This is a genomic window from Streptococcus infantis (genome assembly GCF_047465035.1).
Classification (GTDB): Bacteria; Bacillota; Bacilli; order Lactobacillales; family Streptococcaceae; genus Streptococcus; species Streptococcus infantis_T.
On record NZ_JASHAQ010000006.1, the window covers coordinates 1 to 57,671 of the forward strand.

Sequence of the window (57,671 nt, forward strand, 5' to 3'; positions counted from 1 at the left end):
CATAGGATTCTTTCTAATGATGGTTTGGTCGCTTTTTATTATAGATCTTATGGGACTTTTTTTCTATACAAAATAGGCTCCATAAGATCCATAGGGGATTTACCCACTACAAATATTATAGAGCCACATACGGAGAGATAATGATTTGTGTCCGAAAATAAAACTAAGGAAATTGTATTGCATTAGTATTAGCCTAATAAGAACAACAAAATAGGCTCCATAATATTCATAGGGTTTGATTTCCTATAGCTATTATAGAGCTTTTTTATTAATTTGTATCCCCTAACATTTTCATTAAAAAGTCCGTGATTTCTTGTGGACTTTCTTTTTTTCCGTGGGCAATCCAGGTTTGACAGACTCCAAAGAGAGCATTTGTTAGGTAGACGCTACTGTATTCTAATTCTATTTCATTTAGTTTGAGTTGCATAAAACGTTTTTGAAGGTCTGTGCTCAGTAGGATGTGAAGCTTATTTCGCAGGAAATTTTGAATTTCCTTGGTTCCATTTTCAGATAAAAGAGCTGCTAGAAGCGGTTCTGATTCCAAGTATTCAAATACTTCTAGAATAGCATCTCGTTTGTGATTAGCATGTTTTTGAAAGATATATTCGAAGGTATGAAATAGTTTACTTTGGTAATGTTCAATCATATCGTATTTATCTTTGTAATGGGTATAGAAACTGGAGCGGCTAATTCCAGCTTTTTGTGCTAATTTAACAGTTGTAATCTGATCGAATGGTTGTTCCATCAATAATTCTACCATAGCATTTTCGATAATGCGCTTGGTTTTTAATCGTTTATTACTCTCTTGCATGTTCCCTCCAGATGAACATTTTTAGACAATGTGTTTAAAAATAAAATTTTTATCTTGTCTTTTTATTTTTTTTATGTATAATCTATTATATCAAAAATTTAGACAAGTAGTTTAAAAAAGGAGACAATATGTTTAAAGAATGGAAAGCAATCTTTAAAAAACCGACATTTATTATTGTCATGATAGGAATTTCCTTAATTCCAGCTCTTTACAATATCATTTTCTTATCATCAATGTGGGATCCATATGGTAAACTTTCGGAGTTACCTGTAGCAATTGTTAATAAGGATCAAGCTGCTACTTATAATGATGAAAAACTCACTATTGGTGAAGACATGGTGTCTAATTTAAAAGATAGTAATAGCTTGGATTTTCATTTTGTAGATGAAGGTGAGGGAGAAAGAGGACTGCGGGATGGAGATTATTACATGGTCGTAACGTTGCCGAGTAATCTTTCTGAGAAAGCTTCTTCTATCCTTACAAATCATCCTGAACAGATGACGATTGACTATCAGACATCAAGTGGTCATAGTTTTATTGCAAGCAAGATGAGTGATTCTACCATGACACAAATGAAACAGACAGTGGCTACTAATGTTACTCAATCTTATACTAAAGCTTTATTTAAAAAGATGGGTGATTTAAAACTTGGTTTATCTCAAGCTGCAAATGCAAGTTTACAATTGGCTGATGGTTCGAATCAGCTTTCTGATGGGAGTCAAACCTTAACAACCAATCTTCAAACCTTAGCTCAATCGAGTCTCACATTTTCTAATGGTGCTGATCAATTATCTACAGGTTTAGGAACCTATACAGCTGGTGTAAATCAGTTAAATCTTGGTCTTGGTAATTTTAATACTGGTTTAAATCAATATACCAGCGCTATTTCACAAATTGATAATGGATTAAACCAACTGAACTCAAAGACACCGGCACTGGTATCAGGATTGAATCAACTTGATGCAGGCACACAAGCCTATACAGGTGGTGTTTCTCAACTCAATTCAGGATTAAATCAATTTTCACTTGGTATTGATACTTATACAAATAGAGTTCAAAGTCTATCATCAGGTACAAATCAGATTTCTACAAAATCAGAGACTCTACGTACAGGACTAACGCAACTTAATCAAGGTATTCAAAAACTTTCTACTCAATTAGATGGGACAACCCAACAAAAAGATCAGATTAAACAATTAGCAACTAGTTTAGAGCAATTTAATCAAGATATTCAAAATATTCAAACAGCAGATAGTGGAGAGATAACACAAGTAACAAACCAGCTTTCTAGTAGTTTATCAACGATTGCAAATTCAGCACAAAGCATCGTTACTTCAAATCAATCTGAAAAAGAAACTACTTTATCAGCTATTCAATCTACGAGTGCTTATCAAAGCTTAACTCCTGAACAACAGGCAGAGATAACTTCTGTGGTTTCTAATCCATCATCTTCTGCTAGTGAGTCAGCACGAACAATTTTAAATACAGTTCAAACGTTACAATCTTCTTTAGAAAATGTAACCACTCAAACAAATAGTTTAACTCAATTAAAGAATCAGTCAAGTAAATTATTACCAACTGCTTCTTCAACATTGACAAGTTTGTCAAGTGGATTAACACAGATTCAAACAGCAATTGATGGTCAGTTATTGCCAGCTAGTCAAACTCTATCTGGTATTGCCAGCTATACAAAATCTGTAGACCAAGTAGCTTTAGGAGCAAGTCAGTTGAGTTCGAAAAATTCGAACTTGACAGGAAGTTTCAATAAGTTGCTACAAGGCTCTAGTCAGTTGACAGAAAAATCTTCTACATTGACAGGTGCTACTGCTAAGTTAGCAGAGAATGTACCAGAATTAGCAACAGGAATTGATAAACTTGCATCAGGTGTCAACCAAGTAAACAATAAAACATCAGATTTAACTGCTGGATTTAATCAATTACAAGTGGGTTCTCAACAATTAGCTGATAAATCAGACCAGCTAGTTTCAGGAGCAAATCAACTAGCTAATGGTTCTGAAAAAATAGCTAGTGGAGCAGATAAACTTGCTCAAGGATCTGAAATTTTACAATCAGGACTCGGAAAATTAAGTGATGGTTCAAGTCAATTAAATCAAGGGTTGACAGATGCTGATAAACAATTGAATAAGGCTTCAACTGAACCAAAAAATGCAGACTTACTGGCTGATCCTTTAAGTCTTTCAAAAACTGATACGGATCAAGTTGCTGTTAATGGGATTGCCATGGCTCCGTATATGATATCAGTTGCTCTTTTTGTTGCTGCTATTTCAACTAATATGATTTTTGCTAAATTGCCTTCTGGGCGCCATCCAGAAAGTCGCTGGGCTTGGTTTAAGTCTCGCTTTGAAATTAACGGTATCATTGCTGGTTTGGCAGGAGTATTAGTTTATGGTGGAGTACATTTAATTGGACTTACTGCAGTTCACGAATTCAAAACCTTTGCTTTGATTATTTTAACTAGTCTTGCTTTCATGGCGATGGTAACAGCATTGACAACCTGGAATTCTCGCCTAGGCGCCTTCTTCTCCTTAATTTTATTACTCCTTCAATTAGCATCAAGTGCAGGAACTTATCCTTTAGCTTTGACGAATCAATTCTTTAAAACTATTAATCCATGGTTACCTATGAGTTATTCAGTTTCAGGTCTTCGACAAACCATTTCTATGACAGGTAATATTCATAGTCAGATTATTTTCCTTATCTTTACAGTAATGATTTTTGTTGCTTTAGGAATGCTAGCCTATCAACCTAAAAAAGCTGAAGAAGACTAAAAACAATCGACCAATTCGGTCGATTGTTTTTTTTATCTAGAATATTTTTTTCTTTGAATATCATAAAAAATAAAGACAATAATGGCTATAAGAGAACAACTTGCACCAGCAACAAATCCTTTTGGAATAAAGGAAAGGGTAATAGTTCCTTCACCTTCAGGAACATCAATTTTCATAAATCCAGTTTGTGCCTGTTGAATTTGTATTTTTTTACCATTTTGGTAAGCAGACCATCCTCGGTCGTAAGGAATTGTGAAAAAGATCGATGTCTCATTCTTTACCTTATAATTTACAGTGACTTTATTTTTATAAGAGCTCACTTCTACTGGATTTTCTTTTATTTTGCGTATAGCCTCCGTATATTTCTTAGTATCTAAGCGATAGAAAGTTGGAGATTCAAATGATACTTGAGCATTTCCTGGGAACTTAATCTGGATATCAAAAGTTTGTTTATGTTCTGCATATCCAAGATTAAAAAATGTAAAAACATTATCTGTGGTAAAGGATTTTTTTTCACCATTGACAATGATGTCAACTTGCTTTTTCTTATCGTTTGAAAAATTTAGCTTGGTCATGGAAAGGTAAACCTGACTATTATCTGGTCCTTCAATGCTGTAGCTGATAGTTGCATCTTCAGTATCAGTTCCGTTTAGATTGACCACGTTGTCACCAGAGTCTGTATGATGATTTATCGGATAAAAGTACTCTTCATTTAAGCCAGCAATTTGATTTAAAAATTGAGTTTGGTTATCAAGAGTATGGTCATTAAAAGTAACATCTTTGTAAAGAGACTGTGTAGCAAAAGCAATTGGGAGAGCGAATTGATTTTTATAAAGGGTTAGATTATCTTTTTGATAGCTTGGATGAAAACCATATTTATCTGGATAGGTTTCAGAAATATTGTAGCTGATTCCAAATAAACTATCTGCAATGATAGTATTATTTGCATAACGAAGATTAAGGTTGGTACCTGAAGATTTAAAACCCAACTTATCTAACGTTGTACTTGCAGAACGATTACGAACAGATGAAAATTGTGAGATGCCATTGTAGTTAAATTTCATGCTATCGTTTCCAGTTTGAGTTTGTAACTTTTCAGTTCGTGTAAATGTATCTGGCTGCTGTTTGGTATACTCCAAAATAGCTTCCATACTTGGAATATCTTTATCATAGGTACTACGAGAAGCAAATCCCCATTCTTTCGTAATTCCATTTAGTTGAGATGAAGCATTAAAACTAATTTCACTTATTGTAAAGATCAAAATAAGAATTGAAAAGATTTTTAGAGAAATCATTTTTCGGATAAGTGCTAATAACAATAGTAAGTATACCACTAAGAACTCAATCGTTAAGAGTATATTTAATTTAGTTAGAAATGAATAATGATTTTTAAAATAAATGGTTGCCAGATAGCCAAATAAAAGGAAGGTCATTGAGAATAAAATATTCCATAACTTAATATCCTTAAATCTATTTAAAACTTCTGCTGAAATATAAATCAAGAGAGTAGAGAAAATCCACGCATAGCGATGAAGAAACATATTTGGTGCGTGCATTCCTTGCCAAAATAAATCTAAGGCTTCTAGATAAAAACTAGCAATGATGATAATTAGTAGAGTTGCATAGCATAGTTTCACGTGAAACTTAATTGATTTTAATGTAAAGAATACAATTGTTAAGATAAAAGGAAGGAGGCCAACAAAAATCATTGGGATAGAACCATATTTAGTTGTATCGAAAGCACCAATAAATTGTTTAGCGAATAGATCTAGATACCAACTGGCATCTGTTTTTATTTTTGTAATAGCGGTTAGTTTTTCACCATGAGTTCTTAAATCAAACAAGGTTGGGAGTGTCATGATGAAACTTGTTAAACCAGCGAGTAAGGATGTTAGGAAAAAATCAAGGAAAGAATACTTGCGACTTTTAAAATCCCAGGAAAGTTGGCAAAAATACCAAACTACCAAAAACAGGGCAGTCATATAACCAAAATAGTAATTTTGGATAAATAATATTGACAAACTTGTAAAGTATAGAATACGTTTTTTTTCCGTTATGAGTAGATGTAAACCAGTTAAAATTAAGGGGATTAAAATAAAAACATCTAACCAGGTTTTAATCTCAAGTTGACTAACTGTAAAGCTCATTAATGCATATGAGGTAGATAGAGATAATCGAAGTAGGGCTGGTATATTTTTGAATATTTTACTCAAGCTAAAAAAGGTTGACAGACCTATCAAGCCAAATTTTAACAAGATTGAAAGATAAACTGCATCTGGCATGCTTGATACATCAAAAAAATAAACAAGAGGTGATAGAAAACTACCAAGGTAATAACTGGACAAGGCATAAAAATTGAGACCTAGACCGCTGGTAAAAGTATAAAATAGACTATCACTCCCATGTAAAATATTACGAAGATTAAGATCAAAAATAACATATTGATGAAATCCATCCCCTAATAAAGGTGAAGTATCACTATTCCAGTAGATACCTTGAGAAAGATAGACTCCAAACATAATCACTAGGGGAATGATGAAAGAAATAAAATAGGTCCAATAGTTTCTAAAAAATGTTTTCATGTTACCTCATAGAATGATAGAAAACTCAGTTGGTTAATCCAACTGAGTTTTAAAGTATTATTTAGTCTTTCCAAAGTTCTTTAACTTTTGCTTGTACTTCAGCATTTTCTAAGAATTCATCATAGGTTTCATCGATACGGTCGATTACACCATTTTTAGATAGGACAATAATGTGGTTAGCCAATGTTTGAATGAATTCATGGTCATGACTGGCGAAGATGATAGATTCTTTGAAGTTTTTCAATCCATCGTTCAAGCTTGAAATAGATTCCAAATCTAAGTGATTTGTAGGATCGTCAAGTACAAGAACATTTGATTTCAAAAGCATGAGTTTCGATAGCATCACGCGCACTTTTTCTCCCCCTGACAAGACGTTTACAGGTTTGTTAACCTCATCTCCAGAGAAGAGCATACGACCAAGGAAACCACGCAAGAAGGTATTGTCATCTTCTTCTTTACTTGCAAATTGACGGAGCCAGTCAAGGATAGATTCACTCCCAGCAAAATCAGCTGAATTGTCTTTTGGTAAGTAAGAGCGACTAGTTGTAACTCCCCACTTGACAGTTCCTTCATAGTCGATATCACCCATGATCGCACGAATCAATGCAGTTGTTTGGATATCGTTTTGTCCGATAAGAGCTGTCTTGTCACCTGGACGCAAGATAAAGCTGATGTTGTCAAGAATAGTTTCACCATCAATCTTGACAGATAGATTTTCTACTGTCAAGAGATCGTTTCCGATTTCACGTTCAGCTTTAAAGTTGATAAATGGATATTTACGACTAGATGGCACAATTTCTTCAAGTTCAATCTTATCAAGCATTTTCTTACGTGATGTTGCTTGTCTTGATTTAGAAGCATTAGCAGAGAAACGAGCAACGAATTCTTGTAATTGCTTAATTTTTTCTTCTGCTTTAGCATTACGGTCTGCTAGCAATTTAGCAGCAAGCTCAGAAGATTCTTTCCAGAAGTCGTAGTTTCCGACATAGAGTTTGATTTTTCCAAAGTCAAGGTCGGCCATGTGAGTACATACTTTGTTCAAGAAGTGACGGTCATGGGATACGACAATAACGGTGTTATCAAAGTCAATCAAGAAATCTTCTAACCAAGTAATAGATTGGATATCCAAACCGTTGGTCGGCTCGTCTAGAAGAAGTACATCTGGTTTACCAAATAAAGCTTTAGCAAGGAGTACTTTCACTTTGTCTCCATTTGCGAGTTCACTCATATTTTGGTAATGAAGATCTTCAGGGATATTCAAGTTTTGCAAGAGTTGTGAAGCTTCACTCTCAGCTTCCCAACCACCTAGTTCAGCAAATTCTCCTTCAAGCTCAGCTGCACGAACTCCATCTTCATCAGTAAAGTCTGCTTTCATATAGATAGCATCTTTTTCTTTCATGATGTTGTATAGTTTTTCATTACCCATGATAACAACATCAATAACACGTTCATCCTCATAGTCAAAGTGATTTTGACGAAGCACAGAAAGACGTTCATCAGGTCCAAGAGAAACATGACCAGTTGTAGGTTCAATATCCCCAGCTAAGATTTTTAAAAATGTTGATTTACCTGCACCGTTAGCACCAATTAAACCATATGTGTTTCCTTCTGTAAATTTGATGTTGACCTCATCAAAAAGTTTGCGATCACTAAAACGTAGTGAAACATCAGATACTGTTAGCAATTTTTTTCTCCTATTATATGTAATACTCTAATTCTACTAGAAAATCAGCAAATATTCAAATTTTTATCTGTCAATTATTTGTAAAGTATATTTACAGATGGTTTACATTTAAGTAGTTGAAATCGTAATTATTTGATAAAAAAATTATCTGTCTTTTTATCAAAAAAATGCTATAATTGAAAGAACCATATCAAAGGAGAATATTATGAGTAAACCCATTATTTTAACAGGAGATCGTCCAACTGGGAAATTACATATCGGACACTATGTAGGTAGCTTAAAAAATCGTGTCTTATTACAGCAAGAAGATAAATATGACATGTTCGTTTTTTTAGCTGACCAGCAAGCCTTAACTGACCATGCAAAAGATCCACAAACAATTGTAGAGTCTATTGGGAATGTTGCTTTGGACTATCTTGCAGTGGGATTGGATCCTAACAAATCAACGATTTTCATTCAAAGCCAGATTCCAGAATTGGCAGAGCTTTCTATGTATTACATGAATCTAGTGTCTTTGGCTCGTCTGGAGCGTAATCCTACTGTAAAGACAGAAATTGCTCAGAAAGGATTTGGAGAAAGTATTCCAACTGGATTTTTAGTTTATCCAATTGCTCAAGCAGCAGATATCACAGCTTTTAAGGCTAACTATGTTCCTGTAGGTACAGACCAAAAACCGATGATTGAACAAACGCGTGAGATTGTGCGTTCATTCAACCATGCCTACAACTGTGATGTTTTAGTAGAGCCAGAAGGGATCTATCCTGAAAATGAAGGAGCAGGTCGCTTACCTGGTCTTGATGGAAATGCCAAAATGTCTAAATCGCTTAATAATGGTATCTACTTGTCAGATGATGCAGATACTTTGCGTAAGAAAGTAATGAGTATGTATACAGATCCAGATCACATTCGTGTTGAGGATCCAGGTAAGATTGAAGGAAATATGGTTTTCCATTACTTAGACGTATTCGGACGTCCTGAAGATGCTCAAGAAATTGCTGACATGAAAGAGCATTATCAACGTGGAGGTTTAGGTGATGTTAAGACAAAACGGTATCTACTTGAAATCCTAGAACGTGAACTTGGTCCAATCCGTGAACGTCGCCTAGAATATGCTAAAGATATGGGTGAAGTGTATAATATGTTACAAAAAGGTAGTGAAAAAGCTCGAGAAGTTGCTGGCCAAACGCTATCAGAGGTAAAAGCAGCAATGGGGCTAAATTACTTTCATTAATGGATAAAATATGAACTCTAAAACTATCTCTTCTTTATAATTAAAGGGGTAGTTTTTTTATATTATCTATTATCAATATAATTGACAAATTTTCATAGAATGGTATGATAGATACAATACAAAAAGCGTCAAGCTCAAAAAGAAAGAAAAGAGGAAACTTCAATGTCTAATTGGGACACTAAATTTTTGAAAAAAGGTTTTACCTTTGATGATGTATTGCTTATTCCAGCAGAGAGTCATGTATTGCCTAATGATGCGGATTTAACAACAAAATTGGCAGATAATTTGACTTTAAATATCCCAATTATTACAGCTGCGATGGATACTGTAACAGAAAGCCAAATGGCTATTGCTATTGCGCGTGCAGGTGGTCTTGGTGTTATCCATAAAAATATGTCTATTGAACAGCAGGCAGATGAAGTTCGTAAGGTAAAACGTTCTGAAAATGGTGTTATCATTGATCCATTCTTCTTGACTCCAGAGCATACAATTGCAGAAGCAGATGAACTCATGGGACGTTACCGTATCAGTGGTGTTCCAGTGGTTGAAACTCTTGAAAATCGTAAATTGGTTGGTATTTTAACAAACCGAGACCTTCGTTTTATTTCAGATTACAATCAACCAATCTCAAATCATATGACCAGTGAGAATCTTGTTACTGCTCCTGTTGGAACAGATCTTGAAACAGCTGAGAGCATTCTTCAAGAACACCGTATTGAAAAACTTCCTTTGGTTGATGAAGAAGGTCGTCTTTCTGGCTTGATCACGATTAAAGATATTGAAAAAGTGATTGAGTTTCCAAATGCAGCTAAAGATGAGTTTGGTCGTCTTCTAGTTGCAGGTGCGGTAGGTGTCACTTCTGATACATTTGAACGTGCTGAAGCCCTCTTTGAAGCAGGTGCGGATGCCATTGTCATCGATACAGCACACGGACACTCTGCAGGGGTTCTCCGTAAAATCGCTGAAATCCGTGCGCACTTCCCAGACCGTACACTGATTGCTGGGAACATCGCTACTGCTGAAGGAGCACGTGCTCTTTATGATGCAGGAGTTGACGTTGTTAAAGTTGGTATTGGACCAGGTTCAATCTGTACAACTCGTGTTATCGCAGGTGTAGGAGTTCCACAAGTTACAGCTATCTATGATGCAGCAGCAGTTGCACGTGAATATGGCAAAACAATCATTGCTGATGGTGGAATCAAGTATTCTGGAGATATTGTTAAAGCACTTGCTACTGGTGGAAATGCAGTAATGCTTGGATCAATGTTTGCAGGAACAGATGAAGCTCCAGGAGAAACTGAAATCTTCCAAGGACGTAAGTTCAAGACATACCGTGGTATGGGTTCAATCGCTGCAATGAAGAAAGGTTCAAGCGACCGTTACTTCCAAGGCTCTGTCAATGAAGCAAATAAACTTGTTCCAGAAGGAATTGAAGGTCGTGTTGCTTACAAAGGAGCAGCAGCTGATATCGTATTCCAAATGATTGGTGGTATCCGATCTGGTATGGGTTACTGTGGTGCAGCTAACCTTAAAGAATTGCATGATAATGCTCAATTTATCGAAATGTCAGGTGCCGGTCTAAAAGAAAGCCATCCGCACGATGTGCAAATCACAAATGAAGCACCAAACTACTCAATGTAATAAAAAATCTCCTGTAAAACAGGAGATTTTTTATTGTTTACACTGATGTAAATATTAGTTTACGGATAATTGACCATTCTTTACAGTAAATATACTGAGATTATCAGGTAAGTTTTGAAGATGCTCTAAACTAGTTGTTGTAATAAAGGTTTGAATATTTTGAGATATAGTTTCTAATAATTTAAGTTGACGATTATTGTCAAGTTCACTCATAACATCGTCAAGTAAAAGTATAGGCGATTCTTTTGTAATGCTCTCCATTAATTCGATTTCAGCTAGTTTAATAGAAAGAACAAGGCTACGATGTTGTCCTTGACTTCCAAAGCTTGCGTCCATTCCATTGATTAAGAAAACCATATCATCCCGATGAGGACCAACTCCAGTATTCTTCTTAAATAAATCTCTTGATCTACTTTTTTGAAGTGCTGCATAGAAAGATTCTGCTAGTTTTCCCTTGTCAGTGAAGTTTACAGATGGTTGATAACGAATTGACAACTCTTCTAATTGGTCCGAAATATCAAAGTGTTTCTCACGACCAAAAGACTCCATTTTTTTGATAAATTCTTCTCTATGAACCATCACTCGACAACCATAGTCTACTAGCTGGTCATCGAGAACAGATAAAAATGTTTCGTCAATCTGATTCGCTGACTTTAAGTAGGTATTTCTTTGTTTGAGCACATGATTGTAGCTTGACAAGTCTGACAAGTATATGGGTTTGATTTGTCCTAGTTCCATATCTATAAACTTACGTCGGATAGCAGGTGCTCCTTTGACAAGTTGTAAATCTTCGGGTGCAAATAGAACAACATTCATGTGTCCAATATAGTCAGATAGCCGAGCTTGCTTTAAGTGATTGACTTTAGTAATTCGACCTTTTGGAGTCAAATCAATCTCAAGTGGAATAGTAGCCGTTCGTTTTTGAAGAATTCCAGAAACTTGAAGCTGTTCTTCTTCAAATTGAATTAAATTCTTGTCTGTCTTTGTCCGATGACTTCTAGTTAAAGCTAAAAAGTAAATACTTTCCAGAAGATTAGTTTTGCCTTGAGCATTTCGACCCACAAATACATTTAATTTAGGATTAAATTCAATTTCGGTATCCTGATAGTTTCTAAATTGCTTGATGGATAAGTTTTTTAGCCACATACTTATCTACCTGGGAAACGTGGTGCAGTTTTTGTTTTAGCTTTCGGGGTCTTTTTTGTTGGCTTTTTTTTGACCGTCTTATTCATTTCTTTGACAAGTTTAGCCACACGTTCTTTCTCAAGTTTTTCTTGAAGATATTCTTCCTGTTCTTCTAAGCTCGGTTGCGTCAGAATGATTTGAATTTTCATGTCAGGAATGTCGATAGAGTCTCCGATTCTTACTTTTTTTCCACGACGATTTTCTAATTCACCATTAAAGTAGACATGATGCTCAGCTAAAAAGGATTTAATAGCTCCGCCACTGTGTATAATACCAAGTTCTTTCAAGAGAGCTTGGAGAGTGATAAATTCTTCAAATAATTTGTATTCCATAGTTCACCTCAATCTTTGGTATTATACCATATTTTACCTTGAAATGGCAGAGGTAAATTCGTTAGAAATGAAAGCGATTTTAATTCTAAAAGGGGTAAAGAGAATAAGAAAATTTTCTCTTTTCATGGTATAATAGAACTCTATGTAGAAGGAGGTAAGAGATGGAGTTAGTACCTGGAATTGCAGTGCATTTTATCCAATCAAAAAAATTTAAAACTAATAAAATTACTGTGCGTTTCACAGCTCCATTGTCTTTGGATTCAATTTCAAGTCGCATGTTAAGTGCCAGTATGCTTGAAACTGCTAACCAAAGTTATCCAACTGCTCAACTGTTTCGAAAACGTTTAGCGACCTTGTATGGGACTGATTTGTCAGCGCACGCCTATCGAAGAGGACAAAGTCATCTTGTGGATTTGAATATTACCTATGTGCGTGATGAATTTTTAAGTAAGAAAAACGTATTAACTTCTCAAATTTTAGAATTACTGCACCAGGTTCTGTTTACACCATTGTCGGATGAGGATGGATTTGAGAAAAATACTTTTGACATTGAGAAAAAACAGATCTTATCAAGGCTAGAATCAGAATTGGAAGACCCATTCTTCTTTGCACATAAAGAGTTAGATCAATTGTTTTTCCAAGAAGAATCAATGCAGCTAGTTCCAAAAGATTTGATTTCTAGAATTTCAGAAGAGAATTCAAAAACATGTTTTTCAAGCTATCAAAAAATGCTAAAAGAAGACCAAATAGATATTTTCTTCTTAGGCGATTTTAATGAAATTGAAGTTTTAGAGTTTTTACATAAATTTCCGTTAATAGGTCGTAAATCAGCTGTAAACATTCAATATCAGCAACCCTATTCTAATATTCTTAGAGAAGGTATTGTTAGAAAGAGATTAGGACAGTCTGTTTTAGAGATGGGCTACCATAGTTCAGTGGCATATGGTGATGAAGAACAGATGGCAGTGCTTCTTGTAAATGGTCTTTTAGGAGTCTTTCCTCATTCGAAATTATTTATCCAAGTGCGAGAAAAAGAAGGACTGGCCTATACGGTATCAAGTCATTTGGATCTCTTTAGTGGATTTTTACGACTATTTGCTGGAATTGATCGGCAAAATCGAAACAAAGTAAGAAAATTGATGAATCATCAGTTGCTTGACATAAAAAATGGCAAGTTTACAGATAAGGAAATTGATCAGACTAAACAAATGATTCGTAGATCCTTACTACTGGCTCAGGATAATCAAGATTCTATCGTAGATAAATATTATTTGTCAACTTTTTTTGGGAAGGCGAATCTTGACACAAAAACTTTAATCGATAAACTTGAACAAGTTGATAGAGAAGCAATTTGTGAAGCAGCAAACAGTTTTAAGTTGCAGGCTATTTATTTTATGGAAGGAGCAGAATGACCAGACCTACTTTTCAAAAGAAATATTATCCTGCTGTAAAAGAAACTTTGTATCAAACTAGCTTAGAAAATGGTTTGACAGTTACTTTACTACCTAAAAAGGACTTTAACGAGGTTTATGGTGTTGTAAGTGTCCAAGTTGGTTCTGTTGACACAAGGTTTACAGTGGATGGTAATGACTTACAACAATATCCACAAGGAATCGCTCATTTCTTAGAACATAAGCTTTTTGAAAGAGAAGATTCTGGAGATGTTATGGCAGCTTTTACAGAGTTGGGTGCTGAAAGTAATGCCTTTACGAGCTTTACGAACACTAACTATCTTTTCTCGACTTCTGAAAATGTTCTAGAGTGTTTAGATTTGCTAGAGGAACTTGTCACTACCTTCAATGTAACGGAAGAATCTGTGGAACGAGAAAAGGACATCATTCAGCAGGAAAGAGAAATGTATCAAGATGATCCGGATTCTTGTTTATTTTTCAACACTCTGGTGAATCTCTATCCAGAAAGTCCTTTAGCTTCAGATATTGTTGGCAGTGAAAACTCCATTGATGCAATTTGCCTGGAGGATTTGAAAGAGAACTTTAAAGAGTTTTACAGACCTGTCAATAGTAATATCTTTTTGGTTGGTAATTTTAAACTTGAACTTCTTGAAGATTATTTTGCTAAGAAATCTTATCATCAAGAGAAAAAACATGAGTTTAAAAGAGAACAAGTACCTTTACATCCTGTAAAGACTACTGAAAGTTTACGGATGGACGTTGCTTCTCCAAAATTAGCAATCGGTATTAGAGGAAATAAAGAAATAGGAGATCAAGATCAGTATCGTTATCATCTTTTATTAAAATTGTTGTTTACAATGATGTTTGGTTGGACTTCACAAAGATTTCAAAAATTATATGAGTCTGGTAAACTGGATGCTTCCTTGTCTTTAGAAATTGAAGTAGATCATCGTTTCCATTTTGTGATGTTGACAATGGATACAAAGGAACCTGTGGCACTTTCTCATCAATTTCGTAAAGCTATTCGCAATTTTATTAAAGATGAGGATGTAACTGAGGATCACTTGGATATTGTAAAAACTGAGATGTATGGAGAATATATTCATAGTATGGATTCCTTAGAATATATTGCTACTCAGTATCATCCAACCGATACAGGTTCTACTCTGTTTGACCTTCCTAAACTTTTGCAGGAAATTACTTTAGAAGATGTTCTAGAGGCTGGACATGATTTGATAGATAATAGCGATATGGTTGATTGTACAATTTTTCCGATATAATCGCTAGAAAATACACTAGAAAGAAGGAATGTTAAGTATGAGAAAAAAAACAATTGGTGAGGTCTTACGTCTTGCAAGAATTAACCAAGGACTGAGCTTAGAAGAATTGCACAGAAAGACAGATATTCAGCTGGATTTGTTGGAGGCAATGGAGTCAGATGATTTTGACAAACTACCGAGTACTTTTTATGCTCGTTCATTTTTGAGAAAGTATGCTTGGGCTGTTGAATTAGATGAAAATATCGTTCTAGATGCCTATGATTCGGGAAGTATGATTACTTATGAAGAAGTTGATGTAGATGAGATTGAACTTTCAGGACGTAGACGGTCTAATCGAAAGAAAAATTCATTTCTCCCGCTATTTTACTTTGTTCTTTTTTCTTTATCAATTTTAATTTTTGTAACCTACTATGTGTGGAATTATATTCAAACCCAACCAACTGCGTCTTCTGCAGCAACTTATAGTGTTGTGAGTTCAACAAGTAGCTCTAGTAGTGTAGCATCAAGTAGTAGTCAAGCTACTAGTTCATCAAGTTCGAGCGAGGCAACTACTTTGACTGTTTCAGGCCAGGGAGATGCTTTATCAGTGGAATATAAGACATCTAAAGATTCTGCGGAGCTTCAATTATCTGTTACCGATGCAACGAGCTGGATCAGTGTTTCGGATACTGATTTAGCAGGAGGAGTGACTCTTGAACCTAATAATAAAATAGCTAAAACAACCATTTCCAAAGGATATCCAGTAACCATAACATTGGGTGTTGTTAAAGGAGTGTCGGTGAAAATTGATAATAAGGAAATTGACACTTCAAAATTAACTGGTCAAACTGGTTGGATTACTCTAACATTAAGTTCAAACTAAAGGAAGGATAACATGAAAAAAGAGAATATTCCTAATATGCTTACGCTTGGTAGAATTTTATTTATTCCGATTTTTATTCTCCTTCTATCAGTTGGACCATCTCCTGTGTTACATAAAATAGCAGCAGTTATTTTTGCTATTGCCAGTATCACTGACTATCTAGATGGTTATTTAGCTAGAAAATGGCAAGTGGTTAGTAATTTCGGAAAGTTTGCAGATCCAATGGCTGATAAATTATTGGTCATGTCAGCCTTTATTATGTTGGTTGGTCTAAAGATGGCACCAGCTTGGGTGGTAGCAATAATTATTTGTCGTGAACTTGCAGTCACTGGTTTGCGCTTGCTCTTAGTTGAAACAGGAGGTACCGTTCTAGCTGCTGCTATGCCTGGAAAAATCAAGACATTTAGTCAGATGTTTGCGATTATATTCTTGCTACTTCACTGGAATGTGCTTGGTCAGATAACTCTTTATATTGCCTTGTTCTTTACAGTTTATTCTGGTTATGATTATTTCAAGGGAAGCGCGTATTTGTTTAAAGGAACCTTTCACTAGATATGGAATCGATTATTGAGATAAAAGACCTGTCTTTTCGCTATCAGGCAGATCAGGAACACTATGATGTTCATAATATTACGTTTCACGTGAAACGTGGGGAATGGTTGTCTATCGTTGGTCATAATGGTAGTGGTAAGTCAACGACTGTTCGTTTGATTGATGGTTTGCTCGAGGCTGAATCTGGAGAAATTTGGATAGACGGTGATTGCCTAACTCCAGAAAATGTCTGGGAAAAAAGACATAAGATTGGTATGGTCTTTCAAAATCCTGATAACCAATTCGTAGGAGCAACTGTTGAAGATGATGTTGCTTTTGGACTGGAAAATCAAGGAATCCCACTTGAAGAGATGAAGAAACGCGTTTCTGAAGCTTTATCATTAGTTGGGATGGCTGAATTTACTAAAAAGGAACCTGCTCGCTTGTCAGGAGGTCAGAAACAGAGAGTAGCTATTGCAGGAGTTGTAGCTCTGCGACCAGATATTTTAATCTTGGATGAGGCTACAAGTATGTTGGACCCAGAAGGACGACTAGAGTTGATTAAGATAGTCCAGAAAATTCGCCAAGACCACCAGATAACAGTTATCTCCATTACGCATGATTTAGATGAGGTTGCTATGAGTGACCGTGTTTTAGTAATGAAAAAAGGGAAAGTCGAGTCAACAAGCACTCCTAGAGAATTATTTTCTAGAGCGGATCTAGATCAAATTGGCTTAGACCAACCCTTTGTCAACCAATTAAAACAATCACTGCGTGATAATGGCTTAAAATTACCAGAGCACTACCTGACCGAGGAGGAGCTCGAGGAGGCTTTATGGGAATTATTCTAGACAATGTTAGTTATACGTATCAGGAAGGAACACCCTTTGCCTCAGCTGCTTTGTCAGATGTCAGTTTGTCAATAGAGGATGGTTCTTATACTGCCATTATTGGGCATACAGGAAGCGGAAAGTCTACAATCCTTCAACTTTTGAATGGTTTGTTGGTTCCTACAGAGGGAAGTGTTCGTGTTTTTGATACATTGATTACACCAACATCAGTTAATAAGCAAATTCGTCAAATTCGCAAACAAGTTGGCCTGGTATTTCAGTTTGCAGAGAATCAAATCTTTGAGGAAACTGTCCTAAAAGATGTGGCTTTTGGCCCTCAAAATTTTGGAGTTTCTGTAGAAGAGGCAGAAGCTATTGCGCGTGAAAAACTAGCTTTAGTAGGAATCGATGAATCACTCTTTGAACGAAGTCCATTTGAACTTTCAGGTGGCCAGATGAGAAGGGTTGCTATTGCTGGAATTTTGGCGATGGATCCTAGCATTCTGGTCTTAGACGAACCAACAGCTGGTTTGGATCCAATTGGTCGGAAAGAGTTGATGGCCTTGTTTAAAAAGCTTCATCAAGATGGCATAACAATTGTTTTAGTAACCCACCTTATGGATGATGTGGCTGAATTTGCTGATCAAGTTTATGTGATGGAAAAAGGGAAACTAGTTAAGGGTGGGAAACCAGGTCTTGTCTTTCAAAATGTCGAATTTATGGAAAAAATCCAATTGGGTGTTCCTAAAATCACACGATTTGCTCAAAGGCTAGCTGACAGAGGAATTTCTTTCGAACAATTGCCGATAACGATAGAGGAGTTTAAGGAGTTTATCAATGGATAATATGATTTTAGGTCGATACATACCAGGAAATTCGATTATTCATCGTCTGGATCCTCGTAGTAAGTTAGTAGCAATGATTTTACTGATCATCATCGCTTTTTGGGCCAATAATCCAATTACAAATCTCATACTCTTCATTGCAACAGGCATATTTGTCGTTTTATCAGAAGTTCCCTTATCTTTTTTTATAAAAGGTTTGCGATCTATGTTTTTTCTGATTGCTTTTACAACCCTTTTTCAACTGTTCTTTATCTCTGGTGGTCACGTCTTGTTCGAGATAGGATTTATAAAAATCACAAGCTATGGTATTGAGCAGGCTGGAATTATTTTTTGTCGCTTTGTGTTGATTATCTTTTTCTCAACCTTGCTAACCTTGACGACTATGCCACTAAGTTTGGCAACAGCAGTTGAATCCTTGCTTGGACCTTTAAAAAGATTTAAAGTTCCAGTTCATGAGATTGGGCTCATGTTGTCTATGAGTTTGCGATTTGTACCAACCTTGATGGATGATACGATTCGCATTATGAATGCTCAAAAGGCGCGTGGTGTTGATTTTGGAGAAGGAAATGTAATCCAAAAAGTTAAGGCTATGATTCCTATTTTGATTCCTTTGTTCGCAACGAGTTTGAAAAGAGCAGATTCCCTTGCTACAGCCATGGAAGCTAGGGGGTATCAAGGTGGGAATGGACGCAGTCAGTATCGACAGTTAAATTGGATGAACAGAGACAGTATAGCGCTATTATTTGTTTGTGTATTGGGTGCAATTCTATTTTTGCTAAAATCTTAGAATGTAATATAAGGTAGAGGTATGAACCGTTTTAAAAAATCAAAATATATCATTGTTCTATTTGTCGTTGTATTAGTAGTATCCGTTTTTTTAGTGACAACACAATCAAGTGCAGTTGTAACAAAAGCTGGAGATGGCATTTCATTAGTCGATAGAATAGTGCAAAAGCCTTTTCAATGGCTTTCTTCCGTAAAATCTGATTTAGGTCGTTTGACCAGAACCTATAACGAGAATGAAACTCTCAAAAAAGAACTCTATCAGATGAAGAAGGAAACAAATGAAGCAGACAGTTTGAAGGAAGAAAATGAGCAACTACGTCAGTTATTGGATATGAAGTCAAAATTGAGTGCAACCAAGTTAATTGCTTCTGACGTCATCATGAGAACTCCTGCAACCTGGAAACAAGAGTTGACAATTGATGCAGGTTCTCAACAAGGCGTGACAAGCAATATGCTTGTGATTGCTGGTGGGGGACTGATTGGAAGCGTGGGAAAGATTGAAGATAACTCTACTGTGGTCAACTTATTAACCAACGCTGAAAATACGGAGAAAATCTCCGTTAAAATTCAGCACGGTTCTACTAGTATATATGGTATTATCATTGGGTACGACAAAGAAAAAGACTTGCTTAAAATAAGCCAGTTAAATAGTAGTAGTGATATCAGTCAAGGAGACAAGGTAGTTACAGGAGGTCTGGGCAACTTTAAAACTACAGATATTCCCGTAGGAGAGGTTGTATCAGTTACCCATAGTAGTGACTATCTGACAAGAGAAGTGTTAGTCAAACTTCAGTCTGATTCAATGAATACCAAAGTCGTAGAGTTAGTGGGGAATCCATCATGAGACTGTTGAAGCAGATAGGGATGTTTTTACTCTTGCCTATAGTTGTCTTAATAGACAGTCATTTAGGGCAATTTGTAAATAGTTTTTTTCCACATTTTCAAATTGTGAGTCACTTTATCTTCATCTTCTTGTTGTTTGAAACTATTGAAGTATCGGAGTATCTATTTTTAGTTTATTGCTTATTTATTGGTCTTATATACGATATTTATTTTTTCCATTTAGTAGGGATTGCTAGTCTTCTTTTTGTGATTATTGGTGCAATCATTTATAAAAATAATGCGATTATTTTATCAAATAGATGGACTAGACTATTAGCTATTTTAATGATGACTTTCTCTTTTGAATTTGGTAGTTTTCTTCTAGCGCAAATGATTGGATTAACTGCTGAAAGTATAACAGTCTTTATCGTTTATGGTATAGTTCCGTCAATGATATTAAACTGTCTATGGATGTTAGTTTTCCAGTTTATTTTTGAAAAAATATATCTATAAGAAAGAAACAAAACTGTAATAAAGGCGTAATATTTATTAGGCCTTTTTTTGATATACTAGTATTGTCTTAAAAGAAGGAGTATTCACACTTATGAAGAAAAAAATCCTAGCATCACTTTTGTTAAGTACAGTATTGGTCTCACAAGGAGCTGTTCTTTCAAGTGTTAAAGCAAATACAACAGATGAAAAGATTGCTGCTCAAGATAGTAAAATTAGTAACTTGACAGCTCAACAGAAAGAAGCTCAAAAACAAGTAGACGAAATTCAAACTAAAGTTTCAGCTATTCAATCAGAGCAAGAAAAATTGCAATCTGAAAACGAAAAACTTCAAGAAGAATCTAAAAAACTTGAAGGTGAAATCGCAGAGCTTTCAAAAAATATTGTAGCTCGTAATGCATCGCTTGAAAACCAAGCTCGTAGTGCACAAACGAACGGAACTGCTACAAGCTACATCAATACGATTATTAACTCTGACTCAATCACAGAAGCTATTTCTCGTGTAGCAGCTATGAGTGAAATCGTATCAGCAAACAATAAAATGTTGCAGCAACAAAAAGAAGATAAGAAAGCTATCTCTGAAAAACAAGTTGCAAACAACGAAGCAATCAATACAGTCATTGCTAACCAACAAACACTTGCTGACGATGCTCAAGCTTTGACAACAAAACAAGCAGAATTGAAAGTAGCTGAGTTAAATCTTGCAGCTGAAAAAGCTACAGCAGAAAATGAAAAAACTAGCTTGTTGGAGCAAAAAGCAGCAGCAGAGGCAGAAGCTAAAGCGGCAGCAGAGGCAGAAGCAGCTTATAAAGCTAGACAAGCAAGTCAACAACAATCAGTTGCAGCATCAGCAAATACAAGCTTTGCTGCACAAGTGCAAGCAACTTCAAGTTCTTCATCATCAGATGATGATTCAAGCTACACACCTGTAGCTACTCGTACAACATCACGTCCAACATATAGTACAAATGCTTCAAGTTATCCAACTGGTGAATGTACTTGGGGAGCTAAAACATTGGCACCTTGGGCTGGAGATTATTGGGGTAACGGAGCGCAGTGGGCAACAAGTGCAGCTGCAGCAGGATTCCGTACTGGTTCTCAACCACAAGTTGGTGCGATTGCATGTTGGAATGATGGAGGATATGGACACGTAGCGGTTGTTACAGCTGTTTCATCATCATCAAGTATTCAGGTATCTGAATCTAACTACGGTGGAGATCGTACAATTGGTAACAAACGTGGATGGTTCAACCCAACTACGACTTCTGAAGGTTATGTTACTTACATCTATCCAAACTAATGAAAAAAACCGAGACTCAATTTGAGTCTCTTTTCTTATTTATAAGATGGTGAAATCCCAAGTTTGAGTTTTCGCTAAATACCCAAACTATAGTAGATTGAATCTAGAACAGTACACTACAACTGCTAAAAATATTTCTAGAAATTAGTTTGACTTTCCTAATCTCTCTGTTCGCATCTTATTTCAATCCACTATATAAACATTTTTTCAATTTTAAATTTATAGTAGATCAAATACAAAACGGTACACTGTGAATTCTAAAAAATGCTAGAAATTGACTTAACTACTCTGGTAAATTTGTTCAGATTCTATTTCATTTCACTATAAGTTCCACCGCTAGTACGAGTGGAAGTTAATCTGATAAAAATTGTAAAAAACAGTGGAATTCCGTGTCAGAGTAAGTTCCACTATGGTAGAAGTTAGTCTGAGACGTTTGAGTTTTCATTGAAAAACTAGCACAATTACTTGAAAAAAAGGTTCAACTATGATACAATGTAACTTGTCGTATAAACGATAATACTCATTCTTGATGAATTGTGACGCTGTTGCCTTCGGGTCGTTTTGCAAGCTGAAATCAAGAAGAGGAAAAAAACAAAAAGGAGAAATACTCATGGCAGTAATTTCAATGAAACAACTTCTTGAGGCTGGTGTACACTTTGGTCACCAAACTCGTCGCTGGAACCCTAAGATGGCTAAGTACATCTTCACTGAGCGTAACGGAATCCACGTTATCGACTTGCAACAAACTGTAAAATACGCTGACCAAGCATACGACTTCATGCGTGATGCTGCAGCTAACGATGCAGTTGTATTGTTTGTTGGTACTAAGAAACAAGCAGCTGACGCAGTTGCTGAAGAAGCAGTACGTTCAGGTCAATACTTCATCAACCACCGTTGGTTGGGTGGAACTCTTACAAACTGGGGAACAATCCAAAAACGTATCGCTCGTTTGAAAGAAATCAAACGTATGGAAGAAGATGGAACTTTTGAAGTTCTTCCTAAGAAAGAAGTTGCACTTCTTAACAAACAACGTGCACGTCTTGAAAAATTCTTGGGTGGTATTGAAGATATGCCTCGTATCCCAGATGTAATGTACGTAGTTGACCCACATAAAGAGCAAATCGCTGTTAAAGAAGCTAAAAAATTGGGAATCCCAGTTGTAGCGATGGTTGATACAAACACAGATCCAGACGATATCGATGTAATCATCCCAGCTAACGATGATGCTATTCGCGCAGTTAAGTTGATTACAGCTAAATTGGCAGACGCTATCATCGAAGGTCGCCAAGGTGAAGATGCTGTTGCAGCAGTTGAAGCAGAATTTGCAGCTTCAGAAGCTCAAGCAGACTCAATCGAAGAAATCGTTGAAGTTGTAGAAGGCGACAACGCTTAATTCATATAAATAGTAATTACCTAGGAGGGCGGGGCTTAGCCCAGCTCTCCTATTTTTAAAAAATATAGGAGAATCAAAATGGCAGAAATTACAGCTAAACTTGTTAAAGAGTTGCGTGAAAAATCTGGTGCTGGTGTTATGGACGCTAAAAAAGCATTGGTTGAAGTGGAAGGCGATATCGAAAAAGCGATTGAATTGCTTCGCGAAAAAGGTATGGCAAAAGCAGCTAAGAAAGCTGACCGTGTTGCTGCAGAAGGTTTGACTGGTGTTTATGTTGACGGTAACGTTGCAGCAGTTGTTGAAGTAAATGCTGAAACTGACTTCGTTGCGAAAAACGCTCAATTTGTTGAGTTGGTAAACGCAACAGCTAAAGCAATCGCTGAAGGAAAACCAGCTAACAACGAAGAAGCTCTTGCTTTGACAATGCCTTCAGGTGAAACTCTTGAAGCAGCTTATGTGTCTGCAACAGCAACTATCGGAGAAAAAATCTCATTCCGTCGCTTTGCTTTGATTGAAAAAACAGATGCACAACACTTCGGAGCATACCAACACAACGGTGGACGTATCGGTGTTATCTCTGTAATCGAAGGTGGAGACGAAGCACTTGCTAAACAAATTTCAATGCACATCGCTGCTATGAAACCAACAGTTCTTTCATACAAAGAGTTGGATGAGCAATTTGTTAAAGATGAGTTGGCACAATTGAACCACGTTATCGACCAAGATAACGAAAGCCGTGCTATGGTTGGTAAACCAGCTCTTCCACACTTGAAATATGGATCAAAAGCTCAATTAACTGATGAAGTGATTGCTCAAGCTGAAGCTGATATTAAAGCTGAGTTGGCTGCAGAAGGCAAACCAGAAAAAATCTGGGATAAAATCATCCCAGGTAAAATGGATCGTTTCTTGCTTGACAACACTAAAGTTGACCAAGCATACACACTTCTTGCACAAGTTTACATCATGGATGACAGCAAGACAGTTGAAGCTTACCTTGAATCAGTTAACGCTTCAGTAGTTGAGTTCGCTCGCTTTGAAGTTGGTGAAGGTATCGAAAAAGCTGCAAACGACTTTGAAGCAGAAGTTGCAGCTACAATGGCAGCAGCCTTGAATAACTAATAAAAAAGTAAGGAAGCTAATCTGCTTCCTTTTCTTTTGTTGGAAGGGGACCTATATGAATCCTTTTTTTATTTTATACTCTTCGAAAATCAAAATCAAACCACGTCAGCTTCGCCTTGCCGTACTCAAGTACAGCCTGCGGCTAGCTTCCTAGTTTGCTCTTTGATTTTCATTGAGTATTAAAAGGTAAACAAAAAGCCCCATACAAGGGCTTAGTGTATTTAGGAGACTACACTTCGAATTCATAGAGTGCTGTAGATAGGTAACGTTCTCCGTTATCTGGTGCAAGCGCAAGGACTTTTTTACCTGCTCCAAGTTTTTTAGCGACTTCAATTGCTGCATAGATAGCTGCTGCAGAAGAAATACCGACTAAGAATCCTTCTTTTCCACCGATTTCACGGCCAAGTGCAAGAGCGTTATCTGATGTTACACGAACGATACCATCGTAAGCTTTTGTATCAAGTGTATCTGGAATGAATCCAGCAGAGATACCTTGAATTTTGTGAGGACCTGGCTTTTCACCAGACAAGATAGCTGACTCGTCTGCCTCAACAGCAAAAACTTGAATGTTTGAGTTAGCAGTTTTAAGAGCATGAGAAACACCAGAAATAGTTCCTCCAGTACCAACACCAGCAACAAAGGCATCTAAACCATCAGCTCCGAAATCAGCTAGAATTTCAGCTCCTGTTGTTCTTTCGTGAACTTCTGGGTTAGCTTGGTTAATAAACTGTAATGGTAGGAAACCATCACGCTCAGCAGCAATTTCTTGCGCTTTTGCAATCGCACCTTTCATTCCTTCGCTACCAGGAGTGAGGACTAGTTCAGCTCCATAAGCTTGGATAATTTTACGACGTTCAACACTCATGGTTTCAGGCATAACGATAACAACTTTATAGCCTTTAGCAGCACCAACCCATGAAAGTCCGATACCAGTATTTCCACTTGTTGCTTCCACAATAGTAGAACCTGGTTTAAGTTTACCTTCTTGTTCTGCTTTTTCAATCATACTTAGGGCGATACGGTCCTTAACGGACGATCCTGGGTTAAAAGCTTCAAGTTTTACATAAACATCTGCTGCACCTTCTGGTACAATGTTATTCAATTTAATAATCGGTGTTCTACCGATGAGTTCTGTGATATTGTTATAAATTGCCATATTAGCACCTCTTTATATAAGATGCTACTAGTATAACGCTAACTTTAACTTTTGTAAAATATAGAAATCCTATCGGAGTGATAGGATTTTTTTATATCAGTGATTCAAACCATTCATATTCAAACGATTATGATAAGCTAAGTCAAATAAATAGGTGTAAAGAGGTACAATATCAGTTTTCTTTGGAAATTCAAATTTGTGAGAATTAAAATGCTCATTGTGAGATTTTAAAAAGGCATTTTCTAAATAAGTAATCGTAATCTCGCTATCATCAATCCCAAGTCCAGCAGTTTCCATCTCAACATTGACGATGTTCATGAGGAAAATTGATTTGATAGACATCTTTCGTCCAGTTGCCCCTTGTTTATCTGTAAAGATGATACGGATATTAGTAAAGATAATTGAATCACGAATGAGTTTATATCCGCTTTGAATTTCCTCCTTGTCCAATAAATACTGTTCAAATTCTTTGGTAAGAGCTTCTTTACTTTGCTCACTGAAGTTTCCAGCCAGTCCCTGAATTAATCTTCCAAAAGCCATATGATATTTCCTTTCTTTATGATAGGTTTACAGGTACTTCAACTTCACGTAAACCTTTGTCAGTTAGAGTAACTTTTCCATTGAAAAATTCAATGAGATCAGCCTTGATACCGTCTTTCTTTTCTTTATCAATGAAAATCATCGTGTCAACTTGATCTGTAAAGTTTGTCTCTAATTCTATGAGATTATGCTCTTTAAGAAAATTCCCATATTCTTGATACTGGGCATAGGTCATGTGAATCTGTATCCCTGCTTGCTCTTTGATTTCAATAATGCCAATTTCCTTAACTGCTAGGGCAACACTACCAGCATAAGCGCGAATCAAACCACCAGCTCCTAGTTTGATACCACCAAAATAACGAGTAACTACCACACAGACATTAGTAAGGTTGTGATTCTCCAGAACTCCTAGCATAGGAACGCCAGCAGTCCCACTAGGTTCTCCATCATCACTAGTTCGCTTGATTTCACTACGCTCACCGACAATAAAAGCAGAGCAGTTGTGGGTAGCTTTATAGTGTTCTTTTTTAATAGTTGTGATAAAATCACGAGCCTCTTCCTCACTATAGACACGTTTGGCATGACAGATAAAGCGTGATTTTTTGATTTCTTCTTGGACTTGTCCGTCCTCTTTTATAGTTCTGTATTCCATATTTTTATTGTACTAAAAAATAGCGTAAAGTTCTACATTTTACGAATAAAGAAATATGAAAGTCAATCCAAATTACCTCGGTCGCCTTTTTACGGAACAAGAATTAAGTCTTGAGGAGAGACAACGAGCAAAACAAATTCCATCCATAAAAAAAGAGAAGGGCCAACAATATTGTCAGCGTTGTGGTAGTCAGATAAAAGAAGAATGGCATTTGCCTGTTGGTGCTTTTTATTGTCGAGAATGCTTGATTATGAAGCGAATAAGAAGTGATCAAAAACTCTATTACTTTCCGCAAGAATGTTTTCCCAAGCAAGATGTACTCAAATGGTCAGGTCAACTGACTCCATTTCAAGAGCGGGTATCACAAGGACTCCTTCAGGCGGTAGATAAGAAGGAGGCCACCTTGGTACATGCAGTGACAGGAGCTGGTAAGACAGAGATGATCTACCAAGTTGTCGCTAAGGTGATAAATCAGGGTGGAGCTGTTTGTCTGGCCAGTCCACGAATTGATGTTTGCCTAGAGCTCCATAAACGATTACAAAATGATTTTGCATGTGAGATTTCACTACTACATGGGGAGTCGGATCCCTATTTTCGTACACCTTTAGTTGTAGCAACCACTCACCAACTATTAAAATTTTATCAAGCTTTTGATTTACTGATAGTGGATGAAGTAGATGCCTTTCCTTATGTTGATAATCCCACGCTTTACCATGCTGTCAAGAATAGTGTAAAGGAGAATGGGCTGAGAATCTTTTTAACAGCAACGTCAACAGATGAGTTAGACAGAAAAGTTAAACAAGGGGAGTTAAAGCGTCTCAGTTTGCCACGTCGCTTTCATGGAAATCCTCTCATTGTTCCCAAGCCAATCTGGTTATCGCATTTTAATAGATATTTAGAAAAAAATGGCTTACCTCCAAAATTAAAACTTTACATCGAGAAACAGAGAAAGACGGCCTATCCCTTACTAATCTTTGCCTCTGAGATTAAAAAGGGAGAAAAGCTAAAAGAAATTTTGCAGAAGAAGTTTCCAAATGAGAAAATAGGATTTGTATCTTCAATCACAGCAGACCGATTAGAGCAGGTACAAGCCTTTCGAGATGGAGACTTAACGATATTAATAAGCACAACTATATTAGAGCGTGGAGTTACCTTCCCTCGTGTAGATGTTTTTGTGGTGGAAGCCAATCATCAACTCTTTACCAAGTCAAGTTTAGTACAAATTGGTGGGCGAGTTGGAAGAAGCATGGATCGTCCTACTGGAGAACTGATATTTTTCCATGACGGACTCAATCTGTCCATTAAGAAAGCCATAAAGGAGATTAAACAAATGAATCAGGAGGCAGGAGTATGAAGTGTTTATTGTGTGGTAAAAGCTTGCAAACAGAGATAACCTTTACTAACCTGCTCTGTTTTAAAAAGGAGGAGGAAATAGTCTGTGAATCCTGTATTTCGTCTTTCGAGAGTATCGGTGGTAATCATTGTCCTACTTGTTTTAAAAAAGGAATGTCAATCATCTGTCAAGATTGTCAATTTTGGTGTAAAAAAGGTGTAAAGGTTGATCATGTAGCTCTTTATTCCTATAATCAGGTCATGAAAGAATATTTTAGTCGCTACAAATTTGATGGTGATTATCTTCTTAGAAAGGTATTTTCTGAGACATTGCAAAAAGAGTTAAAGAAGTATAAGAACTATCAGATTGTGATTGTTCCTCTGAGTGACCAGCGTTTAAAAAGCAGAGGTTTTAATCAAGTTGAAGGTTTGATAAAGGATACTGGGTTAGCATATCTGGATATTTTGGTTAAAAAAGAAGTGGAGGCTAGTTCTTCAAAAAATCGAGCAGATCGTTTACTTACAGACTTTCCTTTTTTATTGAAAGAGGGAGTGAAGCTCCCAGAAAATATCTTACTCTTTGATGATATTTATACAACTGGAACTACCTTGAATCGTCTTAAAAGTATGCTATTAGAAGCTGGTTGTCAGAATATTAAAACTTTTTCCCTCGCAAGATGAGGAAAAAGTTTGCAAAAAAAATATGAAAGCGTTATAATATAATTAGAAAAACAAATATGTTTAGAAAGAAGGTACTTATATGATTAAATATAGTATCCGTGGTGAAAACCTAGAAGTAACAGAAGCAATTCGTGATTATGTAGTTTCTAAACTCGAAAAGATCGAAAAATACTTCCAAGCAGACCAAGAATTGGATGCGCGTGTTAACTTGAAAGTTTACCGTGAAAAGACTGCTAAAGTTGAAGTAACCATTCCGCTTGGATCTATTACTCTTCGTGCAGAAGATATTTCTCAAGATATGTACGGTTCTATTGATTTGGTGACAGATAAGATTGAACGTCAGATTCGTAAAAACAAAACTAAAATTGAACGTAAGAACAGAAATAAAGTATCTACAAGTCAACTCTTTACAGATGCTTTAGTTGAGGACTTAGATGTAGCACAACCAAAAGTTGTTCGTTCAAAACAAATTGATTTGAAACCAATGGATTTGGAAGAAGCTATCTTACAGATGGATTTATTGGGACATGACTTCTTCATCTATGTAGATGTTGAAGATGAAACAACAAATGTTATTTATCGTCGTGAAGATGGAGACATTGGTCTTCTAGAAGTTAAATAATCAAAAAAATTAGTCTGTAAAGGTGGTTTACACTAGTGTAAACCACTTTTTAGTTTGGATATTTTACGATTATCTGAATATAGGGTTCCCTCTTTAAAAGTCGCTTTTTGGCTACATTTGTGGTATAATAATGCGCAAGAGGTTTGTAATGAAAAAAAATGAAATAAATCCCTTTTTTATGTATCTGATTGCTATGGTAACCTTTACGATTATGACCATTTTGATTGTATTAGTAAAGGATAATCTGATCACTATAGCAAGTCTATTTTTATTTATTGTATTCTATGTTTTGCTATTTAATTTCCAGAAAAAATATTACAAAAAAACAGATATCGAGCAAATCCAGTATGTCAATCATCAGGCTACTGATAGTTTGAGTGCCCTCCTAGAGCAAATGCCTGTCGGAGTTGTTAAATTAAACATGAACAGCAGTGAGATTGAATGGTTCAATCCCTATGCGGAATTAATTTTAACAACTGAGGATGGAGAAATTGATTTTCCTCAATTTCAAAAGATTTTAAAGAGTTCGATTTCTACTCCAGGGGCTTATGCCATTGTTGGGGAGAAACGATATGCAGTGCATTTAGATAGAAATTCAGGTGTCTTATACTTTTTTGATGTTTCTGGTGAGTATGAGGCTACTGCTGAGCTTGTGACAAGTAGACCGGTAATCGGGATTATCTCAGTTGATAACTATGATGATTTGGAAAATGAAACGTCTGAATCAGACATTAGTCATATTAATAGCTTTGTTGCAAATTTTGTTTCAGAATTTAGTACAAAACATGCCATGTTTTCTCGTAGAGTGAGCATGGATCGCTTCTATTTATTTACGGACTATACCGTACTTGATCACTTGATGCAGGATAAATTTTCTGTGATTGATACCTTTCGTGAGGAAGCTAAGCAACGAAATTTGCCACTAACGATGAGTATAGGAGTTTCCTATGGTGATGGGAATCATGACCAGATTGGGAAGGTTGCTCTCCTCAATCTCAACTTAGCGGAAGTTCGTGGTGGTGACCAAGTAGTTGTAAAAGAGAATGATGAAACCAAAAATCCAATCTACTTTGGAGGTGGTTCAGCAGCATCTGTTAAACGAACTCGGACACGAACTCGTGCTATGATGACAGCTATCTCAGATAAACTTAAAAGTGTCGATCGAGTTTTTGTTGTTGGTCACAAGAATCTTGATATGGATGCTCTTGGTTCAGCAGTTGGAATGCAGTTGTTTTCGAGTAATGTACTAGAAGATAGTTATGTGGTTTATGATCCTACACAGCTGTCTCCAGATATCGCTCGAGCGGTCAATTATTTGGAAGATGAGGGTGTTTCAAAACTTCTTCCTTTAAATCAAGCGATGACAATGGTTACCAAACGCTCCTTACTGGTGATGGTTGACCATTCTAAGACAGCTTTAACATTATCCAAAGAGTTTTATGACTTGTTTACCCAGACGATTGTCATTGACCATCATCGTCGTGACCAAGATTTTCCAGATAATTCGGTCATTACCTATATCGAGAGTGGAGCTAGTAGTGCTAGTGAACTAGTAACAGAATTGATTCAATTTCAAAACTCTAAGAAGAAACGTTTGAGTCGTATTCAGGCTAGTGTTCTTATGGGGGGAATGATGTTGGATACTAAAAATTTCACCTCTCGGGTAACTAGTCGAACTTTTGATGTTGCAAGTTATCTCAGAACGAGAGGGAGTGATAGCATTGTCATTCAGGAAATTTCAGCTACTGATTTTGAAGAATATCGATTGGTAAATGAACTCATTTTGCAGGGGCAAATGGTACAGCCATCAATCCTGGTTGCTCAAGCTTTGGAGGATAAAGAGTACGATACGGTTGTTATTAGTAAGGCTGCTGATGCTATGCTTGCCATGTCTGGTATAGAGGCCAGCTTTGTACTTGCTAAGAATAGTCAAGGAGCAATCTCCATTTCTGCGCGAAGCAGAAGTAAGATCAATGTCCAGCGAATTATGGAAGAGTTAGGTGGCGGTGGTCACTTTAACTTAGCTGCAGCGCGGTTGACAGATATGAGCCTGCAAGAAGCAGGAGATAAACTGAAAACAGTTATTTTTAATGAAACAAAAGAAAAGGAGTCAGAAGAATGAAAGTAATCTTTTTAGCAGATGTTAAAGGTAAAGGGAAAAAAGGTGAAATTAAGGAAGTGCCAACTGGATATGCACAAAACTTTTTAATTAAGAAAAACCTTGCTAAGGAAGCTACCGCTCAAGCTATTGGTGAGTTGCGTGGTAAGCAAAAATCAGAAGAAAAAGCACATGCAGAGATGCTTGCAGAAGCGAAGGAAATTAAAGCAAAACTGGAAGCAGAAGAAACAATCGTTGAATTTGTTGAAAAAGTTGGTCCAGATGGACGAACTTTTGGATCTATTACCAACAAGAAAATTGCAGAAGAATTGCAAAAACAATTTGGTATTAAAATTGATAAACGCCACATTCAAGTTCAATCACCAATCCGAGCAGTTGGTTTGATTGATGTTCCGGTTAAGATTTATCAAGATGTAACAAGTGTAATCAATCTTCGAGTCAAGGAAGCTTAATTTACGATTGGTTGACAATATTGTAAAAGGAAGGAAAGTCTGATGGCAGAAGTTGAAGAACTGCGTGTTCAGCCTCAAGATATCCTGGCAGAACAATCTGTTTTAGGAGCCATTTTTATTGATGAGACTAAACTCGTTTTTGTCCGAGAATATATCGATTCACAGGACTTCTTTAAGTATGCTCACCGTTTGATTTTTCAGGCTATGGTTGATTTATCTGATCGTGGAGATGCTATTGATGCAACCACAGTTCGGACGATACTAGATAGTCAGGGTGATTTACAAACTATTGGAGGCTTGTCTTATCTGGTTGAGATTGTCAATTCGGTGCCAACCTCTGCCAATGCGGAATACTATGCTAAAATTGTAGCAGAAAAGGCTATGCTTCGACGTCTAATTGCTAAGTTGACAGAGTCTGTAAACCTAGCCTATGAAGCTTCTCAACCTGCGGACGAAATTATCGCTCGTGCAGAAAAAGGCTTGATTGACGTTAGTGAGAATGCCAATCGAAATGGCTTTAAAAATATTCGCGATGTATTGAATATCAACTTTGGGAATTTAGAAGCTCGTTCGCAACAGACTTCAGATATCACGGGTATTGCGACAGGTTATCGAGATTTAGATCACATGACGACAGGTCTGCATGAGGAAGAATTGATTATTTTGGCAGCTCGTCCTGCGGTTGGTAAGACAGCCTTTGCTTTGAATATTGCGCAAAATATCGGAACCAAATTAGACAAGACAGTTGCTATTTTCTCTCTGGAAATGGGTGCTGAAAGTTTGGTCGATCGTATGCTGGCTGCGGAAGGCTTGGTAGAGTCGCATTCTATCCGTACAGGGCAATTGACTGAGGAAGAATGGCGCAAGTATACGATTGCTCAGGGTAATCTGGCTAATGCAAGTATCTACATTGATGATACACCAGGGATTCGGATCACAGAAATTCGCTCTCGTTCCCGTAAACTGGCTCAGGAAACAGGTAATCTAGGCTTGATTTTGATTGACTATCTTCAGCTGATTACAGGGACTGGTCGAGAAAATCGTCAACAAGAAGTATCTGAGATTTCCCGTCAGTTGAAAATCCTAGCAAAAGAACTCAAAGTTCCAGTTATAGCTCTTAGTCAGCTTTCTCGTGGTGTAGAGCAACGTCAAGATAAGAGACCAGTTTTGTCTGATATTCGTGAATCTGGATCTATTGAGCAGGATGCTGATATCGTAGCCTTTCTCTATCGTGATGACTATTATGAGCGCGGTGGTGAAGAGGAGGAAGGCATTCCAAATAATAAAGTAGAAGTGATTATCGAGAAAAACCGTAGCGGTGCTCGCGGAACGGTAGAATTGATTTTCCAAAAAGAATATAATAAATTTTCAAGTATTTCGAAGATGGAGGAAGCAAGATGACAGACGCATTTACAGATGTGGCTAAAATGAAAAAAATCAAAGAAGAAATTAAGGCGCATGAGGGACAAGTGGTAGAAATGACCTTAGAAAATGGTCGTAAACGCCAAAAAAATCGTTTGGGAAAACTAATTGAGGTTTATCCATCGCTCTTCATCGTTGAGTTTGGAAATGTTGAAGGAGACAAACAGGCAAACGTCTATGTTGAATCTTTCACCTATTCAGATATTTTAACAGAAAAGAACTTAATTCATTATTTAGATTAAGGATATTCATGAAAGTGGGAAGTTTCTCACTTTTTTCTTTTTCTTTCGAATGATATAGATGAGGTCAACCTCAAAAATCTAATTATTTGAAGGAGAATGAATGACATTTACTAAAGCAGGACATAAAAAGGGAACTTTTCTCAGAAAGACAGCTGTAGGATCAGCTTCACTATTACTAGCAGGAGCTTTTTTGTTTGGTGGAGGAGCTGTTCATGCTAATCAGGTAAATGGTGGATCACTAGCACGTGGAGATGATTATCCCTATTATTATAAAAATGGGAGTCAGGAGATTGATAAATGGCGCATGTATTCTCGTCAGTGTACTTCTTTTGCAGCCTTTCGTTTGAGTAATGTCAATGGTTTTGAAATTCCGGCGGCTTATGGAAATGCTAATGAATGGGGATATCGTGCTAAACGAGAAGGTTATCGCGTAGATCAGCGCCCAGCAATTGGTTCTATCGCTTGGGATACGAGTGGACAGTATGGTCATGTCGCTTGGGTATCCAATGTTTTTGGTGATATGATTGAAATTGAAGAATACAATTATGGAGTCAGAGAAAGGTACAATCGACGAACGGTAAAGGCCAATTCTATGACTGGATTCATTCATTTTAAAGATGTGGGGAATACTAGCTCAGGAAATTATCAGTTATCACTCGTATCTAGTGGGACACATATTTTTACAGAAAAAGCAGCCATTATGGATCAGCCATCACTAACAGCAACGATTATCGATTATTACTATGCGGGAGAAAGTGTGCATTATGATCAAACTCTTGAAAAAGATGGGCATAAATGGATTAGTTATATTTCACGAAGCGGGAACAGACGTTATATCCCCTTAACTAAAACAAGTAGCTCTAAAAATGGTTGGGAAAAAGAAGGAACTGTTTGGTATTATTATGAAAATGGTCAGAAAGCAGTCGGTTGGAAGAAGATTAATGGAAACTGGTATCATTTGCAAGCTGATGGTACAATGACGACAGGCTGGTTAAAAGATGGTTCTAAGTGGTATTATCTGAAGTCGTCTGGCGAAATGCAGACAGGCTGGTTAAAGGATAATGGAACATGGTACTATCTTGAAAGCTCAGGTGCTATGAAGGCTAGCCAGTGGTTTCAGGTTTCAGGGAAATATTACTATGTGAATGCATCGGGAGCTTTAGCAGTCAATACGACTATCGATGGTTTCCAAGTTGATAGCAGTGGTGCACGAGTAGAAAATCCAGCATCATAAGTGTTATTCAGTATTTGGGCTCTTCCTAATGGTATTTTTCCCTGCTTTCCTTTATAATGGGTGTATGGACAAGAAAAAATTATTACTAATTGACGGATCTTCAGTTGCTTTTCGGGCATTCTTTGCACTTTACCAGCAACTGGATCGTTTTAAAAATGACAATGGACTACATACCAATGCAATCTACGGTTTTCATTTGATGCTAAATCACCTGTTGGAGCGTGTTCAACCGAGTCATATCTTGGTTGCTTTTGATGCGGGGAAGACGACTTTCCGTACAGAGATGTATGCAGATTATAAGGGTGGTCGTGCTAAGACTCCGGATGAGTTTCGTGAGCAATTTCCTTTTATTCGTGAGTTGCTAGACCATCTGGGAATTCGTCATTATGAGTTGGCCCAGTATGAAGCAGATGATATCATTGGAACTCTTGGTCGTTTGGCTGAAAAGGATGCTTTTGATGTAACTATCGTCAGTGGAGACAAGGACTTGATCCAGTTGACAGATGAACATACAGTGGTTGAGATTTCTAAGAAAGGTGTAGCTGAGTTTGAGGCATTTACACCAGAATATCTCATGGAAAAGATGGGCATCACACCTGCTCAGTTCATTGATCTTAAAGCCCTCATGGGAGATAAGTCAGATAATATCCCTGGCGTAACCAAGATTGGTGAAAAGACTGGTATCAAGCTCTTGTTAGAACATGGCTCGCTCGAAGGTATTTATGAAAACATCGATAGTATGAAGGCTTCTAAGATGAAGGAAAATCTCATCAATGATAAGGAGCAAGCCTTTCTGTCTAAAACACTGGCGACGATTGATACGAAAGCACCGATTGAAATCGGCCTAGATGATTTGGTTTATAGTGGTCCAGATGTGGAAAATCTCGGGAAATTCTACGATGAGATGGGCTTCAAACAGCTCAAGCAGGCTTTAAATGTATCATCAGCTGATGTGGCTGAGAGTTTGGACTTTACTATGGTTGACAAATTCAGTCAAGATATGCTAAGTGCGGACTCCATCTTCCACTTTGAACTCTTTGGAGAAAACTACCATACAGATGACTTGATTGGCTTTGCCTGGTCTTGCGGAGACAAACTCTATGCTACAGATAAGCTGGAACTTCTGCAGGAGCCGATTCTTAAGGATTTTCTAGAAAAAACACCTCTGAAAGTATACGACTTTAAGAAAGCAAAAGTCCTCTTAAATCGCTTTGGTTTGGACTTGCAGGCTCCTGCTTTTGACAGTCGTTTGGCCAAATACCTTCTCTCTACTGTCGAGAATAATGAAATTTCAACTATTGCTAGTCTCTATGGTCAAACTTACTTAGTCGATGATGAAACTTTCTACGGCAAGGGTGTCAAGAAAGCTATCCCTGAGCGAGAGAAATTCTTGGAACACTTAGCTCATAAGGTTGCTGTATTGGTTGAGACAGAGCCTGTTCTACTTGACAAGTTAAGCGAAAATGGGCAATTAGATCTCCTTTATGACATGGAGCAGCCTCTGGCTTTTGTCCTTGCTAAGATGGAAATTGCTGGGATCAAGGTAAAAAAAGAAACATTGCTCGAGATGCAGGCTGAAAATGAGCTCGTCATCGAAAAGTTGACGCAAGAGATTTATGACCTAGCTGGTGAGGAGTTTAACATCAACTCGCCTAAGCAGTTGGGCGAATTGCTTTTTGAAAAGCTAGGCCTCCCTATAGAATACACCAAGAAAACCAAGACAGGTTACTCAACAGCAGTGGATGTGTTAGAGCGCCTAGCTCCGATTGCCCCAATCGTCAAGAAAATTTTAGATTATCGTCAGATTGCTAAGATTCAATCGACTTATGTGATTGGTTTGCAGGATTGGATTTTAGCGGATGGCAAGATTCACACGCGCTATGTGCAAGATTTGACTCAGACAGGGCGTCTGTCTAGTGTGGATCCAAACTTGCAAAATATTCCTGTTCGCTTGGAACAAGGTCGCCTCATTCGTAAGGCTTTCGTGCCAGAGTGGGAGGATAGTGTCCTTCTCAGCTCTGACTATTCACAGATTGAGTTGCGAGTTTTGGCGCATATCTCTAAAGATGAGCACTTAATCAAGGCCTTCCAAGAGGGAGCTGATATCCATACCTCGACAGCCATGCGTGTCTTTGGAATTGAACGTCCTGAGGATGTGACTCCAAACGACCGTCGCAATGCCAAGGCTGTCAACTTTGGAGTGGTTTACGGAATTTCAGACTTTGGTTTATCCAATAACCTAGGTATCAGCCGTAAAGAGGCTAAAGCATACATCGACACTTACTTTGAACGCTTCCCTGGTATCAAAAATTACATGGATGAAGTGGTTCGTGAGGCGCGTGATAAGGGTTATGTGGAGACTCTCTTCAAACGTCGTCGTGAGTTGCCAGATATCAATTCGCGTAACTTTAACGTTCGTGGTTTTGCAGAGCGTACAGCTATCAACTCACCTATTCAAGGATCGGCTGCAGATATTCTCAAAATCGCCATGATTCAACTAGATAAAGCATTGGTAGAGGGTGGTTATCAGACTAAGATGCTTCTACAAGTACACGATGAAATTGTTCTTGAAGTGCCTAAGTCAGAATTAGCTGCCATAAAAAAACTCGTCAAACAAACCATGGAAGAAGCCATTCAACTCAGTGTACCCCTGATTGCTGATGAAAATGAAGGCGTGACTTGGTACGAGGCCAAGTAAAAAATAGACTATTAAACAAAAAGAAATCCCCTTGAACGTTACTGTTCAAAGGGGATTTTTGCTGATAAAATTCTTGCAAGCAGAGATAAAAGCGATTTAATCTAGCTAGTAGTAGACTTACTTGATTTGTTTCTTTTGTTCTTTTTTGGCAAGTACTGGTAGAATCACACCTAATCCAATCAGAATAATTGGGGTCAAGATGTTTGTAAGAAGCGAGAATTGCCAAGCAGTTGGATTTTCAGCGTAGTTAATTTTTGGAACCATACCAAGGATACAAGCAAAGGCAGTAAAGAGGAAGCACCAAGTACCGATAATAAAGCCAAGTTTAGGATTATTCACAAACTTGTATTCGGCATTTTTGTATGTCTTCCAAGCACGATTGAGCATCATATAGGCAAGGAATACCCAGAGGTAACGCATTGGCATTACGATCGAATTGAGGTTGGTCATCCATTTTACAAGTCCGTCAATTTCCTGAATACCAAAAATTGGGAGTATGATGATAAGACTAACGAGGACGCCTGTAAGGAGGTAACCGTTAATGAGGACACCTTTCTCAGTACGTTTACGAAGCCAGCTTGGGATATAGTTCTCATCAGCATTATTGAGAAGGATTTGTAATGGTGCATCAATAGAGAAGGCAAGTGCTGCGATTTGTCCGACCATGTTTGTAAGAGCGTAGATCACGACAAAGAGGTTTCCAACTCCCCAAGAATTTCCTAACATTTGGAAGGCTTGATAAGCACCATTACGCATGAGGTCTTCAGGGATATTATTGCCATCAAATAGCATTCCCATGGCAACTGATCCGAGGATAGCAGAGAGCCCCACCATGATGGCCATGACAATCATACCTTTTGGAAATTCTTTTGCAGGGTTGCGAGTTTGATTCACATAAGGGGAAATTTTTTCACAGCCACCAACTGCAAAGACTAGTAGTGAGATTGTTGTAAAATAAGAAAAATCAAAGTTTGGAATGTAGGTGCTCAGTTGATCCATGTGTGGTGTAGCAAACTGAATATCTGGCTTGATGAAAGGCAGACCGACAGCCAAAAGCACGAAGAGTAAAGACATAATCAACATAGCACTTCCCGCTAAGCTACCAATGACTTTTAGAGTTGCCAATCCTTTTGTAGAAAGGTAGAGGAAAAGTCCAAAGATTAGCAAGCAGAGAATAACGATCCAGTGGATGTCGATTTGTTTAAGGAATTGTCCATTACCTTGCAAGGCCCAACCAAGCGGAATTAGAATTCCTTGAGGTTTTTGTGCGAGATAAGGGATATGCACAACCCAGTAGGTCCAAGCAGCAAAGTAAGCTAAACGTTTGGTTGATGTTTTTTCAACCCAGTCACTAACACCGCTTCCGCTTTCCTTAAAGGTAGAACCCAGTTGTCCAACGATGAGGGAATAAGGGATGAAGTAGAGTGCGAGGATCAAAATCCAAGATACGACGACTGAAATTCCCTGTTGAGAATAGTTGTTGACGACGTTTCCTAGCCCCCAAACCATGTTGAAGGCAATCAGAGAAACCATCAGCCAATTAAGTTGGTGTTGATCTTTTTTCATAATGTCTCCTTTTCTATTAATTTCAGTATATCATGTTTTTTTGAAAGCGCCTAACAAAATCCGAAATTTACTATAAAAAATGTAGGGGTATTTATCAGCTGGAGTTTGTACTTGAGTAAAAGTTATACACAATTTGTGGATAACTTTGTGAAATAAAAAATTGTTTTCCAAATGTTAGTTTAGAAAAAAGAGATAGAATGTATGAGTTGAGTACTAAGCTAGTCAGTTATAAAGACTGATAGGACAGGATATTGAGGGTGTTTTAGTTTAGGATGTCAAAAAAATGGTTGAGAGAAATCGTTTGGAAGTACATGAAATTAATTTGAAAGTTGATTGAAAGTTATACACAATCTGTGGATAACTTTGTGGAGGATTTGGTATAAATCAGAAAATCCCTTTGTACATGACAAAGAGATTTGGCTTATTAGTGATTTGGTAACCAGCTGAGGGTAAAGTCGAGAGATTGGGCGTTTAGCAAATCCTGGTGACCAATACTCTGAACTTCTTTTCCGTCAAGATGGCAGTCTTGTACAAAGTGGAAGTGTTCATGATTTTGTTGCGTACGAATATCCAACCACTGGTTTTTTTCTGCAAGATAGACACGAAGGTGATCAAAGAGCGGAATCCCAAGATCATAGCTTGCTTTTCCTGGGCAGGTCGGGTAAAGTCCAAGGGCAGACCAGACATACCAAGCCGATAAACTACCGTTATCCTCATCTCCTGGATAAGCATCCCAGCCAGCTCGGAAGGCTTTTTGACGGAGAGTCTTAATTAAGAGACTGGTATATTGGGGATAATTACTGTAGCGGAACAGATAAGGGATGTGGAAACTTGGTTGGTTTGAAATGGCTAGTTGACCAAATGGCGCTGTTGCCATTTCGCTCATCTCGTGAATTTCATATCCATAACCCGTCGTTTCAAAGAGTGGGATACTTTGACAAGCTTTTAAGAGATAGTTGCTAAAGGCTTCTTTTCCACCCATTAGTTGACTAAGTCCAGAAATATCGTGTAAGACACCGAGACTGGCTTGGATGGCTGAACACTCAGCATAATCACGGCCCCAACTGTAAGGAGAAAAGTCAGGACGGAAGTTACCATCTACATCACGCGCCCTCATGTAACCCGTCTCAGAGTCAAATAGGTTTTGATAATTCTTAGCATATTGAGCATAGGCTTGTGCCAGCTCTTCTTGATCTAATTTTGCTGCGCAGGTAGAGATGCAAAAATCACTGTAAGCATAGTCCAGTGTATGACTGACACTTTCATGGAAGTCCGTGGATAGGTATCCTAGCTTTTGGTATTGGGCCAGGCCGTGTCGTCCGTTGATAGCTTTTGGATCTGCCTTAGTAGCAGTTTCAATCATGGCTTTGAGAAATTCTTCCTCAAGCTCAGGTGCCATGTTTTTGCAGGCGCTATCTGCAAGAAGACCATCAATCAAAGTGCCAGGCATCATTCCTCTTTCATCAGGGGCAAGCCACTTAGGAAGATATCCAGTGTCGCGGTAGCTATTGAGGAAGCCTTCAAGGAACTGACGATAGTGCTCTGGAATAATCAAGGCAAAGAGTGGGAATGAAGTGCGGAAGGTATCCCAGAAACCATTATTGGTAAAGAGAAGACCTGGTTTAATTGTTCCTGAAGCGAGGTCTATATGAATCTCTTCTCCCTGTTCACTCACCTCATAGAAGGTTTGCGGGAAGAGAAAGAGTCTGTATAGACAATGATCAAAAAATGTTCGGTCTACAGAGCCGGTTTCCACGACATCAAAACGGCCTAGAAAATCTTCCCAACTTTTTTTGGCGTCTGCTTTTGTTTCTGTAAAATCCTGTTTAGGAAGATTAAAGAAAGCTTGTTCTTTGGAAATAAATGAAGTGGCCAATTGAATCTGAGTTTCCGATTCAGCCAAGTCAATACGCCAGTCTTGCCCAACTTGCTTGACAGATAGAATATCCGTAGAGAATGTGAGGGAAGTATACATGACGAGAGGACTTTTGTTGGTTTCGGTTTCACCTTCTTGTCTCAGGGCCAGAGTTCGCTTATCGACTTGTTCAACTGTCAGTTCATCTGCTGCGTGAAGATAGAGGGAGAGGGCTTTTCCTTGTATCTGTCTTAGTTGAATAGAAGCCCCGTAGCAAGTAGGACTTAGCTGCGTTTCAATCTGATAACGCTCAGAAAAAATCTTTAGAAAATGAGGATTGAAAATAGCACGATCAAGGTTATAGGAAGACTGACGATGGAAGAGGGTGTCGCCAGTGATTTCTCCTGTAACAGGAGTCAGTAGCAACCAAGAGTAGTCCCCAATCCAAGGACTAGGCTGGTGAGTTAGTCGAATACCCTGAAAGATAGGAAGATGGGGATCAAAGAACCAAGATCCTTCCTGGTCACTAGTCTGGGGTACAAAGTAATTCATGCCAAAAGGAACACCTGTGTAGGGTAGGGTGTTTCCTCGTGAAAATGCATGTTTACTGGCTGTTCCAGAACGCGTATCAATGGTTTCAAGTATCGGTTTCATAGTGGTTTCCTTCAGTAGTTTTCTACATTATATCAGAAAAAGGATACTTTTAGAAAATGACTTCAAAATATAACAATTTTGTAGAATAATGACTAACATTTGTGTATATATTTTCTGGACTAAAAGCTATATACTGAAAATGAAAATTTGTTTGAAAGAGGCAAAATAGTTTATGGTTTATTCAAAAGAAATTGTCAGAGAGTGGCTAGATGAGGTAGCAGAGCGTGCCAAGGAGCATCCTGAGTGGGTTGATGTCTTTGAACGTTGCTATACAGACACCTTGGACAATACAGTTGAGATTTTAGAAGATGGCTCGACCTTTGTATTGACGGGAGATATTCCAGCTATGTGGCTTCGTGACTCGACTGCCCAGCTTAGACCATACCTTCATGTGGCAAAAAGAGACCCTCGTTTGCGCCAGACCATTGCTGGCTTGGTTAAACGCCAGATGACTTTGATTCTCAAGGATCCCTATGCCAACTCTTTTAATATTGAGGAGAACTGGAAGGGTCATCATGAGACAGACCATACAGACCTCAATGGCTGGATTTGGGAACGTAAGTATGAAGTAGATTCGCTTTGTTATCCATTGCAATTGGCTTATCTTCTGTGGAAAGAAACAGGAGAAACTAGTCAATTTGATGAAACCTTTGTTACAGCGACTAAGGAAATCCTTCATCTCTGGACGGTGGAACAAGACCACAAGAACTCTCCTTATCGTTTTGTTCGGGATACAGACCGCAAGGAAGATACTCTGGTAAATGATGGCTTTGGACCTGATTTTGCAGTGACAGGTATGACTTGGTCAGCCTTTCGTCCAAGCGATGACTGCTGTCAGTATAGCTATTTGATTCCATCCAATATGTTTGCAGTGGTTGTCTTGGGTTATGTGCAGGAAATCTTTGCAGAATTAAATCTAGTAGATAGCGAAAGTATTATTGCTGATGCCAAACGACTCCAAGCTGAGATTCAAGAAGGAATCGAAAATTATGCCTACACAACAAACAGCAAGGGCGAGAAAATCTATGCCTTTGAGGTAGATGGTTTAGGAAATGCTAGTATCATGGATGATCCAAACGTACCAAGCTTATTAGCCGCTCCGTATCTGGGTTACTGTGATGTTAATGATGAAGTCTATCAAGCAACTCGTCGCACTATCCTGAGCCCTGAAAATCCATATTTCTACCAAGGAGAGTACGCAAGTGGACTCGGAAGTTCACATACCTTCTACCGCTATATCTGGCCGATTGCCCTTTCTATCCAAGGATTGACAACGACGGATAAGGCAGAGAAGAAATTCTTGCTAGATCAGTTGGTTGCCTGTGATGGTGGAACAGGTGTGATGCACGAAAGCTTCCACGTGGACGATCCGACACTCTACTCACGCGAATGGTTCTCGTGGGCCAACATGATGTTCTGCGAATTAGTCTTGGATTACTTGGATATCCGCTAATGAGCTTTTGCTCGACAGATTCTTGTACAGAATCACAAGTTTATATTTAAAACATTAAAAATTTAAGTTAGAATGAGGTTTTACTCATGGAAAATGTTGTTGTACATATCATCTCTCACAGTCACTGGGATCGTGAGTGGTATTTACCGTTTGAAAGTCACCGGATGCAGTTGGTGGAACTTTTTGACAATCTGTTTGATCTTTTTGAAAATGACCCTGAATTCAAGAGCTTCCACTTGGATGGACAAACCATTGTCCTTGATGACTATTTAGAAATTCGCCCTGAAAACCGTGACAAGGTGCAACGTTATATCGACGAAGGCAAATTGAAGATTGGGCCTTTCTATATCTTGCAGGATGATTACTTGATTTCCAGTGAAGCTAACGTCCGCAATACCTTGATTGGACAAGCGGAATGTGCTAAATGGGGCAAATCAACTCAAATTGGTTATTTCCCAGACACCTTTGGAAATATGGGGCAGGCTCCTCAAATCCTTCAAAAATCAGGTATTCACGTAGCAGCCTTTGGTCGCGGTGTCAAGCCAATCGGATTTGATAACCAAGTCCTTGAAGATGAACAGTTTACCTCTCAATTTTCTGAGATGTACTGGCAAGGGGCTGATGGTAGTCGTGTTCTCGGGATTCTTTTTGCCAACTGGTACAGTAATGGAAATGAAATTCCAGTTGATAAAGATGAGGCCTTGACCTTCTGGAAACAAAAATTGTCAGATGTGCGTGACTACGCATCGACCAACCAATGGTTGATGATGAACGGCTGTGACCACCAGCCTGTACAGAGAAATATTAGTGAAGCCATTCGTGTAGCCAACGAACTCTTCCCTGATGTGACCTTTATTCATAGCTCCTTTGACGAATATGTCCAAGCAGTGGAAAGTGCACTTCCTGAACACCTATCAACGGTTACAGGTGAGTTGACTAGTCAGGAAACGGATGGTTGGTATACTCTTGCTAACACCTCTTCATCCCGTATTTACCTCAAACAAGCCTTTCAAGAAAATAGCAACTTGTTAGAGCAGGTTGTGGAACCGTTGACCATCATCACTGGCGGTCATAACCATAAGGATCAATTGACCTATGCATGGAAAGTGCTCTTGCAAAATGCGCCACACGATAGCATCTGTGGATGTAGTATTGACGAAGTTCACCGTGAAATGGAAGTTCGTTTTGCCAAGGTTAATCAAGTCGGGAATTTTGTTAAGACCAATCTTCTTAACGAATGGAAGGGTAAATTAGCTACTCAAAATGCGCAAAGCGACTACCTCTTTACCGTTGTCAACACAGCTTTACATGACAAGGTTGATACAGTTAGTGTTGTAGTGGATGTGGCTACTTGTGATTTCAAAGAATTGCATCCGACTGAAGGTTACAAGAAGATGGCAGCCGTGACCTTACCAACCTACCATGTTGAAGATTTGGATGGTCATGTCATTGAAGCTAAGATTGAAGACTTGGGAGCAAGTTTTGGTTATACTTTACCAAAAGACAAGTTCCGCCAACCCTATATTGCTCGTCAAGTGCGCGTGACAATCCCGGTCCACCTTGCTCCGCTTTCTTGGGCAAGCTTCCAATTAGTTGAAGGCCAAGTAGAATACAGAGATGGTATTTATCAAAATGGAGTCATTGATACCCCATTCGTAACAGTGAGTGTAGATGAAGGAATTACAGTTTACGACAAGACTACGAATGAAGCCTACGAAGATTTCATCCAATTCGAGGACCGTGGAGATATTGGTAACGAGTACATTTACTTCCAGCCGAAAGGAACTGAGCCAATTTATGCTCAACTGAAAGGTTATGAAGTCTTAGAAAACAATGCTCGCTATGCCAAAATCTTGCTCAAACATGACTTGACTGTTCCAGTTAGCGCAGATGAAAAATTGGATGCAGAACAAAGAGGTATCATCGAGTTCATGAAACGAGATGCAGGTCGTTCAGAAGAGTTGACAACCATTCCTCTTGAAACAGAAATGACTGTCTTTGTGGACAATCCACAGATTCGCTTCAAGACTCGCTTTACTAATACAGCCAAAGACCACCGCATTCGTCTCTTGGTGAAAACTCATAACACTCGTCCAAGCAATGCTTCTGAAAGCATCTATGAAGTTGTGACAAGACCAAATAAACCAGCAGCTTCTTGGGAAAATCCTGAAAATCCACAACACCAACAAGCTTTTGTCAGCTTGTATGATGATGTTAAAGGAGTGACCGTATCCAATAAAGGATTGCACGAATATGAAATTCTTGGAGATGACACCATGGCTGTAACCCTTCTTCGTGCTTCAGGCGAACTCGGTGACTGGGGCTATTTCCCAACACCAGAAGCTCAGTGCTTGCGAGCTATCGAAGTTGAGTTTGCAGTAGAATGTCACCAAGCAGGGGAACGCTTCTCCGCTTTCCGTCGTGCCAAAGCCTTCCAGGTGCCATTTACAGCTCTTCAAGTTGCAAAACAAGAGGGGAGCGTTGCAGCAACGGGTAGCCTCTTTAACCATCCGGCACTGAACTTGCCACAAGTCTGCCCGACAGCCTTTAAGGTAGCTGAGAATGAAGAAGGTTATGTCCTTCGTTACTACAACATGAGTCAAGAAAATATCCGTGTGTCTGAAAAACAACAAACCATTCTTGACTTGTTGGAACGCCCATACCCAGTCCATTCAGGACTATTGGCACCACAAGAAATTCGTACAGAATTGATTCAAAAAGAAGAAATTTAGTTTCAAAAAGTAAACATAAACAGAAAGGAGGAGCGAAAAAGTAAGAACCAACTGCTGATTCGCTCCTTTTGCAGGTGAAAGCAATGACCATTGCAACGATTGATATCGGAGGGACTGGCATTAAGTTTGCTAGTCTAACTTCTGATGGAAAGATTTTAGATAAGACCAGCACTCCAACTCCAGAAACTCTAGAAGATTTCTTGGCTTGGTTGGACCAACGCTTGTCAGAACAGGACTATCGTGGGATTGCTATGAGTGTTCCAGGAGCGGTCAATCAAGAAACAGGAGTGATTGAGGGAATTAGTGCCATTCCTTACATCCATGGATTTTCATGGTACCAGGCCCTTGCTCATCACCATCTACCTGTCCATCTAGAAAATGATGCCAACTGTGTTGGACTTAGTGAACTGCTAGCTCATCCTGAAATTGAAAATGCCGCCTGTGTTGTCATTGGCACAGGGATTGGCGGGGCCATGATTATCAATGGCAAGCTTCACCGTGGTCGCCATGGCTTGGGTGGTGAGTTTGGCTACATGACCACCATCGAACCAGCAGAAAAACTCAATAACTGGTCACAACTAGCTTCTACAGGAAATATGGTTCGCTATGTGATCGAAAAGTCTGGTCAGTCAGACTGGGATGGCCGTAAGGTTTACCAAGAGGCTGCAGCAGGCAATGTCCTTTGCCAAGAAGCCATTGAGCGTATGAATCGTAATCTAGCTCAAGGACTACTCAATATTCAGTACCTGATCGACCCAGATGTCATTAGCCTAGGTGGCTCTATCAGTCAGAACCCAGATTTTATCAAAGGGGTGCAAAAAGCAGTAGACGCCTTTGTGGAAAGATATGAAGAATATACAATTGCTCCAGTCATTCAAGCTTGCACCTATCAGGCAGATGCCAATCTCTACGGTGCCCTTGTCAACTGGTTACAGGAGGAAAACCAATGGTAAATTTTACCGGAATTAGCAGTAAACAACAGCAAGCTATAGACTTACTTCAAAAGCACATTTCTCTACCAGATGTAGAAGTGGCAGTCGTTCAGTCTGACCAAGCTTCTATCTCTATCAAGGGTGAGGGCGGAGAATATCAATTGACTTATCGCAAATCTCACCAACTCTATCGCGCCTTGTCTGTTCTCGCAACAGCTTTAGCAGAAGGTGATAAGGTGGAGATTGAGGAGCAAGCGGCTTATGAAGATTTAGCCTACATGGCTGACTGTTCGCGAAATGCGGTTCTAAATGTTGCATCTGCCAAGCAGATGATTGAAGTCTTGGCTCTCATGGGTTATTCAACCTTTGAGCTCTACATGGAAGATACCTATCAGATTGAAGGGCAACCTTATTTTGGTTATTTCCGTGGAGCTTATTCAGCTGAAGAGTTACAGGAAATTGAAGCCTACGCTCAACAGTTTGACATGACCTTTGTACCATGTATTCAGACCTTAGCCCACTTGTCAGCTTTTGTTAAATGGGGTGTCAAGGAAGTGCAGCAACTTCGTGATGTAGAGGACATTCTCCTCATCGGTGAAGAAAAAGTCTACGATCTGATTGACGGTATGTTTGCTACTTTGTCTAAACTACAAACTCACAAGGTCAATATCGGGATGGACGAAGCTCACTTGGTTGGTTTGGGACGTTACCTTATCCTAAACGGTGTGGTGGACCGTAGTCTTCTTATGTGCCAACACTTGGAGCGTGTGCTGGATATTGCAGACAAGTATGGTTTCCACTGCCAGATGTGGAGCGATATGTTCTTTAAGCTCATGTCAGCAGATGGCCAGTACGACCGTGAGGTGGAAATTCCAGAAGAAACTCGTGTTTACCTTGACCGTCTCAAAGACCGTGTGACCTTGGTTTACTGGGATTATTACCAAGATAGCGAGGAAAAATACAACCGAAACTTCCGTAATCACCACAAGATTAGCCAAGATATCGCCTTTGCAGGTGGTGCCTGGAAATGGATTGGTTTTACACCACACAACCAATTTAGCCGCTTAGTAGCTATTGAAGCCAATAAAGCCTGCCGTGCCAACCAGATTAGGGAAGTCATCGTGACTGGCTGGGCAGATAATGGTGGAGAAACAGCCCAGTTCTCTATTCTACCAAGCTTACAGATCTGGGCGGAACTCAGCTACCGCAATGATTTAGAGCGTCTATCTGCTCATTTCAAGACCAATACAGGCCTATCGGTTGAGGACTTTATGCAACTTGATCTTGCCAACCTATTGCCAGACCTACCAGGTAATATACATGGTATCAACCCCAACCGCTATGTCTTTTATCAGGATGTTCTCTGCCCAATTCTTGACAAGCACATGACACCTGAACAAGACAAGCCACACTTTGCCCAAGCAGCTGAGACTCTTGCTGACATTAAAGAGAAAGCTGGGAACTATGCCTATCTCTTTGAAACTCAGGCTCAGTTGAATGCTATTTTAAGTAGTAAGGTTGATGTGGGACGACGCATCCGTCAAGCCTATCAAGCAGGCGATAAAGAGAGCTTGCAACAAATTGCTAGAGAAGAATTACCAAAACTCCGAAGCGAGATTGAAAACTTCCACAAGCTCTTTAGCCAACAATGGCTAAAAGAGAACAAGGTCTTTGGCTTGGATACAGTGGACATCCGTATGGGTGGACTCTTGCAACGCATCAAGCGCGCAGAAAGCCGCATTGAAAACTACCTAGCAGGCGAAATCTCGCGTATCGACGAACTAGAAGTAGACATCCTGCCATTTAATGATTTCTACGGAGACAAGGACTTCGCAGCAACAACAGCCAACCAATGGCATACTATTGCGACAGCTTCGACTATTTATACAACATAGGAAATTTATAACAGATAGCTAAACATCTCCTTTTAAATAAATGGAGATGTTTTTTGATTTGGAGATAGGGAAGGAGTATAATGAAAGTATAAGGATAGTTTGGAGGTCTGACCATGAAAAAGCTACTATTAGTCCTAGCTGCGATTTTGTTAGTTCTATCTGCCTGCCACAAGACGATAGAAGATAGCGTAACTAGTTCGTTAACACCAAAAAACCAACAAACCAAGGAAGTAACCAACTATTTTCACTACCTAGCAGATTCCTATCAAAAGGCTCTTGCGCACGAAAAAGAAGTCAAGGATGCAACTGTTCAATCACCTATGGCTGCTACTCTTGTAGCCATGGAAGAGCTTCAACTATCTAATCTGACTGGCCAAGCCTTGATTATGAAGAACTACTCGGATTTTCAGAAGCTAATCCAATACAATACCGAAAAGTGGCAGGAAGAGTTTGCAAGCTGGGCTTCTTCTATGGGGCAGTCCTATCATAGACTAGAGCATAGAAACTTTGACGAAAAAAATGAACTCATCAAAAAAATAGAAACAACAACTGTTTCTCAGAAAAGAGTCAAATGGAATGTTTTTGGAGTATCGAGTGACAATGCCTATGATTACTTGGTTTTGGATGCCTACTATGACGATCAAGCCAGACATTTCTACCTATTTACACTCAAGGATGGGCAAGCGCAGGTTTTGTATGCTGATAAGGCACTAGAAACTATCAGTGCTGCGAATTTTGAAGAGACTGAAAACACAGATTTAGCGCAAGGTTTTAAGGAATTTCTCTTAAAAACGGGCGTAACTACAGAGAATGAGTCAGACACAGACAATAGTGCTCTAACAGACAAGATAAAAATAGCCATGGAATCTTACTCAGATAGTAAGGGTGAAAGATATAAGTCGACTAACCTAGCAACATATGGTCACTATTATGGACTTGTAGTCCCAGATCAGATTATGCAATTTGGACAAGTGGATGGAGAGAATTATACTTTTAAATGGCATGGCTATACTGTTGGTTTTGGTGAAAAACGATTTGAAATCTTGGCCTGTTATGTGAATGAAGCAGGGACAGAAGTGATTCTCTTTGGCTACAAGGATGGTCGCCCTACTATTTTACATACTGAGGGGGAACCAGAGATTTATAAAAACGAAGCAGGTGCTATTATAGATGCCCAGGTTCATTTTGTTGATTTTCACCAACCGATATTAGAACAAGTTTTCAAGTAACAAATATGGGCAACACCTCTTGCAAGCAAGACGTTTCTCGTGAAACATCCTTCTTATATAAAAAAGTTCTCCACATAAAATAATTTGTGGAGTTTTTTCTATAATTAGTAGTTTAAACTATCCTTAAAATAAGAGTATACTATTTTTGTAAACGTTATCAAATCTAAAAATTGTGAGATTATCAAGTTTTAGAAAAATAAAAAGGGAGGAAATTATGAACAAGTTTTCAAAAACCTTGAGAGATAACTGGATTTTTCTCTTAATGGTTCTACCAGGGACACTTTGGTTGATCTTATTCTTCTACATCCCGGTATTTGGAAATGTGGTTGCCTTCAAAGACTACCATATGACTGGTGAAGGATTCGTCCACAGTATTATAAATAGTAAATGGGTCGGACTAGACAACTTCAAGTTCTTGTTTAGTTCAAAAGATGCCTTTGTTATCACTCGAAATACTGTTCTTTACAACCTTGGCTTCATCTTTATCGGTTTGATTGTATCGGTTGGTATTGCCATTATCCTTAGTGAACTTCGCTCTAAGCAAATGGTTAAAATCTACCAAACATCTATGTTGTTCCCTTACTTCTTATCTTGGGTTATCATCAGTTTCTTTACAGATGCTTTCCTAAACATCGATAAAGGGGTTATCAACCACGCCTTGGAAGCTCTTGGCATGAAGGGGATTAACTTCTACGCTGACATCAGTATCTGGCCTTATCTTCTCCTCTTCCTAGGTATTTGGAAAGGCTTTGGATACAGTAGTGTTATGTACTATGCAACAATCATGGGTATTGATCCAACCTACTACGAAGCAGCAACAGTGGATGGTGCTAGCAAATGGCAACGTATCCGCAACGTAACCATCCCTCAGTTAACACCACTTGTGACAGTATTGACCATCCTTGCAGTCGGAAACATCTTCCGTGCAGACTTCGGTCTCTTCTACCAAATCCCTCACAATGCTGGTCAGCTCTATAGTGTAACAAACGTATTGGACGTCTATGTCTTTAACGGTTTGACTCAGACAGCAGATATCGGTATGGCTTCAGCAGCAGGTCTCTACCAGTCAGTCGTTGGTTTGATTTTGGTTATCCTATCAAACTTACTAGCACGACGTGTAGATCCTAACTCAGCCCTATTCTAGAAAGGAGGAGCATATGGCAAAAAAAGTTCAAAAAGCAAAAATTGATAATGTTGGCATACACTCCTTCAGCAAGAAAGCAGATATCTTCTTTAGTATCATATCTGGTTTGCTAGCCTTCTCTTGTATCTTGCCTTTCATCTTTGTTATCATTATCTCAGTTACAGATGAGAAGAGTATCGTTCAATATGGATATAGCTTCTTCCCATCACAATTTGGATTAGATGGTTTTGAGTTTTTGGCTCAGTTTAAAGATAAGATTTTACAAGCGCTCTTTATCTCAGTATTTGTAACAGTAGTTGGGACATTGACAAACGTCTTTATCACAACAACTTACGCCTATGCCATCTCACGTTCAACATTTAAGTATCGTAAATTCTTTACAATCTTCGCTCTCCTCAGTATGTTGTTCAATGCTGGTTTGGTACCAGGCTATATCGTAGTGACTCAATTGCTTCACCTTGGTGATACCATTTGGGCCTTGATCGTTCCGATGCTTCTCTCACCATTCAACATCATGTTGATGCGTTCCTTCTTCAAGAAGACCATCCCAGAAGCAATCCTCGAGTCAGCTCGTATCGATGGAGCGAGTGAAGCTCGTATCTTCTTCCAAATCTGCTTGCCGCTCTCACTACCAGGTATCGCAACGATTACACTATTGACAGCGCTTGGATTCTGGAATGACTGGTTTAACGCCCTTCTTTACATCAAGAGTGACAACTTGTATCCATTGCAATATTTGCTCATGCAAATTCAAAACAACATGGATTACATTGCCAAGTCAGTTGGTATGTCAGGACAACTTGCAGTTGCCCTACCAAAGGAAACAGGTCGTATGGCCATGGTTGTAGTTGCAACCCTACCTATCGCGATTCTCTATCCGTTCTTCCAACGCTACTTTGTAAAAGGTTTGACCATCGGTGGTGTTAAAGAATAAGGAAATCTGAGAAACCGTGTTTCTCCCCTAACCTTGATTTTTCTAGCTAAGAAAAATCAACAATCTCAACTTGTTAATAACTTTAAAAATAAAAAAAGGAGTTTTTATAATGAAAAACTGGAAAAAATATGCTTTTGCATCTGCTAGCCTTGTAGCTTTAGCTGCTAGCCTTGCTGCTTGTGGAAACCTTAAAGGAAACAACCAAAAAGCTGCTGACTCAGCTTCAGGTGACAAAACTGTTATCAAAATGTACCAAATCGGTGACAAACCAGATAACTTAGATGAATTGCTAGAAAATGCAAACAAAATCATCGGAGAAAAAGTTGGCGCTAAATTGGATATCCAATACCTTGGTTGGGGTGACTACGGTAAGAAAATGTCAGTTATCACTTCATCAGGTGAAAACTACGATATCGCATTTGCAGATAACTATGTAGTAAACGCTCAAAAAGGTGCTTATGCTGACTTGACAGAATTGTACAAGAAGGAAGGAGCTGATCTTTACAAAGCACTTGACCCAGCTTACATCAAAGGGAACACTGTAAATGGTAAGATCTACTCAGTGCCAGTTGCAGCCAACGTTGCATCTTCACAAAACTTTGCTTTCAACGGCCCACTTCTTGAAAAATATGGCATCGATATCTCTGGTGTAACTTCATATGAAACACTTGAACCAGTCTTGAAACAAATCAAAGAAAAAGCTCCAGATGTAATGCCATTCGCTGTTGGTAAAAACTTTATCCCATCAGAAAACTTTGACTACCCAGTTGCAAATGGTCTTCCATTCGTCATCGACCTTGAAGGCGACACTACTAAGATCGTTAACCGTTACGAAGTTCCTCGTTTCGTAGAACACTTGAAGACTCTTCACAAATTCTATGAGGCAGGATACATTCCAAAAGACGTAGCAACTAGCGATACTTCATATGATCTTACTCAAGATACTTGGTTCGTACGTGAAGAAACAGTAGGACCAGCTGACTACGGTAGCAGCTTGCTTTCTCGTGTTGCTAACAGAGACATCCAAATCAAACCATTTACTAACTTCATCAAGAAAAACCAAACAACTCAAGTTGCTAACTTTGTAATCTCAAACAACTCTAAGAACAAAGAAAAAGCAATGGAAGTGTTGAACCTCTTGAACACTAACCCAGAACTCTTGAACGGCCTTGTTTACGGTCCAGAAGGCAAGAACTGGGAAAAAGTTGCAGGTAAAGAAAACCGTGTTAAAGTCCTTGACGGATACAAAGGAAACACTCACATGTCAGGATGGAACACTGGTAACAACTGGATCCTTTACATCAACGAAAACGTTACAGATGAACAAATTGCACAATCTAAGAAAGACTTGGAAACTGCAAAAGAATCTCCAGCGCTTGGATTTATCTTTAACACTGACAACGTGAAATCTGAAATCTCAGCTATCACTAACACTATGCAACAATTCGATACAGCTATCAATACTGGTACTGTAGACCCAGAAAAAGCTATTCCAGAATTGATGGAAAAACTTAAATCTGAAGGTGCTTACCAAAAAGTATTGGATGAAATGCAAAAACAATACGACGAATTCTTGAAAAACAAATAATCTCAAGAACAATTGATTTCGTGTATTCATTCCTAAAAGATGCGATCACTGCCTTGTCTGGATATTTCCAGACGGGGTGGTGATTCTTTTTACAGTATTTGCATATAATTATCTGTATTTAAAATCAGATATTTACTCTTACATATAACGTTGGACACAGACATATGAAAAAATACCATCTACTCTTTAAAATCAGTGCAATCTTATCTTACTTATTTTTCGTATATGGACTCTCTCAGCTAACACTGGTGGTCCAAAACTACTGGCAATTTTCTTCTCAGATTGGGAATTTTTTCTGGATTCGAAATCTTATCAGTCTTGTCTTTATTGGCCTCATGATTTGGATTTTAGCCAAGGCAGGATATGGCTACCTTTTTGTTATTCCAAAGAAAAAATGGCTATGGTATACAGTTTTGACGGTTTTCGTAACTGTACTTTACATATCTTTTAATTTCCAAACAGCTAGACATGTACAATCAACTTCTGAAGGGTGGGCTGTGTTGATCGGCTACAGTGAGACAAATTTTGCTGAGTTGGGTCTCTACCTATCCTTATTTTTTCTAGGGCCTCTGATGGAAGAGTTGATTTATAGAGGATTGCTCCAACATGCCTTCTTTAAAGATTCGAAATTTGGGCTTGACCTGATTCTTCCTTCGGTTTTATTTGCTCTTCCTCACTTTACAAGTTTTCCCAGTGTACTAGATATTCTTGTTTTTGCGACGTTTGGAATCCTTTATGCGGGTCTAACTCGCTATACCAAGAGTATCTATCCCGGTTATATCGTTCATGTTATCAATAATATCGTAGCAACCTTACCATTTTTGTTAACCTTTCTTCACCGAATATTTAGCTGAAACAAGATCTGAAAATGGTCTTGTTTTTCAATTTTCGGTCAAATAAATTGCATTCGCTTTCTTGGGAGAGTATACTGGTATAGTTGAATAAAAAATTCTGATAATTTAATCTTAGAAAAGAGAATCAATCTTATGTCAAAAGATATTCGAGTTTTACTTTACTATAAATATGTCCCAATTGAAAACGCAGAACAATTTGCGGCAGACCACTTGGCTTTCTGTAAATCAATCGGCCTCAAAGGTCGTATCCTAGTCGCTGACGAAGGGATTAACGGAACTGTTTCTGGTGACTACGAAACAACCCAAAAATACATGGACTATGTTCATAGCCTTCCAGGTATGGAAGACCTCTGGTTCAAGATTGACGAAGAAAGTGAACAAGCCTTCAAGAAGATGTTTGTTCGCTATAAAAAGGAAATCGTCCACCTTGGTTTAGAGGATGATAACTTTGACAACGACATCAACCCCCTTGAAACAACAGGTGCTTACTTGTCTCCAAAAGAGTTCAAAGAAGCTCTTCTTGACGAAGATACAGTTGTCCTTGACACACGTAACGATTACGAGTACGACCTAGGACATTTCCGTGGGGCTATCCGCCCAGATATCCGCAACTTCCGTGAGTTGCCACAATGGGTCCGTGACAACAAGGAAAAATTCATGGACAAGCGCGTCGTGGTTTACTGTACAGGTGGCGTTCGCTGTGAGAAATTCTCAGGCTGGATGGTCCGTGAAGGCTATAAAGATGTTGGTCAATTGCACGGAGGAATCGCAACTTACGGTAAAGACCCAGAAGTTCAAGGTGAGCTTTGGGATGGGAAAATGTACGTCTTTGACGAGCGTATCGCCGTAGATGTTAACCATGTCAACCCAACCATCGTAGGAAAAGACTGGTTTGATGGAACACCATGTGAACGTTATGTCAACTGTGGAAATCCATTCTGTAACCGTCGTATCTTGACATCAGAAGAAAATGAAGACAAGTATCTTCGTGGTTGCTCACACGAGTGCCGTGTTCATCCACGTAACCGCTATGTTTCAGAAAATGAATTGACACAAGCTGAAGTGATTGAGCGCCTAGCCGCTATCGGTGAAAGCTTGGATCAAGCAGCTACTGTATAAGATCAAACAGTCCTTAGGGGCTGTTTTTCTATGCTTTTTACTCAAAAATCTAAAGTTTGTTTCTGTATCTTTCAGAAAAATGGTGTATACTATATGTAAACGATTTCAAAGGAGACCATTTATGGTGAAAACATTTTTTATTCCAAATAAACAAAGTATTTTAGGACAACAGGAGATTTTAACAGCTAAGTCAGTCTTGGCCCTAGTAGATGGCTTAGAGTCACATAGTTATGATGCTGTCTATCTTCGTCAACCCCTCAATCGCCTTGAGTATATCGAGTGTGGAATCATAGGCAAGTCTCAATTTCTCTTTAAAGTTCGATATCTAGATGCTCAAAAAGGCTATCAAGTGATCATTCCTGATTTGATTACAAGAGCTGATTGGGAGATTGTAGAAGGGCTCTTACAGGCTTTGTCTAGCAAGGTTGGTGAATCTGTTGAAGGTTTGTCAGACTTTGATTTGGAAGACTATTTCCAAGAAACTGTTAATAACTATCTAGCTGATAAGGATGCTCATTTGGCCTTCTGCCAAGGAATTCTATCAACTATTTACTTTGATAAGAAGGATTTAGAAAGTTTCCTAGAAGAAGATGGACTGGCACGTTTTGAAGAGTTGGTTAAGAGGGTTCAAGGGTCAGATGCTTATCCTGCAAGTGCTAAATTCTACCCAGATAGTGAGGGTAAGGTTCATGGAATCTACCACCTGGCTCAAGGGGTAAAGACTATTTTGCCAAAAGGTCCTGTTGTTCCTGTGCCTTATGTTGAGCAGTTGGCTGGTAAGGATCTTGTCTGGGAGATTGACCTGGTGAAAATCTCTGGAGATGGTTCTAAACCTGAAGACTATGAAGCGGTAGCTAGACTGGATTACCAAGCCTTTTTAGAAGTTCTTCCAAAGGAACTTTGTCAGGATTTGGATGCCAACCAAATAGTGGTAGGACCTGTTTTGGGGGAAGATTTTGAAGCTTTAGCAAATAGATAAATAAGGAATCTGTGACAAAAGTTTCTATAAAGTTAAAAAGCGGACAAGATTAGTTTTCTGATTATCAGAATTCTGTCTTGTTCGCTTTTTTTGTTTTTAAAATTTTATAGTAATGATCCTCTAAAGCTAATATCTTTCTATCTCGCTACCTTTATCTTACATAAAAGCTAGGATTCGTAAATATTCAAAAACCAGAGTCATTTCCGCTAGGAAGAAGAGAAATAGGATACCACCGTTAACTAGAAATGCTAAGAGAAGGCGATAGAAGGAGTCAGTTTGGCTATCTTTACTTGGTCTTGAGATGGTATAGAGGTTGGCAAGAAGTACCAGACCAATGCTAATGAGGCAGAGAAGAGCCGCAAAGCGTAGACTATTAAAGAAGGCAAAGAAACTCGCAATACCCGTGAGCAGGAGTGGAAGGGCGAAGAGTCTGCTGTACTCTTGCAAGGCTTTTTCTAGTGTCCAGTCATTGTCCTGATTGACAAAACGTTTAACCACGAATCCACCCATAAGGATAGAAAAGAAGAATAAGCTTGTAGCTACCAAGATGGAGAAGATAGAAAAGAGATTCAGTGAAGGGAACTGCTCGATGGCATGAGAGTTGATAGCCGCCATATGGCCGTAGTAGTCATGCTTGATATGATAAATCGCACAGAAGAAACTAAGAGCAGAAAATATGGTCAGCAGCGCAAAGGCATTATAACTATGTTTTTTATCTGTATCAATGCTTGCTGTCGGTTCTTTAAGGGCTCCTTGTAGCCAAACCCACTGATCAGCCAGTTCTTCTTTGAAAACTGCAAATACTGCTGTTTTTGTAGATACAGAATCTGGTAAAAACGGACTTTCCAAAGACTTGCTAGTCAAAGATTGACTTTTCTGAGAAACTTCTTTAACAGGTTCTTCTGACTCGTCTATCTTTTCTAATTTTTCAGCGAGCTCTTCAGTCTCTACAGTTTCCTCACTAGTTTCCTTATCTTCTGGGTTGGCTTGAGGATTTTCCTCAACTACTGGCGCCTCTTCTCTTGTCTCTGCATCATCTTCAAGGAGAACTGAGTCGGATGGGCTATCTTTTTTATCATTGTTGGCTGTTTTTTCGAAATCAGCACTTTCAAACCATTCTTGAGTCATAATAGACCTCCCTTTTTTTGATTAATTTTTGAGTAGTAACTACTAGTTGTCTTTATTCATGATTTCTATAAGAAAGCAAGCGATCTTATTAGGGGAAATAGATACTTTGATTCGATTTTGCGACGAGGAGATCTTGCGTATCTTTTTTTTCTGTTTTGTAAGGGTTCGCTAATGCTTCACCTTTACTGCCTCCCGTAGGTATGTCACGTCTGTCTCGATGCCAACGATAGATATCACCATGTTCAGCAGAAAACTCAACATTGATTCGCTCAAGTTCCTTTTGGGATAACTCGAGTGAGATATCTTTTCTTGCCTCGAATTCCACTCTACCGTGCACTTGGATATCGTCTGCCTTGATATGTTCATGATCTGCTTGGATGCGGCTATCTGTTAGACTGGTTTCAAATACATTGACAATTCCAACTGTGGTTAGTTGGCTATTTTTAATCTCGCTATCAGTGATACGAAGAAGATAGCCATTTGACAGAATCTTGGCATTGCTGAGTTTTGCATT

At 38.5% G+C, this 57,671-nt stretch carries 47 protein-coding genes (1 of these 47 running past the window's edge); 35 read left to right on the top strand and 12 right to left on the bottom strand.

The genetic code is table 11. The features are described 5' to 3' along the window. Positions 1 to 268: 268 nt before the first annotated feature. A complete protein-coding gene (locus tag QM406_RS03730) occupies positions 269 to 811 on the bottom strand; it encodes a TetR/AcrR family transcriptional regulator C-terminal domain-containing protein (protein WP_414261039.1) in 543 nt (180 codons plus the stop codon). Positions 812 to 939: 128 nt separating this feature from the next. Here QM406_RS03730 and QM406_RS03735 point away from each other — a divergent pair, with 128 nt between their 5' ends. Beyond that, the gene (locus QM406_RS03735; protein ID WP_414273457.1) at positions 940 to 3,600 is read left to right on the top strand and encodes a YhgE/Pip family protein; all 2,661 of its coding nucleotides are present in this window, start codon (positions 940 to 942) and stop codon (positions 3,598 to 3,600) included. 32 nt (positions 3,601 to 3,632) lie between these two features. Here QM406_RS03735 and QM406_RS03740 read toward each other — a convergent pair whose 3' ends face one another. Both QM406_RS03740 and QM406_RS03745 read right to left on the bottom strand, forming a co-directional pair. Next, positions 3,633 to 6,182 carry a YfhO family protein gene (locus tag QM406_RS03740; protein WP_414273458.1) on the bottom strand — a complete coding sequence of 850 codons (2,550 nt, stop codon included), beginning with the start codon at positions 6,180 to 6,182 and terminating at the stop codon, positions 3,633 to 3,635. A gap of 61 nt (positions 6,183 to 6,243) precedes the next feature. After that, positions 6,244 to 7,866, bottom strand: a complete 1,623-nt coding sequence (locus tag QM406_RS03745) for an ATP-binding cassette domain-containing protein (RefSeq protein ID WP_000958799.1) — start codon at positions 7,864 to 7,866, stop codon at positions 6,244 to 6,246. Positions 7,867 to 8,071: 205 nt separating this feature from the next. On the opposite strand from QM406_RS03745, the gene trpS reads away from it, so the two are divergent. Both trpS and guaB read left to right on the top strand, forming a co-directional pair. Further along, positions 8,072 to 9,097: a tryptophan--tRNA ligase gene (trpS, locus tag QM406_RS03750; RefSeq protein ID WP_414273459.1), complete on the top strand. Its 1,026-nt coding sequence runs from the start codon at positions 8,072 to 8,074 to the stop codon at positions 9,095 to 9,097. Positions 9,098 to 9,259: 162 nt separating this feature from the next. Then, complete coding sequence (guaB, locus tag QM406_RS03755) at positions 9,260 to 10,738, top strand: IMP dehydrogenase (protein WP_414273460.1); 1,479 nt, start codon at positions 9,260 to 9,262, stop codon at positions 10,736 to 10,738. A 54-nt stretch (positions 10,739 to 10,792) separates the two neighbouring features. Here guaB and recF read toward each other — a convergent pair whose 3' ends face one another. Continuing rightward, positions 10,793 to 11,884: a DNA replication/repair protein RecF gene (gene recF / locus QM406_RS03760; protein ID WP_414273461.1), complete on the bottom strand. Its 1,092-nt coding sequence runs from the start codon at positions 11,882 to 11,884 to the stop codon at positions 10,793 to 10,795. A gap of 2 nt (positions 11,885 to 11,886) precedes the next feature. After that, positions 11,887 to 12,255 (bottom strand): S4 domain-containing protein YaaA, encoded by a 369-nt coding sequence (yaaA, locus tag QM406_RS03765; RefSeq protein WP_373095363.1) that lies wholly within the window; start codon positions 12,253 to 12,255, stop codon positions 11,887 to 11,889. Positions 12,256 to 12,416: 161 nt separating this feature from the next. On the opposite strand from yaaA, the gene yfmF reads away from it, so the two are divergent. The 12 genes from yfmF to tsf all read left to right on the top strand — a co-directional run bounded on the left by yfmF (position 12,417) and on the right by tsf (position 23,945). Then, positions 12,417 to 13,667 (top strand): EF-P 5-aminopentanol modification-associated protein YfmF, encoded by a 1,251-nt coding sequence (gene yfmF / locus QM406_RS03770; protein WP_414273462.1) that lies wholly within the window; start codon positions 12,417 to 12,419, stop codon positions 13,665 to 13,667. Continuing rightward, positions 13,664 to 14,947 carry an EF-P 5-aminopentanol modification-associated protein YfmH gene (gene yfmH, locus QM406_RS03775; RefSeq protein ID WP_414273463.1) on the top strand — a complete coding sequence of 428 codons (1,284 nt, stop codon included), beginning with the start codon at positions 13,664 to 13,666 and terminating at the stop codon, positions 14,945 to 14,947. The genes yfmF and yfmH overlap by 4 nt, the downstream gene beginning before the upstream one ends. A gap of 37 nt (positions 14,948 to 14,984) precedes the next feature. Continuing rightward, positions 14,985 to 15,809: a cytoskeleton protein RodZ gene (gene rodZ, locus QM406_RS03780; RefSeq protein ID WP_414273464.1), complete on the top strand. Its 825-nt coding sequence runs from the start codon at positions 14,985 to 14,987 to the stop codon at positions 15,807 to 15,809. Positions 15,810 to 15,821: 12 nt separating this feature from the next. Next, positions 15,822 to 16,361 (top strand): CDP-diacylglycerol--glycerol-3-phosphate 3-phosphatidyltransferase, encoded by a 540-nt coding sequence (gene pgsA, locus QM406_RS03785; RefSeq protein WP_414273465.1) that lies wholly within the window; start codon positions 15,822 to 15,824, stop codon positions 16,359 to 16,361. Between the two features lie 2 nt (positions 16,362 to 16,363). After that, positions 16,364 to 17,191, top strand: a complete 828-nt coding sequence (locus QM406_RS03790) for an energy-coupling factor ABC transporter ATP-binding protein (protein ID WP_414273466.1) — start codon at positions 16,364 to 16,366, stop codon at positions 17,189 to 17,191. Next, complete coding sequence (locus QM406_RS03795; RefSeq protein WP_281335764.1) at positions 17,176 to 18,015, top strand: energy-coupling factor transporter ATPase; 840 nt, start codon at positions 17,176 to 17,178, stop codon at positions 18,013 to 18,015. Before QM406_RS03790 ends, QM406_RS03795 begins: the two co-directional genes overlap by 16 nt. Continuing rightward, the gene (locus QM406_RS03800) at positions 18,008 to 18,802 is read left to right on the top strand and encodes an energy-coupling factor transporter transmembrane component T family protein (protein WP_281335763.1); all 795 of its coding nucleotides are present in this window, start codon (positions 18,008 to 18,010) and stop codon (positions 18,800 to 18,802) included. Before QM406_RS03795 ends, QM406_RS03800 begins: the two co-directional genes overlap by 8 nt. A gap of 21 nt (positions 18,803 to 18,823) precedes the next feature. Then, on the top strand, positions 18,824 to 19,645 hold the full coding sequence (gene mreC, locus QM406_RS03805) for a rod shape-determining protein MreC (protein ID WP_414273467.1): 822 nt from the start codon (positions 18,824 to 18,826) through the stop codon (positions 19,643 to 19,645). Beyond that, entirely contained in the window at positions 19,642 to 20,136 is a 495-nt protein-coding gene (gene mreD / locus QM406_RS03810) for a rod shape-determining protein MreD (protein WP_414273468.1), read from the top strand. Before mreC ends, mreD begins: the two co-directional genes overlap by 4 nt. 91 nt (positions 20,137 to 20,227) lie before the next feature. Further along, positions 20,228 to 21,433, top strand: a complete 1,206-nt coding sequence (gene pcsB / locus QM406_RS03815) for a peptidoglycan hydrolase PcsB (RefSeq protein WP_153224650.1) — start codon at positions 20,228 to 20,230, stop codon at positions 21,431 to 21,433. A gap of 610 nt (positions 21,434 to 22,043) precedes the next feature. After that, complete coding sequence (gene rpsB / locus QM406_RS03820; RefSeq protein WP_000268462.1) at positions 22,044 to 22,826, top strand: 30S ribosomal protein S2; 783 nt, start codon at positions 22,044 to 22,046, stop codon at positions 22,824 to 22,826. A gap of 78 nt (positions 22,827 to 22,904) precedes the next feature. Then, positions 22,905 to 23,945: a translation elongation factor Ts gene (tsf, locus tag QM406_RS03825; protein WP_000808094.1), complete on the top strand. Its 1,041-nt coding sequence runs from the start codon at positions 22,905 to 22,907 to the stop codon at positions 23,943 to 23,945. Positions 23,946 to 24,174: 229 nt separating this feature from the next. Here tsf and cysK read toward each other — a convergent pair whose 3' ends face one another. The 3 genes from cysK to QM406_RS03840 all read right to left on the bottom strand — a co-directional run bounded on the left by cysK (position 24,175) and on the right by QM406_RS03840 (position 26,293). Beyond that, positions 24,175 to 25,101 carry a cysteine synthase A gene (gene cysK, locus QM406_RS03830; RefSeq protein WP_414273469.1) on the bottom strand — a complete coding sequence of 309 codons (927 nt, stop codon included), beginning with the start codon at positions 25,099 to 25,101 and terminating at the stop codon, positions 24,175 to 24,177. Positions 25,102 to 25,197: 96 nt separating this feature from the next. After that, entirely contained in the window at positions 25,198 to 25,641 is a 444-nt protein-coding gene (locus QM406_RS03835; RefSeq protein WP_075231032.1) for a PH domain-containing protein, read from the bottom strand. 16 nt (positions 25,642 to 25,657) lie between these two features. Further along, a complete protein-coding gene (locus QM406_RS03840; protein ID WP_049526161.1) occupies positions 25,658 to 26,293 on the bottom strand; it encodes a YigZ family protein in 636 nt (211 codons plus the stop codon). Between the two features lie 55 nt (positions 26,294 to 26,348). Here QM406_RS03840 and QM406_RS03845 point away from each other — a divergent pair, with 55 nt between their 5' ends. From QM406_RS03845 to polA, 9 genes are all read left to right on the top strand, one after another. Then, on the top strand, positions 26,349 to 27,647 hold the full coding sequence (locus QM406_RS03845) for a DEAD/DEAH box helicase (RefSeq protein WP_414273470.1): 1,299 nt from the start codon (positions 26,349 to 26,351) through the stop codon (positions 27,645 to 27,647). Next, the gene (locus QM406_RS03850) at positions 27,644 to 28,306 is read left to right on the top strand and encodes a ComF family protein (RefSeq protein ID WP_414273471.1); all 663 of its coding nucleotides are present in this window, start codon (positions 27,644 to 27,646) and stop codon (positions 28,304 to 28,306) included. Before QM406_RS03845 ends, QM406_RS03850 begins: the two co-directional genes overlap by 4 nt. A gap of 79 nt (positions 28,307 to 28,385) precedes the next feature. Further along, the gene (hpf, locus tag QM406_RS03855; RefSeq protein ID WP_045762429.1) at positions 28,386 to 28,928 is read left to right on the top strand and encodes a ribosome hibernation-promoting factor, HPF/YfiA family; all 543 of its coding nucleotides are present in this window, start codon (positions 28,386 to 28,388) and stop codon (positions 28,926 to 28,928) included. Positions 28,929 to 29,076: 148 nt separating this feature from the next. Further along, positions 29,077 to 31,050, top strand: a complete 1,974-nt coding sequence (locus QM406_RS03860; RefSeq protein WP_414273472.1) for a DHH family phosphoesterase — start codon at positions 29,077 to 29,079, stop codon at positions 31,048 to 31,050. After that, the gene (gene rplI / locus QM406_RS03865) at positions 31,047 to 31,499 is read left to right on the top strand and encodes a 50S ribosomal protein L9 (RefSeq protein WP_000864204.1); all 453 of its coding nucleotides are present in this window, start codon (positions 31,047 to 31,049) and stop codon (positions 31,497 to 31,499) included. Before QM406_RS03860 ends, rplI begins: the two co-directional genes overlap by 4 nt. A gap of 42 nt (positions 31,500 to 31,541) precedes the next feature. Beyond that, on the top strand, positions 31,542 to 32,900 hold the full coding sequence (gene dnaB / locus QM406_RS03870) for a replicative DNA helicase (protein ID WP_049548884.1): 1,359 nt from the start codon (positions 31,542 to 31,544) through the stop codon (positions 32,898 to 32,900). Continuing rightward, on the top strand, positions 32,897 to 33,163 hold the full coding sequence (locus QM406_RS03875; protein ID WP_000128621.1) for a Veg family protein: 267 nt from the start codon (positions 32,897 to 32,899) through the stop codon (positions 33,161 to 33,163). Before dnaB ends, QM406_RS03875 begins: the two co-directional genes overlap by 4 nt. Before the next feature lie 100 nt (positions 33,164 to 33,263). Then, positions 33,264 to 34,397: an N-acetylmuramoyl-L-alanine amidase family protein gene (locus tag QM406_RS03880; protein WP_371608095.1), complete on the top strand. Its 1,134-nt coding sequence runs from the start codon at positions 33,264 to 33,266 to the stop codon at positions 34,395 to 34,397. Between the two features lie 64 nt (positions 34,398 to 34,461). Then, entirely contained in the window at positions 34,462 to 37,095 is a 2,634-nt protein-coding gene (gene polA / locus QM406_RS03885; protein ID WP_414273473.1) for a DNA polymerase I, read from the top strand. Positions 37,096 to 37,212: 117 nt separating this feature from the next. On the opposite strand, the gene QM406_RS03890 is transcribed toward polA, so the two are convergent. Beyond that, on the bottom strand, positions 37,213 to 38,661 hold the full coding sequence (locus tag QM406_RS03890) for an APC family permease (RefSeq protein WP_223140384.1): 1,449 nt from the start codon (positions 38,659 to 38,661) through the stop codon (positions 37,213 to 37,215). A gap of 424 nt (positions 38,662 to 39,085) precedes the next feature. Continuing rightward, positions 39,086 to 41,170, bottom strand: coding sequence for a GH92 family glycosyl hydrolase (locus QM406_RS03895; RefSeq protein ID WP_414273474.1), 2,085 nt, complete (start codon positions 41,168 to 41,170; stop codon positions 39,086 to 39,088). Positions 41,171 to 41,342: 172 nt separating this feature from the next. On the opposite strand from QM406_RS03895, the gene QM406_RS03900 reads away from it, so the two are divergent. The 11 genes from QM406_RS03900 to QM406_RS03950 all read left to right on the top strand — a co-directional run bounded on the left by QM406_RS03900 (position 41,343) and on the right by QM406_RS03950 (position 56,029). Then, positions 41,343 to 42,623 (top strand): glycoside hydrolase family 125 protein, encoded by a 1,281-nt coding sequence (locus QM406_RS03900; RefSeq protein WP_414273475.1) that lies wholly within the window; start codon positions 41,343 to 41,345, stop codon positions 42,621 to 42,623. A gap of 86 nt (positions 42,624 to 42,709) precedes the next feature. Beyond that, the gene (locus tag QM406_RS03905; protein WP_414273476.1) at positions 42,710 to 45,355 is read left to right on the top strand and encodes an alpha-mannosidase; all 2,646 of its coding nucleotides are present in this window, start codon (positions 42,710 to 42,712) and stop codon (positions 45,353 to 45,355) included. 83 nt (positions 45,356 to 45,438) lie between these two features. Beyond that, a complete protein-coding gene (locus QM406_RS03910) occupies positions 45,439 to 46,308 on the top strand; it encodes an ROK family protein (protein ID WP_414273477.1) in 870 nt (289 codons plus the stop codon). Continuing rightward, positions 46,302 to 48,182 carry a beta-N-acetylhexosaminidase gene (locus QM406_RS03915; RefSeq protein WP_414273478.1) on the top strand — a complete coding sequence of 627 codons (1,881 nt, stop codon included), beginning with the start codon at positions 46,302 to 46,304 and terminating at the stop codon, positions 48,180 to 48,182. Before QM406_RS03910 ends, QM406_RS03915 begins: the two co-directional genes overlap by 7 nt. Before the next feature lie 113 nt (positions 48,183 to 48,295). Beyond that, positions 48,296 to 49,411, top strand: coding sequence for a DUF4767 domain-containing protein (locus QM406_RS03920; protein WP_414273479.1), 1,116 nt, complete (start codon positions 48,296 to 48,298; stop codon positions 49,409 to 49,411). Between the two features lie 214 nt (positions 49,412 to 49,625). Beyond that, positions 49,626 to 50,555: an ABC transporter permease gene (locus tag QM406_RS03925; protein WP_001032155.1), complete on the top strand. Its 930-nt coding sequence runs from the start codon at positions 49,626 to 49,628 to the stop codon at positions 50,553 to 50,555. Positions 50,556 to 50,568: 13 nt separating this feature from the next. Then, positions 50,569 to 51,489 carry a carbohydrate ABC transporter permease gene (locus tag QM406_RS03930; RefSeq protein ID WP_414273480.1) on the top strand — a complete coding sequence of 307 codons (921 nt, stop codon included), beginning with the start codon at positions 50,569 to 50,571 and terminating at the stop codon, positions 51,487 to 51,489. 109 nt (positions 51,490 to 51,598) lie between these two features. After that, positions 51,599 to 53,077 carry an ABC transporter substrate-binding protein gene (locus QM406_RS03935; RefSeq protein WP_414271083.1) on the top strand — a complete coding sequence of 493 codons (1,479 nt, stop codon included), beginning with the start codon at positions 51,599 to 51,601 and terminating at the stop codon, positions 53,075 to 53,077. 164 nt (positions 53,078 to 53,241) lie between these two features. Beyond that, a complete protein-coding gene (locus QM406_RS03940; protein WP_414273481.1) occupies positions 53,242 to 53,931 on the top strand; it encodes a lysostaphin resistance A-like protein in 690 nt (229 codons plus the stop codon). Between the two features lie 132 nt (positions 53,932 to 54,063). Beyond that, positions 54,064 to 55,050 (top strand): rhodanese-related sulfurtransferase, encoded by a 987-nt coding sequence (locus tag QM406_RS03945; protein WP_414273482.1) that lies wholly within the window; start codon positions 54,064 to 54,066, stop codon positions 55,048 to 55,050. A 121-nt stretch (positions 55,051 to 55,171) separates the two neighbouring features. Next, positions 55,172 to 56,029 (top strand): DUF4299 family protein, encoded by an 858-nt coding sequence (locus QM406_RS03950; RefSeq protein WP_414273483.1) that lies wholly within the window; start codon positions 55,172 to 55,174, stop codon positions 56,027 to 56,029. Positions 56,030 to 56,185: 156 nt separating this feature from the next. Here QM406_RS03950 and QM406_RS03955 read toward each other — a convergent pair whose 3' ends face one another. Both QM406_RS03955 and QM406_RS03960 read right to left on the bottom strand, forming a co-directional pair. Then, the gene (locus QM406_RS03955) at positions 56,186 to 57,157 is read right to left on the bottom strand and encodes a DUF6574 domain-containing protein (RefSeq protein ID WP_414273484.1); all 972 of its coding nucleotides are present in this window, start codon (positions 57,155 to 57,157) and stop codon (positions 56,186 to 56,188) included. Positions 57,158 to 57,245: 88 nt separating this feature from the next. Then, positions 57,246 to 57,671: the 3' portion of a DUF4097 family beta strand repeat-containing protein gene (locus tag QM406_RS03960; protein WP_060956328.1), read on the bottom strand. It continues 483 nt past the right edge of the window; the window shows 426 of its 909 coding nt (coding positions 484-909); its start codon lies off the right edge, out of view; its stop codon occupies positions 57,246 to 57,248.

Excerpts from the sequence above, each read along its gene's own strand:
- QM406_RS03730 (WP_414261039.1), bottom strand. The coding sequence starts at position 811 with ATGCAAGAGAGTAATAAACGATTAAAAACCAAGCGCATTATCGAAAAT.
- QM406_RS03735 (WP_414273457.1), top strand. The coding sequence starts at position 940 with ATGTTTAAAGAATGGAAAGCAATCTTTAAAAAACCGACATTTATTATT.
- QM406_RS03740 (WP_414273458.1), bottom strand. The coding sequence starts at position 6,182 with ATGAAAACATTTTTTAGAAACTATTGGACCTATTTTATTTCTTTCATC.
- trpS (WP_414273459.1), top strand. The coding sequence starts at position 8,072 with ATGAGTAAACCCATTATTTTAACAGGAGATCGTCCAACTGGGAAATTA.
- guaB (WP_414273460.1), top strand. The coding sequence starts at position 9,260 with ATGTCTAATTGGGACACTAAATTTTTGAAAAAAGGTTTTACCTTTGAT.
- recF (WP_414273461.1), bottom strand. The coding sequence starts at position 11,884 with ATGTGGCTAAAAAACTTATCCATCAAGCAATTTAGAAACTATCAGGAT.
- yaaA (WP_373095363.1), bottom strand. The coding sequence starts at position 12,255 with ATGGAATACAAATTATTTGAAGAATTTATCACTCTCCAAGCTCTCTTG.
- yfmF (WP_414273462.1), top strand. The coding sequence starts at position 12,417 with ATGGAGTTAGTACCTGGAATTGCAGTGCATTTTATCCAATCAAAAAAA.
- yfmH (WP_414273463.1), top strand. The coding sequence starts at position 13,664 with ATGACCAGACCTACTTTTCAAAAGAAATATTATCCTGCTGTAAAAGAA.
- rodZ (WP_414273464.1), top strand. The coding sequence starts at position 14,985 with ATGAGAAAAAAAACAATTGGTGAGGTCTTACGTCTTGCAAGAATTAAC.
- pgsA (WP_414273465.1), top strand. The coding sequence starts at position 15,822 with ATGAAAAAAGAGAATATTCCTAATATGCTTACGCTTGGTAGAATTTTA.
- QM406_RS03790 (WP_414273466.1), top strand. The coding sequence starts at position 16,364 with ATGGAATCGATTATTGAGATAAAAGACCTGTCTTTTCGCTATCAGGCA.
- QM406_RS03795 (WP_281335764.1), top strand. The coding sequence starts at position 17,176 with ATGGGAATTATTCTAGACAATGTTAGTTATACGTATCAGGAAGGAACA.
- QM406_RS03800 (WP_281335763.1), top strand. The coding sequence starts at position 18,008 with ATGGATAATATGATTTTAGGTCGATACATACCAGGAAATTCGATTATT.
- mreC (WP_414273467.1), top strand. The coding sequence starts at position 18,824 with ATGAACCGTTTTAAAAAATCAAAATATATCATTGTTCTATTTGTCGTT.
- mreD (WP_414273468.1), top strand. The coding sequence starts at position 19,642 with ATGAGACTGTTGAAGCAGATAGGGATGTTTTTACTCTTGCCTATAGTT.
- pcsB (WP_153224650.1), top strand. The coding sequence starts at position 20,228 with ATGAAGAAAAAAATCCTAGCATCACTTTTGTTAAGTACAGTATTGGTC.
- rpsB (WP_000268462.1), top strand. The coding sequence starts at position 22,044 with ATGGCAGTAATTTCAATGAAACAACTTCTTGAGGCTGGTGTACACTTT.
- tsf (WP_000808094.1), top strand. The coding sequence starts at position 22,905 with ATGGCAGAAATTACAGCTAAACTTGTTAAAGAGTTGCGTGAAAAATCT.
- cysK (WP_414273469.1), bottom strand. The coding sequence starts at position 25,101 with ATGGCAATTTATAACAATATCACAGAACTCATCGGTAGAACACCGATT.
- QM406_RS03835 (WP_075231032.1), bottom strand. The coding sequence starts at position 25,641 with ATGGCTTTTGGAAGATTAATTCAGGGACTGGCTGGAAACTTCAGTGAG.
- QM406_RS03840 (WP_049526161.1), bottom strand. The coding sequence starts at position 26,293 with ATGGAATACAGAACTATAAAAGAGGACGGACAAGTCCAAGAAGAAATC.
- QM406_RS03845 (WP_414273470.1), top strand. The coding sequence starts at position 26,349 with ATGAAAGTCAATCCAAATTACCTCGGTCGCCTTTTTACGGAACAAGAA.
- QM406_RS03850 (WP_414273471.1), top strand. The coding sequence starts at position 27,644 with ATGAAGTGTTTATTGTGTGGTAAAAGCTTGCAAACAGAGATAACCTTT.
- hpf (WP_045762429.1), top strand. The coding sequence starts at position 28,386 with ATGATTAAATATAGTATCCGTGGTGAAAACCTAGAAGTAACAGAAGCA.
- QM406_RS03860 (WP_414273472.1), top strand. The coding sequence starts at position 29,077 with ATGAAAAAAAATGAAATAAATCCCTTTTTTATGTATCTGATTGCTATG.
- rplI (WP_000864204.1), top strand. The coding sequence starts at position 31,047 with ATGAAAGTAATCTTTTTAGCAGATGTTAAAGGTAAAGGGAAAAAAGGT.
- dnaB (WP_049548884.1), top strand. The coding sequence starts at position 31,542 with ATGGCAGAAGTTGAAGAACTGCGTGTTCAGCCTCAAGATATCCTGGCA.
- QM406_RS03875 (WP_000128621.1), top strand. The coding sequence starts at position 32,897 with ATGACAGACGCATTTACAGATGTGGCTAAAATGAAAAAAATCAAAGAA.
- QM406_RS03880 (WP_371608095.1), top strand. The coding sequence starts at position 33,264 with ATGACATTTACTAAAGCAGGACATAAAAAGGGAACTTTTCTCAGAAAG.
- polA (WP_414273473.1), top strand. The coding sequence starts at position 34,462 with ATGGACAAGAAAAAATTATTACTAATTGACGGATCTTCAGTTGCTTTT.
- QM406_RS03890 (WP_223140384.1), bottom strand. The coding sequence starts at position 38,661 with ATGAAAAAAGATCAACACCAACTTAATTGGCTGATGGTTTCTCTGATT.
- QM406_RS03895 (WP_414273474.1), bottom strand. The coding sequence starts at position 41,170 with ATGAAACCGATACTTGAAACCATTGATACGCGTTCTGGAACAGCCAGT.
- QM406_RS03900 (WP_414273475.1), top strand. The coding sequence starts at position 41,343 with ATGGTTTATTCAAAAGAAATTGTCAGAGAGTGGCTAGATGAGGTAGCA.
- QM406_RS03905 (WP_414273476.1), top strand. The coding sequence starts at position 42,710 with ATGGAAAATGTTGTTGTACATATCATCTCTCACAGTCACTGGGATCGT.
- QM406_RS03910 (WP_414273477.1), top strand. The coding sequence starts at position 45,439 with ATGACCATTGCAACGATTGATATCGGAGGGACTGGCATTAAGTTTGCT.
- QM406_RS03915 (WP_414273478.1), top strand. The coding sequence starts at position 46,302 with ATGGTAAATTTTACCGGAATTAGCAGTAAACAACAGCAAGCTATAGAC.
- QM406_RS03920 (WP_414273479.1), top strand. The coding sequence starts at position 48,296 with ATGAAAAAGCTACTATTAGTCCTAGCTGCGATTTTGTTAGTTCTATCT.
- QM406_RS03925 (WP_001032155.1), top strand. The coding sequence starts at position 49,626 with ATGAACAAGTTTTCAAAAACCTTGAGAGATAACTGGATTTTTCTCTTA.
- QM406_RS03930 (WP_414273480.1), top strand. The coding sequence starts at position 50,569 with ATGGCAAAAAAAGTTCAAAAAGCAAAAATTGATAATGTTGGCATACAC.
- QM406_RS03935 (WP_414271083.1), top strand. The coding sequence starts at position 51,599 with ATGAAAAACTGGAAAAAATATGCTTTTGCATCTGCTAGCCTTGTAGCT.
- QM406_RS03940 (WP_414273481.1), top strand. The coding sequence starts at position 53,242 with ATGAAAAAATACCATCTACTCTTTAAAATCAGTGCAATCTTATCTTAC.
- QM406_RS03945 (WP_414273482.1), top strand. The coding sequence starts at position 54,064 with ATGTCAAAAGATATTCGAGTTTTACTTTACTATAAATATGTCCCAATT.
- QM406_RS03950 (WP_414273483.1), top strand. The coding sequence starts at position 55,172 with ATGGTGAAAACATTTTTTATTCCAAATAAACAAAGTATTTTAGGACAA.
- QM406_RS03955 (WP_414273484.1), bottom strand. The coding sequence starts at position 57,157 with ATGACTCAAGAATGGTTTGAAAGTGCTGATTTCGAAAAAACAGCCAAC.